The 57,671-nt window shown below is 57.9% G+C and carries 47 protein-coding genes and 1 tRNA gene (1 of these 48 running past the window's edge); 30 read left to right on the plus strand and 18 right to left on the minus strand.

Annotated elements, in window-relative coordinates:
• Window positions 1-49: 49 nt before the first annotated feature.
• Window positions 50-134: transfer RNA gene (locus tag ACR0DL_RS09880), tRNA-Leu, on the minus strand.
• A gap of 749 nt (window positions 135-883) precedes the next feature.
• On the opposite strand from ACR0DL_RS09880, the gene ACR0DL_RS09885 reads away from it, so the two are divergent.
• The 12 genes from ACR0DL_RS09885 to ACR0DL_RS09940 all read left to right on the plus strand — a co-directional run bounded on the left by ACR0DL_RS09885 (window position 884) and on the right by ACR0DL_RS09940 (window position 16,738).
• On the plus strand, window positions 884-1,291 hold the full coding sequence (locus tag ACR0DL_RS09885; protein ID WP_174818865.1) for a hypothetical protein: 408 nt from the start codon (window positions 884-886) through the stop codon (window positions 1,289-1,291).
• Window positions 1,292-1,293: 2 nt separating this feature from the next.
• Window positions 1,294-3,303 (plus strand): dynamin family protein, encoded by a 2,010-nt coding sequence (locus ACR0DL_RS09890; protein WP_170377101.1) that lies wholly within the window; start codon window positions 1,294-1,296, stop codon window positions 3,301-3,303.
• An 8-nt stretch (window positions 3,304-3,311) separates the two neighbouring features.
• Window positions 3,312-5,051 (plus strand): dynamin family protein, encoded by a 1,740-nt coding sequence (locus ACR0DL_RS09895; protein ID WP_480688879.1) that lies wholly within the window; start codon window positions 3,312-3,314, stop codon window positions 5,049-5,051.
• Window positions 5,052-5,073: 22 nt separating this feature from the next.
• Complete coding sequence (locus tag ACR0DL_RS09900; protein ID WP_170349886.1) at window positions 5,074-5,475, plus strand: hypothetical protein; 402 nt, start codon at window positions 5,074-5,076, stop codon at window positions 5,473-5,475.
• Between the two features lie 24 nt (window positions 5,476-5,499).
• Complete coding sequence (locus tag ACR0DL_RS09905) at window positions 5,500-6,372, plus strand: hypothetical protein (protein WP_480688881.1); 873 nt, start codon at window positions 5,500-5,502, stop codon at window positions 6,370-6,372.
• A gap of 67 nt (window positions 6,373-6,439) precedes the next feature.
• Entirely contained in the window at window positions 6,440-8,482 is a 2,043-nt protein-coding gene (locus ACR0DL_RS09910) for a dynamin family protein (RefSeq protein ID WP_170349888.1), read from the plus strand.
• The gene (locus ACR0DL_RS09915; RefSeq protein ID WP_170361720.1) at window positions 8,479-9,765 is read left to right on the plus strand and encodes a dynamin family protein; all 1,287 of its coding nucleotides are present in this window, start codon (window positions 8,479-8,481) and stop codon (window positions 9,763-9,765) included. Before ACR0DL_RS09910 ends, ACR0DL_RS09915 begins: the two co-directional genes overlap by 4 nt.
• A 339-nt stretch (window positions 9,766-10,104) precedes the next feature.
• A complete protein-coding gene (locus ACR0DL_RS09920; RefSeq protein WP_480688883.1) occupies window positions 10,105-12,273 on the plus strand; it encodes a serine/threonine protein kinase in 2,169 nt (722 codons plus the stop codon).
• A gap of 208 nt (window positions 12,274-12,481) precedes the next feature.
• Window positions 12,482-13,513 (plus strand): FHA domain-containing protein, encoded by a 1,032-nt coding sequence (locus tag ACR0DL_RS09925; RefSeq protein WP_170505919.1) that lies wholly within the window; start codon window positions 12,482-12,484, stop codon window positions 13,511-13,513.
• A 3-nt stretch (window positions 13,514-13,516) separates the two neighbouring features.
• Entirely contained in the window at window positions 13,517-14,302 is a 786-nt protein-coding gene (locus ACR0DL_RS09930) for a PP2C family protein-serine/threonine phosphatase (protein ID WP_480688885.1), read from the plus strand.
• Window positions 14,303-14,324: 22 nt separating this feature from the next.
• Complete coding sequence (locus ACR0DL_RS09935) at window positions 14,325-15,587, plus strand: substrate-binding periplasmic protein (protein WP_170349893.1); 1,263 nt, start codon at window positions 14,325-14,327, stop codon at window positions 15,585-15,587.
• 44 nt (window positions 15,588-15,631) lie between these two features.
• A complete protein-coding gene (locus tag ACR0DL_RS09940; protein WP_170349894.1) occupies window positions 15,632-16,738 on the plus strand; it encodes a transporter substrate-binding domain-containing protein in 1,107 nt (368 codons plus the stop codon).
• Between the two features lie 285 nt (window positions 16,739-17,023).
• Here the strand turns inward: ACR0DL_RS09940 and ACR0DL_RS09945 are convergent, their stop codons facing one another.
• From ACR0DL_RS09945 to ACR0DL_RS09980, 8 genes are all read right to left on the minus strand, one after another.
• Window positions 17,024-19,237: an NADP-dependent isocitrate dehydrogenase gene (locus ACR0DL_RS09945; RefSeq protein WP_480688887.1), complete on the minus strand. Its 2,214-nt coding sequence runs from the start codon at window positions 19,235-19,237 to the stop codon at window positions 17,024-17,026.
• Between the two features lie 230 nt (window positions 19,238-19,467).
• Entirely contained in the window at window positions 19,468-20,637 is a 1,170-nt protein-coding gene (locus ACR0DL_RS09950) for a tetratricopeptide repeat protein (RefSeq protein WP_480688889.1), read from the minus strand.
• A 126-nt stretch (window positions 20,638-20,763) separates the two neighbouring features.
• The gene (locus ACR0DL_RS09955) at window positions 20,764-21,789 is read right to left on the minus strand and encodes a trans-3-hydroxy-L-proline dehydratase (protein WP_480688891.1); all 1,026 of its coding nucleotides are present in this window, start codon (window positions 21,787-21,789) and stop codon (window positions 20,764-20,766) included.
• A 9-nt stretch (window positions 21,790-21,798) separates the two neighbouring features.
• Window positions 21,799-23,037 (minus strand): NAD(P)/FAD-dependent oxidoreductase, encoded by a 1,239-nt coding sequence (locus tag ACR0DL_RS09960; RefSeq protein ID WP_425081960.1) that lies wholly within the window; start codon window positions 23,035-23,037, stop codon window positions 21,799-21,801.
• Window positions 23,034-23,966 (minus strand): 4-hydroxyproline epimerase, encoded by a 933-nt coding sequence (locus ACR0DL_RS09965; RefSeq protein ID WP_170377077.1) that lies wholly within the window; start codon window positions 23,964-23,966, stop codon window positions 23,034-23,036. The genes ACR0DL_RS09960 and ACR0DL_RS09965 overlap by 4 nt, the downstream gene beginning before the upstream one ends.
• The gene (locus tag ACR0DL_RS09970; protein ID WP_170361729.1) at window positions 23,957-24,916 is read right to left on the minus strand and encodes a dihydrodipicolinate synthase family protein; all 960 of its coding nucleotides are present in this window, start codon (window positions 24,914-24,916) and stop codon (window positions 23,957-23,959) included. Before ACR0DL_RS09970 ends, ACR0DL_RS09965 begins: the two co-directional genes overlap by 10 nt.
• Before the next feature lie 159 nt (window positions 24,917-25,075).
• Window positions 25,076-26,134, minus strand: a complete 1,059-nt coding sequence (locus ACR0DL_RS09975; protein WP_170377075.1) for an ABC transporter ATP-binding protein — start codon at window positions 26,132-26,134, stop codon at window positions 25,076-25,078.
• Entirely contained in the window at window positions 26,131-26,937 is an 807-nt protein-coding gene (locus tag ACR0DL_RS09980; protein WP_170361731.1) for an IclR family transcriptional regulator, read from the minus strand. Before ACR0DL_RS09980 ends, ACR0DL_RS09975 begins: the two co-directional genes overlap by 4 nt.
• Before the next feature lie 141 nt (window positions 26,938-27,078).
• On the opposite strand from ACR0DL_RS09980, the gene ACR0DL_RS09985 reads away from it, so the two are divergent.
• The 10 genes from ACR0DL_RS09985 (at window position 27,079) to ACR0DL_RS10030 (ending at window position 38,345) form a co-directional block, all read left to right on the plus strand.
• Entirely contained in the window at window positions 27,079-28,338 is a 1,260-nt protein-coding gene (locus tag ACR0DL_RS09985) for an ABC transporter substrate-binding protein (protein WP_170361732.1), read from the plus strand.
• A gap of 97 nt (window positions 28,339-28,435) precedes the next feature.
• Entirely contained in the window at window positions 28,436-29,359 is a 924-nt protein-coding gene (locus tag ACR0DL_RS09990; protein ID WP_170349904.1) for a carbohydrate ABC transporter permease, read from the plus strand.
• A gap of 1 nt (window position 29,360) precedes the next feature.
• Complete coding sequence (locus ACR0DL_RS09995) at window positions 29,361-30,209, plus strand: carbohydrate ABC transporter permease (protein ID WP_170349905.1); 849 nt, start codon at window positions 29,361-29,363, stop codon at window positions 30,207-30,209.
• A gap of 21 nt (window positions 30,210-30,230) precedes the next feature.
• Complete coding sequence (gene melA / locus ACR0DL_RS10000; protein ID WP_480688894.1) at window positions 30,231-31,571, plus strand: alpha-galactosidase; 1,341 nt, start codon at window positions 30,231-30,233, stop codon at window positions 31,569-31,571.
• Window positions 31,572-31,595: 24 nt separating this feature from the next.
• Entirely contained in the window at window positions 31,596-33,305 is a 1,710-nt protein-coding gene (locus ACR0DL_RS10005; RefSeq protein ID WP_170377071.1) for an IlvD/Edd family dehydratase, read from the plus strand.
• Window positions 33,305-34,072, plus strand: a complete 768-nt coding sequence (locus ACR0DL_RS10010) for an SDR family NAD(P)-dependent oxidoreductase (protein ID WP_170377069.1) — start codon at window positions 33,305-33,307, stop codon at window positions 34,070-34,072. The genes ACR0DL_RS10005 and ACR0DL_RS10010 overlap by 1 nt, the downstream gene beginning before the upstream one ends.
• A gap of 4 nt (window positions 34,073-34,076) precedes the next feature.
• Window positions 34,077-34,970, plus strand: coding sequence for a 2-dehydro-3-deoxygalactonokinase (locus tag ACR0DL_RS10015; protein WP_480688897.1), 894 nt, complete (start codon window positions 34,077-34,079; stop codon window positions 34,968-34,970).
• Window positions 34,967-35,572: a 2-dehydro-3-deoxy-6-phosphogalactonate aldolase gene (locus ACR0DL_RS10020; RefSeq protein WP_480658830.1), complete on the plus strand. Its 606-nt coding sequence runs from the start codon at window positions 34,967-34,969 to the stop codon at window positions 35,570-35,572. Before ACR0DL_RS10015 ends, ACR0DL_RS10020 begins: the two co-directional genes overlap by 4 nt.
• On the plus strand, window positions 35,569-36,429 hold the full coding sequence (locus ACR0DL_RS10025; RefSeq protein WP_480688899.1) for an SMP-30/gluconolactonase/LRE family protein: 861 nt from the start codon (window positions 35,569-35,571) through the stop codon (window positions 36,427-36,429). The genes ACR0DL_RS10020 and ACR0DL_RS10025 overlap by 4 nt, the downstream gene beginning before the upstream one ends.
• The gene (locus ACR0DL_RS10030; protein ID WP_480688901.1) at window positions 36,426-38,345 is read left to right on the plus strand and encodes a beta-galactosidase; all 1,920 of its coding nucleotides are present in this window, start codon (window positions 36,426-36,428) and stop codon (window positions 38,343-38,345) included. The genes ACR0DL_RS10025 and ACR0DL_RS10030 overlap by 4 nt, the downstream gene beginning before the upstream one ends.
• 3 nt (window positions 38,346-38,348) lie before the next feature.
• On the opposite strand, the gene ACR0DL_RS10035 is transcribed toward ACR0DL_RS10030, so the two are convergent.
• The 6 genes from ACR0DL_RS10035 to ACR0DL_RS10060 all read right to left on the minus strand — a co-directional run bounded on the left by ACR0DL_RS10035 (window position 38,349) and on the right by ACR0DL_RS10060 (window position 45,785).
• Complete coding sequence (locus ACR0DL_RS10035) at window positions 38,349-39,473, minus strand: ABC transporter substrate-binding protein (protein ID WP_480688903.1); 1,125 nt, start codon at window positions 39,471-39,473, stop codon at window positions 38,349-38,351.
• A 71-nt stretch (window positions 39,474-39,544) separates the two neighbouring features.
• A complete protein-coding gene (locus ACR0DL_RS10040; protein WP_480688904.1) occupies window positions 39,545-41,509 on the minus strand; it encodes a beta-galactosidase in 1,965 nt (654 codons plus the stop codon).
• Window positions 41,506-43,149 carry an amino acid ABC transporter permease gene (locus ACR0DL_RS10045; protein ID WP_480688906.1) on the minus strand — a complete coding sequence of 548 codons (1,644 nt, stop codon included), beginning with the start codon at window positions 43,147-43,149 and terminating at the stop codon, window positions 41,506-41,508. Before ACR0DL_RS10045 ends, ACR0DL_RS10040 begins: the two co-directional genes overlap by 4 nt.
• A gap of 65 nt (window positions 43,150-43,214) precedes the next feature.
• Window positions 43,215-43,964 carry a basic amino acid ABC transporter substrate-binding protein gene (locus tag ACR0DL_RS10050; protein WP_170349916.1) on the minus strand — a complete coding sequence of 250 codons (750 nt, stop codon included), beginning with the start codon at window positions 43,962-43,964 and terminating at the stop codon, window positions 43,215-43,217.
• A gap of 22 nt (window positions 43,965-43,986) precedes the next feature.
• Window positions 43,987-45,033 (minus strand): LacI family DNA-binding transcriptional regulator, encoded by a 1,047-nt coding sequence (locus ACR0DL_RS10055; protein WP_480688908.1) that lies wholly within the window; start codon window positions 45,031-45,033, stop codon window positions 43,987-43,989.
• Complete coding sequence (locus tag ACR0DL_RS10060) at window positions 45,033-45,785, minus strand: sugar phosphate isomerase/epimerase family protein (RefSeq protein WP_480688910.1); 753 nt, start codon at window positions 45,783-45,785, stop codon at window positions 45,033-45,035. Before ACR0DL_RS10060 ends, ACR0DL_RS10055 begins: the two co-directional genes overlap by 1 nt.
• 206 nt (window positions 45,786-45,991) lie before the next feature.
• On the opposite strand from ACR0DL_RS10060, the gene ACR0DL_RS10065 reads away from it, so the two are divergent.
• From ACR0DL_RS10065 to ACR0DL_RS10085, 5 genes are all read left to right on the plus strand, one after another.
• Entirely contained in the window at window positions 45,992-48,082 is a 2,091-nt protein-coding gene (locus ACR0DL_RS10065) for a family 1 glycosylhydrolase (protein WP_480688912.1), read from the plus strand.
• A 38-nt stretch (window positions 48,083-48,120) separates the two neighbouring features.
• Window positions 48,121-49,047 carry a carbohydrate kinase family protein gene (locus ACR0DL_RS10070; protein ID WP_480688914.1) on the plus strand — a complete coding sequence of 309 codons (927 nt, stop codon included), beginning with the start codon at window positions 48,121-48,123 and terminating at the stop codon, window positions 49,045-49,047.
• A gap of 17 nt (window positions 49,048-49,064) precedes the next feature.
• Complete coding sequence (locus tag ACR0DL_RS10075; protein ID WP_480688916.1) at window positions 49,065-49,736, plus strand: D-lyxose/D-mannose family sugar isomerase; 672 nt, start codon at window positions 49,065-49,067, stop codon at window positions 49,734-49,736.
• 145 nt (window positions 49,737-49,881) lie between these two features.
• Window positions 49,882-50,139, plus strand: coding sequence for a hypothetical protein (locus ACR0DL_RS10080; RefSeq protein WP_170349923.1), 258 nt, complete (start codon window positions 49,882-49,884; stop codon window positions 50,137-50,139).
• Between the two features lie 10 nt (window positions 50,140-50,149).
• Window positions 50,150-50,623 (plus strand): hypothetical protein, encoded by a 474-nt coding sequence (locus ACR0DL_RS10085; RefSeq protein ID WP_170551961.1) that lies wholly within the window; start codon window positions 50,150-50,152, stop codon window positions 50,621-50,623.
• Between the two features lie 3 nt (window positions 50,624-50,626).
• On the opposite strand, the gene ACR0DL_RS10090 is transcribed toward ACR0DL_RS10085, so the two are convergent.
• The 3 genes from ACR0DL_RS10090 to ACR0DL_RS10100 are packed head-to-tail and all read right to left on the minus strand — an operon-like array spanning window position 50,627 to window position 55,594.
• Complete coding sequence (locus ACR0DL_RS10090) at window positions 50,627-51,799, minus strand: acetate/propionate family kinase (RefSeq protein WP_480639301.1); 1,173 nt, start codon at window positions 51,797-51,799, stop codon at window positions 50,627-50,629.
• The gene (locus ACR0DL_RS10095) at window positions 51,792-53,186 is read right to left on the minus strand and encodes a bifunctional enoyl-CoA hydratase/phosphate acetyltransferase (protein WP_480688918.1); all 1,395 of its coding nucleotides are present in this window, start codon (window positions 53,184-53,186) and stop codon (window positions 51,792-51,794) included. Before ACR0DL_RS10095 ends, ACR0DL_RS10090 begins: the two co-directional genes overlap by 8 nt.
• Window positions 53,183-55,594 carry a DUF3141 domain-containing protein gene (locus ACR0DL_RS10100; protein ID WP_480688920.1) on the minus strand — a complete coding sequence of 804 codons (2,412 nt, stop codon included), beginning with the start codon at window positions 55,592-55,594 and terminating at the stop codon, window positions 53,183-53,185. Before ACR0DL_RS10100 ends, ACR0DL_RS10095 begins: the two co-directional genes overlap by 4 nt.
• Window positions 55,595-55,906: 312 nt before the next feature.
• On the opposite strand from ACR0DL_RS10100, the gene napF reads away from it, so the two are divergent.
• The 3 genes in view from napF to napA are tightly spaced (each overlapping or abutting the next) and all read left to right on the plus strand, a layout consistent with a single transcriptional unit that may run on beyond the window.
• Entirely contained in the window at window positions 55,907-56,422 is a 516-nt protein-coding gene (gene napF, locus ACR0DL_RS10105; RefSeq protein WP_480688922.1) for a ferredoxin-type protein NapF, read from the plus strand.
• Window positions 56,419-56,712 carry a chaperone NapD gene (locus ACR0DL_RS10110; RefSeq protein WP_170349929.1) on the plus strand — a complete coding sequence of 98 codons (294 nt, stop codon included), beginning with the start codon at window positions 56,419-56,421 and terminating at the stop codon, window positions 56,710-56,712. The genes napF and ACR0DL_RS10110 overlap by 4 nt, the downstream gene beginning before the upstream one ends.
• Window positions 56,709-57,671 carry the 5' portion of a nitrate reductase catalytic subunit NapA gene (gene napA, locus ACR0DL_RS10115; RefSeq protein ID WP_170361756.1) on the plus strand. It continues 1,530 nt past the right edge of the window, so the window shows 963 of its 2,493 coding nt (coding positions 1-963); it begins with the start codon at window positions 56,709-56,711; the stop codon falls past the right edge of the window. Before ACR0DL_RS10110 ends, napA begins: the two co-directional genes overlap by 4 nt.

Below are 57,671 nucleotides of genomic sequence, written 5' to 3' on the forward strand. Positions count from 1 at the left end.
CGCAAACCAGACGCAGGCATCACCTTGAATTTTTCGTGCAAAAACAGTATGGTGCGGGTGATAGGACTTGAACCTACACGACTTGCGTCGCCAGAACCTAAATCTGGTGCGTCTACCAATTTCGCCACACCCGCACGACCGGCCTTGAGCGCCGGATTGACGTGCTCAATAACAAAGGCTGCGACCGAGTGCGAGAGGGAAATTGGCTTTTGGCAAAGATTATTGCCCCCTTATTGGCGACAATCTTGGCGAGGCTGATCGTCATACCCGGCGCGCAGAATCCAAGCCTCTGAGGGTTCGTGAGCAGACTGAATCGGGCCAATAGTCCCAATTTATTGAATGTTTGGAACTTAGATCCCTGGCGAAAATCAGTACGACAGCATTTGATCCCTCAATTGGTCGTCCTACCAATAGTTGACGATTCATGCACATTAAAGATGGTCGAAAAATTACACTCGCTTACGTTGAGTTATCTGATTGAAAGATGGGCGCACCTAACACGGTTGCTTCGATCATCGCACCGGGAGGGTCGGAAAACCGGCTCGTAGATAAAATCTCTCTTCTAATTTATATTGTTATAAAACAATATATTATCCGCCACTTCCTCAAGAGAATTCATCCTAGAATCAACGCCTTGCTCAGCTATGGCGCCTTGATCCTTCAGTGTCGAAATTCTTCCCACTCGGCCATGAGTTGAGCGATTGTAGGGGCTGTGACCATATTTGCGCCACAATTCAAACGCCAAAAAATCTTATTCGCGTCAAAATAACACCGCCTTGCCAACAATTATGGAGTGCGGGAATTAATGAGTCTTTTTGCCTTCGGGCAAGTACGAGTTTCTTTTTTGCTCAACTCGAACACGAGGATCTTAACCGTGACCAATATGATGAACGCTGCTTCTGCCGAGCAAGACGCCATTGGTCTTGCCCGTGAAAGTTTTCTTGGTGAACTGAAGTCCTTGAACCGGAATCATCCAAACACAGGCTTCGGCGTGTCATTGCGTACGCATTCGGGGGGTCACTACCTGTTGGCCAACTCGCGCATGCCGTTGCCTCGAACGAAATCAAAAAGTTTTCCGACCGGGCGTCGCCTGGCTCTGCTGGAAAACAGTGAACAGTTCAGCGAGATCGAAGTGCTTGCCGATTCTCAAGCTTATGAAACGATCTCACCCGGTGACGAGGCCGATATTCTAGGCACCGCGCTGAATCTGATTGCTCGTATCGACATCATGACCAGCTCTCATGACGGTCAGGACCACAATCCCATTGCTGCCACTGGAACCGGAGGCTGACCATGGCCCGAAACGACCATCTTCTGTCCGTAGGAAATGAGGCGCTGACGCCGATGACTTCGGCCATGACTGCCCTGTCTACGCAGATCGACCAATTGACAGAGGTGGCAGATGCGCGATCCTCGGCGCGGCTTGCAACGCTAAAGACGAAGATGGAGAATTTTACGGCCAGTGTGACACTGGTTGGGCAGGTCAAGGCTGGCAAATCCTCGATCGTGAACATTCTGGCCGGGCGCCCCGCCCTGCTGCCGTCGGATGTGAACCCGTGGACCTCGGTGGTAACCACGCTGAACATCAACACCCGCACGGAAGGCGACAAAAAAGCCAAGTTCACCTTCTTCGAACAAGAAGAGTGGGACAACCTGATGGTCGGCGGTGGCCGATTGGGAGAACTGGCCAATCGCGCCGGGGCCGATGATGAGATGGAAGATATTCGCCGCCAGATCGGCGAGATGAAGGCCAAATCCGAATCCCGGCTGGGTCAGCATTTTGACCTGATCCTGGGACAAAGCCACCAGTATGACTATTTCGACGACGAACTGATCCAGCGCTATGTCTGTCTGGGCGATGACGAAGACCCGGATATCAACCCCAAGACCGGGCGTTTTGCCGACGTCACCAAATCTGCGGAACTGTTCATGGACATTCCGCAATATCCGATTTCGCTGAAACTCTGCGATACACCCGGCGTGAACGATACGTTTATGGTGCGCGAACAGATCACGCTGCGCAGCCTGCGCGGGTCCGAGGTTTGCGTTGTTGTTCTGGCCGCTAGCCAGGCGCTGACCACCATGGACATGGCGCTGATGCGGATCATCGCACAGTTTGAAAACCGCCAGATCATCCTGTTTGTGAACCGCATCGACGAACTGTCAGATCCGGTCAATCAAGTGCCGGAAATCCGCGACCGCATTCAGGACACGCTGAAACAAAATAATATCGACACGAGCACAAGCGTTGTGTTCGGCAGTGCCCTTTGGGCCGAAGCCGCCCTGACCGGCAATCCCGACATTCTGACAGAAGAGTCGCGGCAAGCCCTGAATACCTTCTATTTGGCAGCAGGGTTTGGTGATCAGGCCCCGTCGCTGGATAAAATCTGGGCATTGTCGGGTCTTCCCGATCTGCTGCTGGCGATGAATGAACGGATCGCTGACGGAGCGGGTACTCGCCTGTTGGATCGCGTCCGGCATCGCGCCCGCAATATCGCCAGCCAGATTCGGGCGACGGCTGTGGCCAAGAACCTGTCCGACGGCCAAGGGATCGTGCGGGATCTGGATGGTGTGACCCCCGAAGAGGCAATCGCCAAGGTTGCTGAGGAATACGATAAGAAGGCTGCGGAACTGACGACCGCCTTGCGCGACAAAGTGCTGGAACGTCTGAAATCGGCCGAGGCGAACTTTGTCAAACGCGCAACGGACTCTTTGATTTCGCATCTCGAACAGAATGGCGAGGAAGGCACTTGGCAATATGACCCGGCGGGTCTGCGCACATTGCAGAAAGCGGCCTATTTCAGCTTTGCCCGCGCGATGCGCAAAGAGGCAGGCGCGCTTTACAGTACCGCCGCGGCGGATGTCGAAGCGCTGTATCAGAAGCTTTTGGGCAACCATCTGGGTGAATTCAGCATCGAAGCCCCAATCGTCCCTCGCGTACCTCCGCCACTGGGCATCGGGCGCACCATTGCGCTGGACCTGCAAAGCACATGGTGGCGTCGCTGGTGGCAACGACGCAAAGGGTTCGAAGCATACGCTGCCGATTATACGCGCCTGATCGCATCCGAGGCGAACTCGATCACCAAGGACCTTGAGGAAAATCAGATCGCGGCGGTTCTGGAAAATGTCCGGGCCGGGTTGTCTGACTTCCTGCGCGAGCAGGCCGAGACCCTGTTGAACATCTCGGCCTCAGCCGAGCAAGACCCAAGCCAGGCCGCGCTTATGGCCGGTATAGCACCCAAGAAATCGCGCGACGATATCCTGGGTGACATCCTGAAAGATCTTAGTAACGAGGCAGCATAAGTAGCGATATGGCAAAAGACACACAAACCCGCTTCGTCTCTCCTAAGGCATGGGAACGCATCGAGCAGTGGTCCCGGCGCAAACCGATCTTTGCGCTGATGGGAGAGTTCAGTGCCGGAAAATCGACGCTGATGAACTTTTTGCTGCGCTCGCACGCGCTGCCAACGCAGGTCACGGCCACGCAACTGCCCCCCGTCTGGTTCAGTTGGGGAAAAGGTTCGGCCTATGTGCAGCGCCATGATGGTAGCCGCGAGAACATTACGCTGGACCAGCTTGATACCGTAGGGGTCAACGACGTTCAGTTCGTTCGCATTTTCCTTGAATCCGACATTCTGGAAGCGGTGGACCTGATCGACACCCCCGGCATTTCCGACCCGAAAATTTCCAGCGATGTCTGGCGTCGCGCGGTCGGGCAAGCCAATGGCGTGCTGTGGTGTACTCATGCCACCCAAGCCTGGCGCGAGACCGAGCGGGCGACATGGGTGTCATTGCCCGAACGGTTGCAGCATAACTCGCTGCTGTTGGTGACCCGCGCAGATGTGTTGGGCCAGAAAGATCGCCAAAAAGTGCTGCGCCGCGTGAACCGCGAAGCCGGTCATCTGTTTAACAGATCAATCCTGTTCTCGGCTCGTGACGCGATCACGGCGCGGGACAAAAGCGGTGACGCCGAACTGTGGGCCCGCAGCGGTGGCGGCAAGATGGTCGACAGCTTCCTCGAAATCACCGAACAGATCATGGACAACCGCGCTGATATGCTGGCGCGTTACCAGATCGACAACAGCCTGTCAGGCGACCTTCGTGTTCAGCCAATTCGCCCCAAGCGAAAGGAAGAACAGGCCGACGAACCGGCGCCGTTGAAACTGGTCGACCCCGTATCCGAATCCGAGGCGGGTGGCGCAGACGAAGTGGTCACCAACTTTCCAATTCGTCCAACGCGTGTCGAGCGCCGCGCCGAGGATACCGACCGGGAAGAACGCATCGATGCGGCCGAGGCCGAGCGCCTGCGCGCCGAAATGGTGGCGGAAAAGCAGGATGCTGAACCCGTCCAGGACGCCCAAGAGGACGAGCTGCGCGCCTTTTTCCGCGACACACCGGATACCGGCCTGAACTTGTCCGAGCACGTGCGGGGTTTCGACGAGGAAGACTCGTTCGATCTGCTGGATGATGACGAATTGGACGAAGATGACGATATCAACCTGTTGTCTGACCCCGAAGTGGACAGCCCTGCCGAAGAACTGGCCGCTTCGGACCCGATCCTTTCCTCGCCCGAAGGCGAGTTGGCAGACAAGTCCGAGCAGAGTGAGAGCGCCGAACAAGCACCGGAAGACCGTCGCGCCGATGTCTCGGTGTCATCAATTACGGCTTTGCTGGCGGAACAGGCGAAAGGCGCAGATGATGAGTATGAGCCCGAGCCCGAATCCAGTGGTCTTGTGGACATGCAAGTTGTGCCGCTGTCCAACGGTACTGCCCCTGACGAGGCAACCCCGGCCGCAAAAAACGGCGAAAAACTGGAAGACTTGCTGAACGTACCGGCAGGAAAACCGCTGAGCGCGGCTTCCATGTGGCGCGACATCACTGCGGATGAGGATTTGCCGGACGACGCTGAAGGCATGAAAAATGTGTTCGACGCGTTCCTCAAGGAATTCGACCAGATCGCAGCCGAGCATTACGCACGTCAGGCCAAGGATTCGATGCATACGGTTCCGAACGCTTCGAAAAACGGCGGGGCGGAATTCCATGTGTTGTGATCCGAAGCGCAGGTAGCAAGCGATGACAATCGAAGCCGCATTGAACACCGCGATGGACACCATACCCGACTGCATTGCAGCCGGGTATGTCGATATGGAAACGGGGATGTTGCTGGCGACCAACACCTTGGACACAGACAGCGCGGACGTTCTGGACACTTTGGCCATTGCCGTGGCTAACCTGTTTCAGGGTCGCGGCGTCAAAGCCTTTGAGGAATTGTTGCGCTCGGCCACAGCAGAAGAGTCGGATAGTCCGGGATTTGGGGAAATCGCGGTGTTTTCGAACGATCGGCTGCACATCTTTCTGCGGACCCGGGAATATCCCGATCACGTGGTCTGCTACATCTGTCACAACAGCGCCAATGTCGGGTTGGCGTTGACCAAATCGCATCTCAGCCTGGGGCCGGTAGCGGCTGCAGTTTAGACCGGACCAGAGGGGGGTCACGGCATGATGGACACGGACATACTTGATCTGCTCGACGATATCGGTCGCGCATCTGTCGCCCGCCTGAATCCGGCGGTGACCGTACCAGGCGAAACTGCCCAGGCGCGGCGCGAAAAGGTTTTGCGTACCATTCGCGGTACTATCCTGCCACGTCGGTTGGAATTCACCGCCGCCAACGGCGATTGCCTGGCGATTGAGGTCAACAGCTCTCGGGTGACGGATGTGTTTCGCGTGCAATCCGGTATTGCCCCGGATTTCGAAACGGAATCGCGTGAGGATCTGGCCGTCAAACTGGCGCAGCTGGTCACGGACATCGCCTGCGCTCCTGCTCCGCTTGAGCTTGTTTCCCTGCAACCGGACACGGCGCTTGAGGCGGATGACGTTGGCATAACCTACAGCGAGATCGAAACCGCTTGTGAAAACATAGAAGTGCCGACAGAGCCGGTTATTTCCATTGTTGCGGATGCCAACCCGGACGAAATAGCATCCGCCGATGAAGCTCTGGAAAGCGAAGAAAACGACACTCTTGCGCAGCGTTTCTATGACGGGTCCGAGCGGTTTGCACAGGGGCGTGTTCTGGCAGCCGGGGCCGACGGGGCAGCACTGCATATGGCAGGTGATTGCCAAGAAAATGGATCATTACACCCCGATTCTGACCTGCTGGCCCGCTTTGCCCGCGATCTTGCTGGTTGGAATGGCGACAGCGCCGCCGTGATGGACCATCCGCAATTGATTGTCATGCGCCCTTCGGGTGGCAAAGACGCCGGGCTGGCAATCCTGAACGATGGTAAAAACCTGGCAATGGCCGTACACGAGGCGCGCAAGCTGGGTGCCGTCGTCAATCTGTGGACCAATCTGAAGAGGCCGGACGGATGATTTCGGCCATAACATTCAATTTTTCGACTAATTCTATCCGTGATTACAAGTTACCAGGGTAAAGTTTATGAGTGAGAACAACCGTCGCGAGTTAATCCGTATTGCCGATGACATGAACGGCACCTCTAATGAAGAGACCCGCCAGTTCATTTCGCGAATTGTCAGCGACCTGACGAATCTGAAACCTTCGATTGCCTTTGTCGGGCAGATCAAGGCCGGCAAATCCCGTTTGATCAACGGCTTCACCGGGCAGGCCGAATACCTGCCGTCGGATGTGAACCCGTGGACGACGGTGATTACCGATATGCATTTCGGCCACCCATCGGGACGCACCGCAGGGGCCGAATTCCACTTTTTCGACAACCGCCAGTGGCAAGCGCTGATCGCCGAAGGCGAAGAGCTGCGCAACATGTTCCCCGATGACGAGGACAGCTATAAGCGCGAAATGATCGAAGAGCAGGTCGAGGCGATGAAAACCCGCGCCAAACTGCGTCTGGGTGAAAGCTATAAACACCTGCTGGGTCAGCATCACGATCTGGATGACCTGAATTCAGACGATCTGGCGCGCTATGTCTGTGCCGGGGATGATCCGACCGAAGAGGGTGAGCACGACCCTGGATCAGATCGTGGTCTCTACAGCGACATCACCCGCAAGGCCGAGGTCTATTTCGACATCGGCCACTTCCCGTTCCCGCTGACGGTGACGGACACGCCGGGCGTCAACGACCCGCTTTTGATCCGCGAGGAGATTTCGCGCCAGTACCTTAAGGAATCCGACTTCTTTGTTGTGGTTCTGTCTGCGCATCAGGCCCTGTCCCGCGCCGATCTGAAACTGTTCCGCCTGATGCAGGCGCTGGAACTGGGTCAGATCGTAGTCTTCATCAACCGCGTCGACGAATTGGGCGGTGGAGCCGAAGATGCGGGCAAGGTCCGGGCCGATGTGATGGACGGTCTGGAAAAAGCACTTGGCAATTCGGATATCGATGTGCTGATGGGCAGCGCCCAGTGGGCGCACTATGCGCTGACCGGGGACGAAACAGGTATCAACCATGATGAAGTCCTGGCCTGGCTGCGCGCGCATCCGGAACAAATGAAGCAATATCTGGACGGGGTCGAAGAAATCAAACGCGGCTCGGGCCCGATCAGCCGCGAAGGCGTCTTGCGGTTTGCCGCCATGATCGCTTCGGGCTTGCCAGACCTGCGCCGTCACGTGACCAGTGCGCTGACCGAGGGACCGCGCAATGAACAGCTGCGGATGGCTTGGCAGCACCTCAACAGTTTTGCCCAAGGCGAGCTAGAGCGCAGCAAGGCCCATCTGCGCGTCATCGAAGAGGAAATTAGCCCTGCCCCCGACAGCGGTGACGAGAATAGTAAGACGCTCGCCGATCTGCGCACACTGGTAACGCAAAAAACCTCGGAAATCGTCAATGACATGGACGATGTTCTGGCCAATCTGCGCGGGGTCATGGACGATACCGTGGCCGAGTCTGTCTCGGCTGTGGTTCGGGGACCGAACGGCGACTCACCCCTGCTTGCTAAGGGTGGGGATACCGAACTGAACTTCACTCCGCTGCGCGACCGAATGCGCGAGTTGGTTCAAGGGGCCACGCAAGTGGTGCGGCAGCGGATGCTGAGCGAATTGTACTCGATTGACATGCAAAGCAATGCCGCCTTGCGCGCCCTGCCCGGCTGGCAAGACCCAAGCGACAACCGCATGAATACCAGTGCCGTGCGCTGGTTCCGCCCGGATACCACAGCTCTGACCCGCGGCATTACGGTTGAACTGCGGGTCAGCTGGCTGTCACGTCTGATTTCACGCAAAAGCGTTGTCGCCCGCGCCGAACGCATGATCGTTCAGGAATTCGAGATGATCGGCGATGATCTGGTAGACACCGCCCGCAGCGATTTGTTGGAACGCCTGAACACCGTTTTGGATCACTATCTGGCCTTGCTGGCCGGGCATCTTGAACATCGCATTGGAAGCGGTGAAACCAATGAGCGCACCGAGGCTCAAATGGCCTTTGATCAGGCACAGCGCATCGTGGCAGAACTAAGCGCAGTATTCGGCGCGGATGACGTAGACAAATTACTAGCAGAGGCGGCGGAATGATCGAATTTCCCGGAACCGAACAGGAAGTAAGACAACTTGAACGCTTTCTGACCGTGACCGAAAACCTGACAGCCGATGAGGCACTGGGCGATATGCGCGATAGAGCGCTGTCCCATGCCGAACGGCTGTCCAACGCGGTCAACATCGGTTTTGCCGGGGAATTCGGGGCTGGCAAGTCCAGCCTTGCCAACATGTTGGCCGGGGCCGATATCCTGCCCACCGGGCCACAACACCTGAAATTGCCACTGGTTATCGTCGCCTATTCCGAAACTCCGGAAACCACCGTGGGCTGGTGGGATCGTGAACCCAAGATTTATTCCGGCATCGCTCTGGAAAAAGCAGCCGCGGATGAACCCGATTTCATTTCGGTTGGGCTGAACACCCCTGCCCTGCAGGAAATCTCTTTGTTCGATCTGCCGGGAACCGGCGCGCTGGACGACAATTACAAAGAGACGCTCGATCTGCTGAAATTCGTCGATTGTGCGATCTGGTGTACCAACGGGACCAATGCCTGGCGTGAAACCGAACGGCATCTGTGGGTACAAGTCCCACAAGAGCTGCGCGCCAATAGTCTGCTGGCCGTCACCCACACCGATCTGCCGCATGTCAGCGAAGCACTGGATCGGGTTCTGTCGCGGCTCAACAAGGAAAAGGGCGATTTGTTCCGCTCGGTCGTGCCTATTGGCACGCCGGTTGCCGTCCGCGCCATGGCGCAGGAGCCCGAGCCCGATTTTACCCTGTGGGAAACTTGTGGTGGCCAAAATCTGGCCGAACAGGTTTTAGAGATCGCATCCGCCCGCCGCCTGGCTGACCTTGAAGCCGCACAGGCAGACCTGAAACAGGACTTTCTGCCCTTTCTGGAAACGCTGGACCTGCCCGAGGCCGAGCCGCAGCCGGCCGACACTACCTCGATGCATGCCACGCTGGAATCCGCACTGCCGCCGCTTGAAAACCCGATCCTCGAGGACTGGCTGGCCGCAATTGCCAGTATCTACGAAGACCTGCGTGAATCGTCGGATATCGAACCGTCGGCCTTTTTGCATTCGTGCCAGGAAATCGTCGAAGATTTCGCCGAACGGTTAGAGCAAGGGGGCGAAATCGACCCCACGGCCGATTGGATCCCGGGCGAGTTCGAAAAGGCCACCGACCTATTATTGTTGTTGCAATTTGAAAGCGGTGACGCCCCCTTGAAGGACGCGATCAGCATTCTGGCACAGCTCAGCGATAACCTGGCCTGGGCAGGCAGCCGAGTGGATTCGGCGCAGCCAAAAACCGGAACCTGATAACTTCTCGTTAAAATTGAGTCGCGATACAGCGATTCGAATGCCCCAGAATCGCACCTAAAACTTTCTGACTCCGTTGACCAAGCGGAGACAAACAGTCGATCAGCTTGCATTTTGTGCAAGCTGATTTTCAACATTTAGGGAAACCACCTCATCGAAATACAATATGTAGTATTGATCCGAAAACGGTCCATAGTGAAGCCATGAGGCGGCCCCAATAAAGTCAAATTTGAAACGTCTAACCGTCTTAAGTGTCCTGCGGTTGTGTTTGGTTGTGAGTTCGAGGGCGATTTAGCCCAGTTAAATAAACCGCAAAACGATCAGAACGGGCGGAAAGAAATGAGCCACAACCAGGCGGTCGGTGCATCGCACGACGAACCGAAAATTGAAGGACTTCAACCCGGCGCAAAACTACTGCGCGGTCAGTATGAAATCCTGCGTTTCCTAAGCAATGGCGGCTTTGGGATCACCTATTTGGCCCGCGACAGCCTAGAGCGTGACGTGGTGATCAAAGAGTGCTTTCCGGGTGCCTTGTGCCGTCGCAATGGCGACATAGTCGAACCCGCCGATCCTGACCACAAGGACGATCTGCGCGCCATCATTGATTTGTTCATTCAAGAGGCACGCAACCACGCGCGTCTGGTGCATCCCAATATCGTAGACGTCCACCAGGTCTTTGAAGACAACAACACCGCCTATATCGCGATGGATTTCATCAAGGGATGCGATCTGTTGGATTACGTTGAGAACTCCGACAACAAGGCCGGGCCGGATTTCATCGTACAGGTGACCGAAAGGATGTTGTCTGCGGTGTCCTTCATCCACCAAAGCGGCATGCTGCACCGGGATATCTCACCCGACAATATCCTGATCAACGAGAACGGCGATCCGGTGCTGATCGACTTTGGCGCCGCGCGCGAGCAAGCGGCACAGCAATCCGCGGCTCTGTTGACCCTGCGGGTTATCAAGGACGGTTATTCCCCCCACGAATTCTATGTGCGTGGCGCCGATCAAGGCCCCAGCAGTGATCTCTATGTGCTGGCCGCCACGCTGTATCACGCCATCAGCGGAGAACGCCCAATTGATGGTCAGACCCGCCTGAACGCATTCAACAATGACCAGGACGACCCATACTCTCCGTTGGCTGGACAGTTCAAAGGCTACCCGGATGGGTTCCTTGAAGCGATCGACAAGGCGATGGAGGTTCACGTCACTGACCGCCTGCAAAGCGCGTTGGATTGGTTGCGCATGTTCCGCGGTCCGGGCGTGATGTTCGATACGTTCGACTATCGTCCGGTTTCCGTCATCGTTGCGATGGACCGCAAGGATGATGAGGTTGAAAAAGCCCGGATCAAAGCCGAAAGCGAAAACGCCGAGGCGGTGGTCACCGCACTACTGGCTGGCAACGCAGATCTGGCTCTGGGCAACGAAGATAAAAACGACGATGAACTGGCCAAGTTCACGTCCAAGGAAGACACGGCCGTCGCCGTTGACACTGTGGTCAAAAGTGGATCAGGCGGCAGCGGAAAACTGGTTGCGGGCATTGCCGTTGTTGTGGCCGGTCTGGCGGCGGGCGGATACTTCCTGATGACCAGCGAAAAACCGGAACCCGCACAGGACATTGCGGTTGTGGCCGAACCCGCAACGACCGAGACCACCACCCCAGCAACAACCCAGGTCGAAACTGTAACGGCAGCACCTGTCGAGCAGACTGCTGATACCGAAGCCCCTGTCGAGCAGGTGGCCAACACCGAACCTACGCCGGAACCAGTTGAACCGGCGCCCGTTACGGCAGAACCGACGCCAGAGCCTGTCGAGCAGACACAGGCCCCCTCGGCTGAAACACAAGAGGCCCAAGCCCAGACAGCCGAACCTTCACCCGCAGAGGTTTCGTCGGGAACCCCTGCGGAAACGCAAGTTGCCTTCTCGCATTGGGATGTCGAAATTCCGTTCCAGTTCTCGCGACGTCGTGTATCCACCGGCAGCATCATCGCCGTTACCGGTGTTGACCCGGCACAAGACATGTCGGTAATCGGCGATTGGGTAACGCGCGGCGCTGCGATCTATACGCTGAATGGCAAACCCATCCGCGAGAACGCAAGCTTCGCCGCGCATGTTCTGGATGATCTGTCCGTTGATCCTGACGGGTATATCCGTGTGACCGCGCGTTATCGTCCGCTGGGCAAGACCTTGGCCCAGAACGGCTTGCTGGCCCTGCCTGCCATCCGTGTGATCGGTTTGGAAAACGGCATTGGCTTTACCGTCCGCAATGAAGACGGTCAGGGCTGGAAGGCGACTGTAACGAGCACCCCCACCGACACGGCGGGAAGCCTTCGGGCTGGTGACGTTCTAATCTCGGAAGCGCAAACCGGGGCCATCCTGAACGAAGAAGAAAGCCTGGATGCCCTGCTGGAAGCTCTGGTTTCGGACAATCTCACGCAGGCCCGACTGACCGTGCTGCGCAACGGGGCCGAAGCTGAGGCCGTGATGCAGCTAGCGCAGGAGTAATCTGACCGGTTCGAAAGTGATCTGCCGCAAAGTGAAAACGAAGGGTGGTGCCTGGAAATCCGCCACCCTGACGGGGACCGGCCCGTCGCGGCAGATAAAAGTTGGTTTGGTTTCCAAATTGTAAGTGCCGTTGTGCCGATGCGCGCAGAGGCGAGTAGCAGCCCCGCAGGACGAAAACCCTGTGTCAAAAAGCAAAGGTGTCGACACCATGTTCAAATATAAAAGCCCTCTCAGCCGGCTTCTCGAAGGTGCCGGCAAACCTAAAGAAGCAGAAACCGAAGTAGAAGTGGTCGCGGAAGAAGCCGCAGAGCCCGAGGCGGAAAAGCCCCAGCCGATTGCGGATTTCAACGCACTGCGTAACGCGCTGGCCGGTGGCAACATGTCGTCGGAATCCTACGAAGAAGCTGACGAACTGATCCCCGAAAAGGACATGCCCGAGTTTTCCGACGAGCCGGAAGAAGATGCCTCGGATGACGTCGTGGTGACCGAAGTGGTCGAAGAGGCCGAGGATAACATCTTCGAAACACCCGAAACCCAGCCCGAACCAGAAGAGCCGGTTGTAACCCTGCACATCGCCACCGACGAAGAGATCGAGGCGGAAGAAACCGCACAGGCCGAGGAGCCGCAGGAAGAGGCCATTCTTGAGGTTGTTGTTGAAACACTTGAGACCGCTCAGCCCGAGCCGGTTGAACCTGCGCAACCAGAACCAGTCGCTGAAATCGCGCCTGAACCAGAAATTGCACCGGAACCGCCTCAGCCGGTTCAAGCGCCCGCCTCCGAGGACCGTCGTGGCCGCGTCAAAACCACGTTCCTTGGTTTTGAACGCGCCGACACGCACGTTCAGGAGATGATCGAAAGCGCAGAACCGGTAGCCAAGACCGAGACTGCGCAGGAAACCTTCCCTGTGGGTTGGCTGGTCGTAACCGCCGGACCGGGTCGTGGATCCTGCATCACCCTGACTGAGGGGCTGATGCAGATTGGTCGCAACGACGACCAGGCTATTCAACTGGACTTTGGCGACACCGGTATTTCACGCAGCAATCATGCGGTGATCGCCTATGATCCCGAAGACCGCAAATGCTATCTGGGTCACGGCGGCAAAGCCAACCTGGTCCGTCTGAACGGCAAACCGGTGCTGAGTACCGTTGCGCTGTCCAGTGGCGACCTGATCCGGATCAGCGAAACCTCAGTTCGATTTGCCGCCTTTTGCGATGACGGCTTTGACTGGCGGGATGCTTAATAGATGCTGGCGCAACCGGCATATGACATTGCTCTGATCCTGGAACAGGGTCAGCGCGACTCGCAGGAAGACGCGATCGCGGCGCGCATGTTCGATGCGGCCAATGCCAGCTATGTTGTCGTCGCCGACGGCATGGGTGGTCATGCGGCAGGCGAAGTCGCCTCGGAACTTGTGATTGCCGCCTGGCGCGAGGCCCTGGACGCTGAGCTTGAAAGCAATACCCCAACCGAAAGCGCAATAATCGACGCGTTGCCCTTGGCTGCCATGCAAGCCAATGCCGCAATTGCCGCGCGCTGCGAGGAAAACGGCGAGGACCTCAACATGGGGTCTACCCTTTTGGGGGTGCTGTTGCTGGAACAGCGCGTGTTCTGGATTTCGATCGGCGACAGCCCGTTGTACCTGTTCCGCGACGGGGTGCTGCGCCAGATCAACGAAGATCACTCCATGGCTCCGGTCATTGACGCGCAGGTGGCCCAAGGCACTCTGACAGAGGCTGAAGCGCAGGTTCACCCGGATCGCAACCAACTGACATCAGTGGTCATGGGGGCCGAAATCCCCAAGGTCGATTGCCCGGAAGAGCCGCTGCACCTGACTGCAGCAGATGTGTTGATCCTGGGCAGCGACGGGTTGCAGTTCCTCAGCGACGCGGAAATTCAGACCATTGTGCAGGCCAACGCACATGCATGGGCGCAGGACATCGCCGAAGCGTTGTTGCAGGCGCTTCACGCCAAGTTTGACCCCGATCAGGACAATGCCTCGATCGGTGTTGTGAAATTAACAAGAAACTAACCAAGGCAAAGATACAGGACCCATGAAAACCCATCTGTTCATATCCAGCCTGGCACTTGCTGCCGCGGCCGGAGCCGCCTCGGCACAAGAGGCGTGCTCAACCTACGAAATCCAATCAGGCGACAGCCTGCGCGAATTGACGATCAATGTTTATTCGACCGAGGATTTCCGCATCATCTTTGACGCCAACCGCGACGTGATCGGCAACAACCCGAACATCATCCGCGTGGGCGACGTACTGACCCTGCCCTGTCTGGAAGATATCGGGCGTGCGCGGGAAGTTCCGCAAACGGAAGCAGAAGCCATGGCAGCCGAGATGGCGGCCGAACTGGTTGCAGCAGCCGAAAAGCGGGCAGCTAAAGCAATAGCCGAGGCCGAAGCCCGCGTAGCAGAAGCCGAGGCCGAAGCCAAAAAGACAAGCGAGGACGCGGTGGTTGCAGCCAAAGCCGCGGCCCGCGAAGAGATCGAAGCCGCCCGCGCCGAGGGTGCCGCACTGATCCGCGACGCGGATGGCGGGATCCGCCCCGATATTCGGGATCGCCAGTTGCTGCTGATCACCGGCGGCAACTATGCGCCGTTCACAGATGAGGCCCTGCCCCATCGCGGCCTTTATACAAATCTGGTGGAAACCGCGATGCTTCGGGCCGCACCCGAGCAGGCCTACAAGATTCAATTCGTCAACGACTGGTCCTCGCATCTTGACCTGCTGATGCCGACACTGGCCTTTGACGGCACCTTCCCCTGGTCGCGCCCCAATTGCGAAACGGCCGAAGCCCTCTCGGAAAATGACCGGGCGCGGTGCGAGACTTACAATTTCTCGAACCCGTTCTATGAGGTTGTGGACACCTTCTTTGCCCGCGAAGGCTCGGGCTATGAACAGACGCTGACCTATGCCGATTTTGCAGGCACCACGATCTGCCGCCCCGAAGGTTGGTCACTGTCGCATATGGATGCAGTGGGTCTTTATGAACCGGCGATCACGCTGATGCGCCCGGTGTCACCGGATGATTGCTTTCACGCGGTTATGGAAGGCACTGCCGACATCGTCGCGATCGAAGCTCACTTGGCCGTCGGTGCAATCAGCCGCCTGGGCTATGAGCATCGCATTCTCGAAAACCCCAACCTGGCGGCGATCAAGTCGCTTAACGTCATGACCCACAAAGATAATCCGGATGGGGAAGCGATCCTTGAGACGCTCAACCAGGGTCTGGCAATCATGCAGCAATCTGGCGAATGGCGTGACATCGTTTCGACCGCTCTGCGTCATCAAATGGAAAATGGCTAAGGCCTCAACCGGCCTGACAACTAAAAAGTCTGGAGGAAGTGGACATGTTTGAATTCAACCTGAAGAAAGTCGCGCTGTCGGCAACAGCCGTCACCGCCCTGAGCGCCGGAGCCGCCGCCGCACAAGAAGCCTGCACCAACTATACCGTCGCGGATGGCGACACGATGGCCACCATCGCCATCGCAGCCTATGGCACGTCGAACTATCAGCCGATCTTCAACGCGAACCGCAACCTGATCACCAACCCGAACGATCTGGCCCCTGGTCTGGTTCTTGCGCTGCCTTGTGAAGACGGCAGCCTGCCGAACGGTCAATCCGCTCAGGAAGTTATTGCTGCCGAGGAACAGCGTGCGGCAAGCGTCAAGCGTTCGAATGTCTATGCTCCGCCGATCAAGATGGTCGCGGGCAACGGATGGGAGCCATTTACAACTGAAACCCTGAACGGTGGCGGTATTATGACCCGTCTGGCAACAACCAGCCTTCAGCGTGCGGGCAACCAGCGCGAATACTCGGTCAGCTTTGTTGATGACTGGAGCTCGCACCTGGACACCCTGTTGCCGCTTGGGGCGTTTGACATCTCGATCGCATGGACCGTTCCGGACTGCACTAACCGCTCGTATGAGTGGTCTGAAGCTACCGAAGCCCGCTGCACGCAGTTTGTCGCATCGGTCCCGGTCTATGACATCGTAGGTGGCTTCTTCACACTGCCAGAAAGCGACTATGCAAGCGCGACTTCTTTCAAGGACCTTGAAGGCTCGACCATCTGCCGCATGGCAGGCTGGAGCATGGTGGTGCTTGAAGAGCAAGGCTTGAACCACAACAACACAACCGTGGTCCAGCCCAATACAGCCCGTGAGTGTCTGGACGCCGTATTGACCGGCACCGCAGATGTGGCGGCATTCGAAGTGGATCTGTTCGCATCGACAATGAATGACATGGGCTTGACCTCGGCTGACATCGTTGAAAACCCATATGTATCCACCTTGTCCTCGATGAGCTTCCTCGCGCACCGCACCAACCCGTTCGCACGCGAATACATTGCGATGATGAACAAAGGCCTGATCGAGATGCGTGAGTCCGGCGAGTGGTACGCGATCATCTCGGATACCCTGCGTGAGCAGAACGAAAAGCTGAACGCAGCGTCGAACTGATCTTTTAGTTCACCTGAAACCCTTAGGGCCGGTCTTAGGACCGGCCTTTTTTTGGTTTCTGGTACCGTTATTCGGTCAAATTCTTGGGGTTCAAATGCGGAGCCTACGGGAATCCCCTAATACCCGGAATAGCTCAGAGTGATATTCTGAAATCAACTATACCGGAGAGGCGCAGCCTCCCCACTCACTCAAAAAAGGGCCGACTTTTGGGGGTCGGCCCTTTTTTCTATTTTGATCTCCATTTTTCAGCGAAAAAGCCACGCCTAAAGGCGTGACTTTCGGCGATCAGCCGATGATCGCATTCAATGTTGCGCTGGGGCGCATCACAGCGGCGGCCTTGGCCGGGTCGGTGTGATAGTAGCCACCAAGATCGGCATGCGCACCTTGCGCGGCGGCCAGTTCACCCAGGATCTGACCTTCCTTTTCGGCCAGCTCTTTTGCGATTGGCGCGAATTCGGCCGCAAGGTCTGCATCGTCGGACTGCGCCGCCAGTGCCTCGGCCCAATAGCGCGCAAACCAATAGTGGCTGTCGCGGTTGTCAGGCTGGCCAACTTTACGGCTGGGCGATTTGTTGTTGTCCAAAATGCCCTGTGTCGCGGCCTCGGCTGCGGCACCCAGAACACCTGCCTTGGCGTTGCCTTTGCTGTCGGCCAGGAAGTTTAGCGATTCACCCAACGCGCAGAACTCACCCATCGAGTCCCAACGCAGGTGGTTTTCCTCGACCAACTGCTGCACGTGTTTCGGAGCCGAGCCACCAGCACCGGTTTCAAACAGGCCACCGCCATTCATCAGCTTGACGATGGACAGCATCTTGGCCGAGGTGCCCAGTTCCAGGATTGGGAACAAGTCCGTCAGGTAATCCCTCAGCACGTTGCCGGTGATAGCGATCGAATCCTTGCCAGCAGTAATCGTTTGCAAGCTTTGCTGGGTCGCTTCGCGCGGCGCCATGATCAGGAACTTATCCGCCACGCCAGCGGCCTCAAGCGCCGGTTTGACGTATTTGATCAGCTCTGCATCGTGGGCGCGGTTTGCGTCCAGCCAGAAGATCGCCTCGGATCCTGTCAGACGCTGGCGGTCCAATGCCAGCTGAATCCAGTTTTCGATCGGAGCTTTCTTGACGGTGCACGCGCGCCAGATATCGCCAGCCTCAACCTCATGTGACAGCAGGACGTCACCGTTAGCCAGCACGATGCGGATCACGCCATCAGCAGGCGCTTCGAACGTGGTCGGATGCGAGCCGTATTCTTCGGCTTTCTGCGCCATCAGGCCAACGTTGGCGACAGCACCGGCTGTGGCCGGGTTCAGCGCGCCATTGGCTTTGAAGAAGTTGATCGCCTCATCATAAACACCGGCATAACAGCGGTCAGGGATCACACAGTTGGTGTCGCCCTTGGCGCCAGTCTCATCCCAACCCTTGCCGCCCGCGCGGATCACTGCGGGCATCGAGGCGTCGATGATAACATCCGACGGTACGTGCAGGTTGGTAATGCCCTTGTCGCTGTCGACCATATACATGGACGGACGGTCAGCTTTCAGGGCGTCAATGGCGGCCACGATCTCGGCGTTGCCTTTGACGCGGTCCAGCAGATCACCCAGACCCGAATTCGGGTTCACACCCAACGCATCCAGCTCAGCGCCATATTTTTCGAACACCGGCGCCAACCAGGCTTTGACGGCATAGCCAAAGATGATCGGGTCCGACACTTTCATCATGGTCGCCTTCATATGAAGCGAGAACATGGTGCCGTCTTTCTTGGTGTCCTCAATGGCTTCGGTCAGGAAGGCAGACAGGGCTTTGACCGACATAAAGGTGGCGTCCGCCACGGTGCCTCCGTCCAGCGGCCAGCCGTCTTTCAGGACAGTCACGCTGCCATCTTTGCCGACGAATTCGATCTTTGCATCGCCCGCTTGTGCCGCAGTGATGGTGGCCGATTTTTCGTTGGCATAAAAGTCATTGCCGGACATCGACGACACTTTGGTCTTGCTGTCAGCGGCCCATTCTCCCATCGAATGCGGGTTTTTCTGGGCATAATTCTTGACGGCCTTCGCGGCGCGACGATCGCTGTTGCCTTCGCGCAGAACCGGGTTCACGGCCGAACCCTTGATCGCGTCATACCGCGCGCGGATCGCCTTTTCCTCTTCGGTCGAGGGCTCTTCGGGGTAGTTCGGGATATCATAGCCCTGCGATTGCAGTTCTTCTATGGCCGCAACCAATTGCGGGACCGAGGCCGAGATGTTCGGCAGCTTGATCACGTTGGCCTCGGGCGTTTTCACCAGCTCACCCAACGCGGCCAGATCATCGGTGATGCGCTGTTCGTCGGTCAGGTTTTCGGGGAAGGTCGAAAGAATACGTCCTGCCAGCGAAATATCCTTGGTTCCAACACTGACACCCGCGGCGCCGGCGAATTTGCGAATGATGGGCAGGAAGGACGCGCTGGCCAGCTCGGGCGCTTCGTCTACAATGGTATACAATATATCGAAGTTCGATTTTTCTGCCATATTCTTTTACCTTTTTTCAGCCTTTCGGGGCGTGCGATCCAAGAGTAGCGCCACTTCTGTGTGGCTGGTACTGAGGCGCGGGAATCCAAGCGCCCCAATGGTGACTCTGATTTGACAGGGTCTCCCTTAAATCAGGTTTGCCTTGGGATCAATCGTCTAGTGGGGGCGCAAATTGACACGGGGTTGAGAAATCCCGAGGTTGCTTAAACATTCAGCCGTTTAGCTTAGCCTTACTTAACTTTTACCAAATCATGCGGCGCTGTGCTTACGGAGCGAAACTTTAGGGGCTCGATCAATCTGCCCGCATGTAAAACGTAGTCAGAAATCGCTTTATTAAGATGCTCAGGTGACCCGTCATACGCTTGGCGTGGAACTGATATTCCTTGCTTGCCGAAGGAATCCAATATCGCTTTTCGTCCTTTGTATCCAAACGATGGCAGAGCATTTTCTAGCTCTGACACCGCCAAGTCCGGTCGTCCCATAACCGCGTAGAGATAGCCTCGGAGCATCATTTCTTCTTTATTTCTCCACAAAAACCATCCGACGGCATTGTAGAACCACCGTTTTATGAAAATGCCTTTCATTGTGTCATCATCTTCATGCTGATATGCAGCAAGCTTCTGAACGTATTCTATCCCCTTCTTTTCATCACCAATCTCAAGGTGCACGCGGGCCTGTAGCAGCAGCACTGTCCCAATGTCGGACGTCAACCGATCAATTTCTGACACAGCTGCCAACGCGCCAAGGTAATCACTGGTGTAGCTTAGGTGGTATTCCACAAGCAGTTCGTAGGCCCAAATCTGTTCTGGCCAACGCATTGACGCCTGATCCAAGAACGTCTTGACCGCATCTTTTCCGTCTTCTTGAGTTAGCAAATAGGCAATTGCATAACCGCTTTTTCGGCTATCAGGCTTAATATCAAGCACCCGCTCATATCCCAAAACAGCTTCAGCAAATCTTCCTTGTTTTTCATCAATTTCCGACTTTCCAAGCAACGCATTCGTGTTGTTTGGATCTATCAACAGTGTTTTTGCGTAGTCGGCTACAGCCGCTTCGCTGTTTCCCAGAGCGTCCAAAGCCATAGCGCGTCTCAGAAACGCAGTCGCATTTTTGGATCGTAAAGCCAGAGCCTGATTATAATCCGCAATGGCGTTCTCATATTGGCGATCGCAGTAGAAGGCCCAACCACGTGCCCCCAGTAGCGTGCTTTGATACGCCGGAGTGAGCCCCTCAACGTCCATCAACGTAGTACACGCGCCGGTTATATGGGACGTGCTGCCTTTATTACCCAGACATGCTGCAGTCAGCTCTGCGTGTACCGCGTCAAGTTTGGACGGTGAATTACTCGACAGCAGCAATGCCGTAATCACAACGATCAGGGCAGCAAGGCGTATATGCATCTAGGCTCCTTTGGGTCAGAGATACTCACCTTTAGGTGGTTATCCCCGGCCCATTCTCAAGATGCCTTTACCGTCAACCTGCTGTAAGTGAACCATAAAAACCACACGCGCAACCGCGGTGATTGATCACACGCCCCACGTGTCACTCAACCGGTATCCCTGGGGCCAGGGGTCGTCTGGGTCCAGCATGTGCTGGTGGATGCCGGTGATCCAACCACGGCCGCTGATCTCGGGGGTGATGGCCGGGCGGTCGCCGACGCGGGTTTCGGCGACAATCCGACCGGTAAAGCGAGAGCCGATGATCGACACCGCCTCGAATGTCTGGCCGACCGTCATCTGTCCCTTGGCCGCCATCAATGCCATACGCGCCGAGACTGCGGTACCAGTGGGTGACCGGTCAACTTTGCCCGGTTGGATGGCAACTGCGGATTTACCGGTCAGGCCAGTCTCGGTGGACTCAAGCGGGCCACAAAAGGCGCAGAATGAGATGTGGTTCCAATCCGGGTTCTCGGGATGGGCAAAGCCAAGCTGTTCGTTGGCGGCATTCGTGATCGCCACACCCATGCGCGCAATATCGCGGGCCTCATTTTCAACAATCTCGATCCCAAGTGCGGCGGCGTCGACCACCACAAAGCTGTCGCCGCCATAGGCCGTGTCCACGGTCAACGTACCAACGCCGGGAACCTCCAACGGTACTGCGATCTTGTCGGCGAAACTTGGCAAGTTCTGCACGTTAATACGCTGGGCCTTGCCGTCCCGGCATTCTGCGCGGACCCGGACCAATCCCACCGGCGCCTCAAGCGTCATATAGGTTTCGGGTTCCTGCATCGGGATGATCCCACTATCAAGCAGCACCGTCGACACGCAGATCGAGTTCGATCCCGACATGGGCGGCGTGTCTTCGGGCTCCATGATGATAAAGGCGGCGTCCGCCTCGGGGTGTTTGGGTGGCACTAACAGATTGACATGGCGAAACACGCCGCCGCGGGGTTCGTTCAATACAAAATTGCGCAGAGTCTGATCCTGGGCGATGAACGCGCGCTGATCCCACAGGGTTTCTCCGGGCGGTGGCTGGACCCCGCCGACGATGACATCCCCCACCTCACCTTCTGCATGGGCCGAAATCACGTGGATGGTTTTGATGCTGCGCATGTCTTGTCCTTAGAACCGGGTGGCGGAAAAAGGGGTTAGGCAAATCTGAGAAGGTTGCCCGTCAATCAAAGCTCCGACTAATTCAGCCGTTCCTGCCGATTGCGTCAGACCCAGATGACCGTGGCCAAAGGCATAAATGACGTCCGGCGCGTTCGGCGAGGCTCCGATCACCGGCAGACTGTCTGGCAGGGATGGGCGGAACCCCATCCACTGCGATCCCCCATCAGTGTTCAATCCGGGCAGGAATTGCACCGCTTTTTTCAGCAACGCGTCCGCTCGTTTGTAATTCGGCGGAAGGGTCAGCCCACCCAATTCAACCGCTCCGCCGATCCGAACGCCGCCATTGATTCGTGTGGCGACAAACCCGTGGCCCGCAAATGTCAGATGCATACGCAGGTCAAACGCACCAGCAGGAAGGGTAGTGTTGTAGCCACGTTCAGTCTCAAGCGGAATCGCGTCGCCCAGTGTCTGCGCAAGGTGATGCGACCATGCGCCGGCACACAGAACCACCTTGGCTGCCTTTTTCTCACCGTCTGACAGAGCGATCCGCACGCCGCCTTCATCAGCAGTCAGCGCGCGCGTGTCCTGAATTTCAATCTGCCCTCCACGATCGCGAAAGGTCTGGGCCAGATGCGCAACCCATTTCTTAGGGTCGACAGTGTTCATCCAGTTCGGCGTGAACCCTGCATGGGTAAAACGGGGGCTCAGGCCGGGTTGTTTTTCGACAAGTGCCTCGCGACTGTCCAGCAGTTCGAAATCGATCCCATGTTGGCGCCGCAGCTCCCACTCGGGCAGGCTGGCGCGGAACTCGGCCTCGCTTTCGTACAGCTGCATTTGTCCGTCACGCCGCATCATCGCTTCGCCGTTCACCGAAGTAACCAAACGGTCCAAAGCCGCGCGGGACAAGTCCATCAGACGCGCCTGCGCGCGCAGGTGATCTTGATACCGTCCCGGTCGGCTGGCCCGCCAAAACCGGTACATCCACGGCGCGATTTTCAGTGCATAAGCAGGTGGTACGGACAGCGGCCCCAGTGGGTCCAGAAGCCATTTAGGTGCCTTGCGCATAATCCCTGGCTTTGCCAGAGGTTCGACCTCAGAAAAGGCAAATGCGCCTGCGTTCCCGGCCGAGGCCTGTGCTGCAACACCCTCACGATCCAGAACCAGAACGCGATGGCCCCGGCGCTGCAACTCAAGCGCGGTTGTGATGCCGATTACCCCCGCGCCAATCACGACGACCCGCGAGGTCATAGGTTAATGCCCGCCTTGAAGGGGTCATTGTCCCCAAAGATTAGCGTCGCCTCGGCCATAATATGGGCCCGCCCGGTTATCGACGGGATGACACCACCATTCGTGCCGGGCTGATAGGACAGGTGATAGGCGCTGCCTATGACGCTGTGTTGCACAATCTCTTCGCCGGGTTTCAGCACCCCATCAGCGGCCAGACAGGCCAGACGCGCGGAACTGCCGGTGCCACAGGGGGACCGGTCATAATTGTCGTCCGGGCACAGCACAAAGTTGCGACCATGGACCGCCGGATCATCCGAGGCGCCCTGAAAGATCACATGATCGATCGGTTCACCCTGTTCTCCGCCAATCCTTTGCGCAATCGAGGCCTCTCGGATCGCAACGGTCATATCGGTCAGCTGAGGGATATTTTCAGTTTCCACCGGTATAGGGCTGGGATCAACGATAAAGAACCAGTTGCCGCCATAAGCCACATCGCCGGTCACCGCGCCATAACCCGGCACATCCAGCGTCACCCCGCGATGCACCCGGCGGCTTTCGATATTCGTGACGGTGACAGTGTTGGCGTCGTGCAGGTCGACCGTTACGATCCCAGCAGGCGTTTCAATGCGATGTTGTCCAACACCGATCCGCCCCAGATGGGCCAACGTGACGGTTAGCCCGATGGTTCCGTGACCGCACATGCCCAGCACGGCATCCACGTCAAAATAGATCACGCCAGTCACACAGGTCGGATCAACCGGCTCGACCAGCAGCGCGCCAACCATGGCAGGCTGGCCGCGCGGCTCTAACATGATCGAGCGATAGAACTCCTCATGGTCTGTCGCCAACCGGTGGGCGCGTTCGCCCAACGGGCCGGAACCCAAATCGGGTGCGCCACTTAGGATAACCCGTGTGGGTTCGCCCCCGGTGTGGCTGTCGATCACATGCATTCAGCGATTACTCCGCCCTGTTTGGACCAGTCGGCGAACCATGTGCGGAATAGGTCATATTGCTGTTCGCAATAGTTGCGCTGCGCATCTGTCAACTCGTCCGTTTCATTGAAGTGCAGACGGTATTCCTGTTCCCCGTTCAGCACCAGAAGATGCTTGTAATACAGCACCAGGTCAGGGCCTTCGTCAAAGCTGGACAGCACATGGATCGCCTCGGTCAGCTCTCGCGCGCGCTGGCGGGCCTCGGCATGGCCTTGGGCCGCCTTTTTGGACAACCCGGCCAGCAACAATGCCTCACGCGGCAAGGCGGTGCCTATCCCGGTGATCGAGCCCGTCGCGCCGCAATTGACAAAGCCATGATAAACCTCGGTATCCACGCCGACCATCAGGGTGACCTGATCATCCTGACTGGTGATGTTTTCGGCCGCATAACGCAGATCTTCCTTGCCGCCGAATTCCTTGAATCCGATTAGGTTTGGATGCTCGGAGCGCAGGGCAAAAAACAGGTCTGCCCGCGTGGCGAATCCGTAATACGGGCTGTTGTAGATGATCGCGGGCACATCCGGCGCGGCGGTCAGGATCGCCTGGAAATGGTTCTTTTGCGCTGCCGGAGAGCTGCCACGCGACAACACGCGCGGGATTACCATCAGGCCAACCGCCCCAACCTTTTGCGCATGGGCCGCATGGGCCACAGCAGATTTTGTATTGATGGCACCGGTCCCAACCACCACGGGCAACCCTGCATCGATCAACCGTTCAACACCCTCCATCCGCTGTGCGTCTGTCAACAACGGCCAATCCCCCATCGAGCCGCAATAGACCACCGCTGACATTCCCGCGTCGATCATCTGCTTTCCCTTACGCACCAGCGCGTCGAAATCAGGTGTGCGATCAGCCTTACAGGGGGTCATAAGAGCAGGCATGGTGCCGGTGAAAACATTGGTCGTCATCGAAGTTTTCCTTCCAATAGGCAACGTAGAGGCGGGTTGAATTCACCCTTTTGACTCGCCATAACGGATATTGGATACAAAATCCAGAAAATTTGCGGCTGACGAAAACGCACCAGATCACAGAGACCGGTGCGTTTTGCTTCACTCAGGATTTTGCGATTACCGGAACCGTTGCCCGGTTTCAGGATCGAATAGCATTGCTCGATCTGACCGCACGGTGATACCGATACGCTCCCCTTGCTTGCTGCGCTGGTCTTCGCGCTCTTCAATGATCAGCTTGTCGCCATTGGGGGTCAACAGATAGGTATAACTTACCCCACCAAGCGCTTCGGTCAGATCAACGGCGCAGGTTTCGGCTGCACGATCAACTTCGATATGTTCGGGACGGATGCCCAGGGTCACCTTGTTCAGTCCCGCAGGTACATTGGCCGTCACCTTCAACGGTGCGCTAAGGGCGGGATGCGAGACTTTACCGTCCGCAAAATCACACTCCAGAAAATTCATCGCGGGCGAGCCGATGAACCCAGCAACAAAGCGGTTGTCCGGGTCGCGATACAGATCCATCGGCGCGCCGACCTGCTCAATCCGGCCGTCCCGCAATACCACGATCTTGTCGGCCATGGTCATCGCCTCGACCTGATCATGGGTCACATAAATCATCGTTGCGCCGATCTCATTGTGCAGCCGCGCGATTTCGACCCGCATCTCGACACGCAGTTCAGCGTCGAGGTTAGACAGAGGTTCGTCGAACAAAAACACCTCGGGTCCCCGAACGATGGCGCGGCCAATGGCAACCCGCTGTCGCTGACCACCAGACAGGGCCTTGGGCTTGCGTTTGAGGTACTGATCCAGTTTCAGGATATTCGACGCCTGCTCAACCTTTTGGTCGATCTCGGATTTGGCCACCCCGTTCATACGCAGACCAAAGCCCATGTTCTCGGCCACAGTCATATGCGGATACAGAGCGTAGGTCTGAAACACCATCGCCACGCCACGCTTGGCCGGATCCATATGGGTTACGTCACGCGCACCAATATTAATCTGACCCTCGGTCGTCTCTTCAAGCCCCGCGATCATGCGCAGCAAAGTGGATTTGCCGCAGCCAGAGGGGCCAACGAAAACACAAAACTCACCATCTTCGATGTCCAGATCAATACCGTGGATTACCTGCGTCTCGCCATATCGCTTGATCGCCTGGTTCAGAGTCACTCCGGTCATGTCGCTTGCATCCTGTTGTTGTCGGCGCTTTGGCGGGTCTCGGGGAACCGCCAGGCCTGTGCTTCGGCTCCGATCTGTTCGGCCACTCGGCGAACACGGGGAACCCAGGTTTCCAATTGTTCGAAATTCATCCGCTCGGTCGATCCGGTGACCGAAATTGCCCCCAGCATCCGCCCGCCCGACGTCAGAATCGGACAAGCGATGCAAATAATGCCCGGCTCGTGTTCTTCATCGTCGATGGCATAGCCGCGACTGCGGATCAGGTCGAGGTCAGCGCGTAGCGCCGCCTCAGAGGTCAGGGTTTTATCCGTGAATCGGTGATAGCTCTGCTGAGAAACGGCGCGCTCCAGCGCGACCTCATCCAAATACGCCATCATCGCCTTACCGACGCCGGTACAATAGGCCGGGCCGACCTTGCCCGCCTGCGAATACATCTCGATCGGTTGCGCGGCGTTGCGCTTGTCGACGTACAGAACCTGACTGGCATCCAGCTGCGCCAGATGCACCGTTTCCCCAGTCTCTGCGCTCAAAGCATCCAGAAACGGCCGCGCTATCGGCGCCAATGAGCTTTGTGTCCAGGCCGAATGCGCAAGCCGCACCAGCCGCAAACCGGGCGTATAGGTTTGCCGATCAGGGTCATATGACAACATGCCCTGATTGGTCAGCGTTTGCAGAAACCGATAGAGCGTAGCCTTGGGGAAATCGCTGCTCTCCAATAGTTCCGCAAATCGGACCGGGCGCGCAAAAGCCGCCACCTGATCCAGCACCTCACATGCTTTTCCTATTGTTCCGTCACCTGCCACTGGCGTGTGTTCTCCTCCTATTGACCCATCGCCATCTTCACGAGGGTCTTGACAAGACTAACCGAGTCGATGTGTAGTTTTCAATATATAAAACACGGTTTCATTATTTGAAACTAAAAATGGAAGCTAAGGGAGGAAACCATGCATTCCATGTTCAAGCGTACTGCGGTGGCGTTGGCGGCCAGTGCGGCACTTGCCGCGCCAGTAGCAGCCGAACTGTCCGGCGAGCTGCGAATCTTCCTCGACACATCGAACCCGGCGCCCCGCGCGACGATGGAAGCGATGATCGATCGGTTCGCGCAACAGCATCCGGGGCTCGAGATTGAAACCACCGTGATCGACCGCGAGGCGTATAAGACTCAGATCCGCAACTTCCTTACGGCGGACACACCGGACGTTGCGACATGGTATGCAGCCAACCGGATGAAGCCCTATGTTGAGGCCGGCCTGTTCGAAGACGTGTCCGATCTTTGGGCCGAACCCGAGATCGCAGACAATCTCGCCTCGACCAAAGGTGCGATGACCCTTGATGGTAAGCAATGGGGCGTGCCCTATACCTACTATCAATGGGGCGTTTACTACCGCAAAGACATCTTTGATGAGTTGGGCCTGACCGAGCCGACCACCTGGGAAGAAGAGCTGGTCAACTGTCAGAAGATCGTCGATTCCGGTCGCGCCTGTTACACCATCGGCACCAAGTTCCTTTGGACTGCCGGTGGCTGGTTCGACTACCTGAACATGCGCACAAACGGCTTCGACTTCCACAACCAACTTGCCAATGGCGAAATCAGCTGGGAAGACGACCGGGTCAAGCAAACCTTCGCCAACTGGAAACAGCTGATCGACATGGGTGCGTTCATCGACAACCACCAGACCTATAGCTGGCAAGAGGCCCTACCCTTCATGGTCAACGGCGAGGCCGCGGCGTATCTGATGGGCAATTTCGCCGTCGCTCCGCTGCGCGAGGCCGGGCTGACCGATGATCAACTGGATTTCTACCAGTTCGTCGCCATCAACCCTGACGTTGAACTGGCCGAGGACGCGCCGACCGACACGTTCCACATCCCGGCCAATGCATCGAACAAGGAAGCCGCACGTGAGTTCCTGCGCTTCGTTGTATCCGCGGATGAACAGTCCCAGATCAACAACGGCGCCAATCTCGGCCAACTGCCAGTGAACGCGCAATCAACCGTTGATGACGACAAGTTCCTGCTACAGGGTTTCGAGATGCTGTCGTCGAACAGCCCCGGTGGCGTGGCGCAGTTCTGGGATCGTGACGCGCCGGCTGAAATGGCCAAGGTGTCAATGGAAGGGTTTCAGGAATTCATGGTCAAGCCGGACAATGCCGACCGCATCCTTGCGAAACTGGAACGCGCACGTCAGCGCATCTACGACAACTGAACCGGTCGGGTCGGGCGAAAGCCCGGCCTGCACCTCATCCTGCGTAAGACGGGTAGTAACCCGTCTTACTCAACCTACCTAAAACCCGAGTTTGCTCATGTCAGCCGTCGACGTCCCAGAACAGGAAAGCTGGTTCCACAGAAACCAACAACGCATTGCGCCCTGGCTGTTTCTGGCCCCGGGCCTGCTGTTCTTCATGGTTTATGTGATCATCCCGGTGTTCCAGTCCTTCAACCTGTCCCTCTATGAATGGGATGGGCTTGGGGCGGCTGAATATGTGGGCTTTCGCAACTATGAAGACCTCTATTGGGAATGGGTTGACCGGGATGCATTCTATACCTCGTTGAAAAACAACCTGATCTGGCTGATCCTCTATCTGGCCGCGATCCCGGCGGGCCTGTTCATCGCGCTGCTCTTGAACCAGACGGTCTGGGGCATCCGCCTGTACAAATCGCTGTTTTTCTTCCCCTTCGTTATTTCTCAGGTCGTCGTCGGCCTCGTTTTTACGTGGTTCTATGACCCGACCTTCGGCCTGCTCAATGAATTCCTCGGTCTGTTCGGCATCGAGCCGCTGAACGTGCTAGGGGATGAGCGCTTTGTCACCTATGGCATCATCTTTGCCGGTCTGTGGCCGCAAACCGCCTATTGCATGATCCTGTACCTGACGGGCCTGAACGCTGTGGACCCCGAACAGATCGAGGCCGGGCGTCTGGACGGCGCCAAGGGCCTGCGGATGTTATGGCACATCATCCTGCCGCAACTGCGCCCCGCCACGTTCATCGCCTTTGTCGTGACCATCATCGGCGCGCTGCGCAGCTTCGATCTGATTTCAATCATGACCCAGGGCGGCCCGTTCGGATCATCCCGCGTGCTGGCCTATTACATGTTCGAGGTCGCGCTGTCCGAATACGGCTTCCGTATGGGATATGGTGCCGCCATCGCTGTGATCCTGTTCCTGATCATGCTCTGCTTCATCGCCTACTTCCTGTGGTCGATGTACCGTGAAGAAAAGGGGCACTGAGATGTTTCCCAAACCCATCGAAAAACAATCCCGCGCGGCGCAGATCAGCTATCAGGCTATGCTGCCACTAGCCTTGCTGTTGTGGTTGGGTCCGTTGCTGGCGGTCGCCCTGTTCTCGGTTAAACCGGCTGCGGACTTCACCAACGCGAACTATTGGGGCATGCCGTCCAGCTTTGAGGGTGCGTTCAACTACGGGCAGGTGTTCTTTAACTCGGACATGCCACGGTATCTGCTGAACTCATTCCTGATCACCATCCCGACGGTGGTCGGGTGTGTCGCGCTCAGCACGATGACCGGGTTCGCGCTGGGGATCTACAAGTTCAAATCGAACATCTGGATATTCTTCATGTTCGTGGCAGGCAATTTCGTGCCGTTTCAAATTCTGATGGTTCCGGTCCGCGACCTGACGCTGCAGCTAGGTCTCTACAACACCAAAACCGGGCTCGTCCTGTTCCACATCGCCTTCCAGACTGGGTTCTGCACCTTGTTCATGCGCAACTTCATCCGCGCCCTTCCGTTTGAGCTGATCGAAGCTGCCCGGGTCGAAGGTATCAGCGAATGGCGTATCTTCTGGTATGTGGTCCTGCCACTGATGAAACCAGCCATCGCCGCGCTCAGCGTGCTGATCTTCACCTTCATCTGGAACGATTATTTCTGGGCCGTTGTCCTGACCCAAGGGGCCGAAAGCCAACCTGTTACCGCAGGCATCACCAGCTTTAACGCACAATTCCGCGCCGCCTATCAGTTGATGAGCGCCGGCTCCATCGTGGCAGCCTTGCCGCCGGTGGCCATGTTCTTCCTGATGCAGAAACACTTCATCGCGGGCCTGACCCTCGGTGCCGTCAAATAGCTTCGAACCGGAGTTCGCCTTATGACCAAGATCACCTTTATTGGTGCGGGTTCCACGATTTTCATGCAGAACATCGTGGGCGATGCCCTGCTGACCCCTGCGCTGGCCGACAGCCACTTTGCGCTGATGGATATCGACGCCGAACGCCTGGCTGAAAGCGAGGCGGTCGCCCGTGCGATGATCCGCTCGGTCGGATCGGGTGCGACCGTATCCACCCATAATGACCGCCGCTCGGCGCTGGATGGAGCGGATTTCGTGATCACCGCCTTCCAGATTGGCGGCTATGAACCCTGCACAGTCACCGATTTTGAAATTCCCAAGCAGTACGGTCTGCGACAAACCATAGCTGATACGCTGGGCATTGGGGGCATCATGCGCGGCCTGCGCACGGTTCCTGTTCTGTGGGATGTGGCGCGAGACATGATGCAGCTGTGCCCGAATGCAACCCTGTTGCAATACGTCAACCCAATGGCGATCAACACTTGGGGGCTGGCCGAGCAATTTCCAGCGGTGAAGCATGTTGGCCTCTGCCACTCGGTCCAGAACACGGTCGAAGAGCTGGCCCATGATCTGGACCTGCCTAAGGACGAGTTTCGCTATAAGGTCGCTGGCGTTAATCACGTCGCCTTCTTTCTGCGGTTGGAACACCAGGGGCGCGATCTCTACCCCGCATTGCGGCAAGGGTACGCAAGTGGTCAGATACCCAAGGCCCCGCTGTTGATGCCACGCTGCCCCAACAAGGTCCGGTATGAGGTGATGGACCATCTGGGCTATTTCTGCACCGAAAGTTCCGAGCATCTGGCGGAATACGTGCCGTGGTTTATCAAGGATGGGCGGTCGGACCTAATCGAGCAGTTTTCGATCCCGCTGGACGAATACCCCACCCGCTGCGTCGAACAGGTGGCCAGTTGGAAAGAACAGGCTAAGACCCTGACCGACGGGCGCAATATTAATGTCACCCGCAGCCATGAATTCGCCGCCGATCTGATGAACGCCATCGTTACCGACACGCCCTACGTTGCCTATGGCAACCTGCCCAACACAGGCCAAATCCCGCAATTGCCCTTGGGGGCTGCGGTTGAAACCCCGTGCTTGGTGGACAGCAACGGCGTGCAGCCATCGGTGGTCGCGGACATCCCACCGCAGTTGATCGCGCTGATGCGCAGTCAGATCAACGTGCAGGAGCTAACGGTGCGTGCGCTGGTCGACCGGAACCCCGAATACATATATCACGCCGCCATGATGGACCCGCACACTGCCGCCGAACTGGACCTGCGCCAAATCCGCAACATGGTTGATGATCTTCTCATCGCCCATGCCGATTGGCTGCCGGACTGGTGCAAACCCGCAAAAGCCGCCTGACCCTAAGAATAGAAGGCAGACCAAATGACTAAGAAACGCCGATCACAGCACTGGTATGGCAAGCTGGACAAAGATGGGTTCATCCACCGCTCGTGGATGAAGAACCAGGGTTTTCCAGACCACGCATTTGACGGGCGCCCCATCATCGGGATCTGCAACACATGGTCGGAACTAACGCCCTGCAACTCGGGCCTGCGTGACCTGGCCGAAGGGGTCAAACGCGGCGTGTGGGAGGCCGGAGGTTTTCCGGTCGAATTCCCGGTCATGTCGCTGGGCGAGACGCAAATGAAACCCACCGCCATGCTGTTTCGCAATCTGTTGGCGATGGATGTTGAGGAATCGATCCGCGCCTATGGTATCGACGGCGTTGTCCTGTTGGGAGGTTGCGACAAAACCACACCGGGTCAATTGATGGGTGCGGCCTCGGTTGATCTGCCGTCTATTGTGGTCAGTTCCGGCCCGATGCTGAATGGTAAATATCGCGGCCAGGATATCGGGTCAGGCACAGACGTCTGGAAATTCTCTGAAGCCGTACGCGCAGGTGAAATGACCCTGCAGGATTTCATGAGTGCGGAATCCGGAATGTCGCGCAGTGCGGGCGTTTGCATGACGATGGGCACGGCCAGCACAATGGCGTCGCTGGTCGAAGCGATGGGCATGAGCCTGCCCACCAACGCCGCCCTGCCCGCTGTCGACGCCCGTCGCATGGCGCTGGCACATCTGACCGGCAAACGGATTGTCGAGATGGTGGACGAAGATCTCAAACCCTCGGACATCCTGACCAAGGAAGCGTTTGAAAACGCCATCCTGGCCAACGCCGCCGTGGGTGGATCGACAAATGCGGTGGTTCATTTGCTAGCATTGGCAGGCCGCGTCGGAGTCGATCTGACCCTGAAAGACTTCGAAATCGGTTCAGACATTCCCCTTTTGGTGAACTGCATGCCCTCGGGCAAATACCTGATGGAGGATTTCTGTTACGCAGGCGGCGTTCCCGTCGTTCTGTCCGAGCTGAAACCCTTCCTGCGGCCCGCGAAAACGGTTTTGAACAAGGATATCTCGGCCCATTATGAAGGGGCTGAATGTTTTAACCGCGACGTCATCCGCCCCTTTGACGATCCGGTGAAACCCGCCGCGGGCCTGCGCGTGCTGCGCGGCAATCTGGCCCCGAACGGCGCCATCGTGAAACCCTCGGCCGCGACGGACGCGCTGTTGGAGACCGAGGCCGAAGTCTACGTCTTTGAGAACATTGAAGACCTCAAGGCCAATATCGACCGCGACGATCTGCCTGTCACGGCTGAGACCATTTTGGTGCTGAAAGGCTGTGGCCCCAAAGGGTATCCCGGCATGCCCGAGGTCGGCAATATGCCGATCCCCGCGCGGCTGGTGAAAGAGGGTGTGCGCGACATGATCCGCGTCTCGGACGCGCGGATGTCAGGCACAGCGTTCGGCACTGTAATCCTGCATGTTAGCCCCGAGGCGCAGGCGGGTGGCACATTGGCACTGGTAAAAACCGGCGACCGCATTCGCGTATCCGCCAGCAAGGGCGAGCTGGAGTTGCTGGTGGACCAAAAGGAACTGGACGCCCGGCGCGCAGCATGGCAACCCGACGCCCCGCATTACACCCGCGGATACGCGAAGCTTTATATTGATCATGTGCTGCAGGCCGATCAGGGCGCGGACCTTGATTTCCTTGTCGGCAAAGACACACGCCTTGTGACCAGAGAGAGCCACTGATGGACCAACCCGCCACTTTCCACGATTTGAACGGTGCATCCGTCTATATTACCGGCGGCGGCTCGGGGGTGGGCGCCGCGCTCACGGACGGGTTTCTGGCCCAAGGCGCAAACGTTGCCTTCATCGGCCGGTCCGACGCCAGCGATTTCGTCGAAGAGATGCGCGACAAACACGGCCGCGCGCCATTGTTCATGCAAGGCGACATGACAGATACCGAATTGCTGCACGCCACCATGCAAAAGGCGGCCGAGGCTCATGGCCCCCTGAACGTGCTGATCAACAACGCTGCCAATGACAAACGCCACGCGCTTGAGGACACTACATCCGAGTTCTGGGACTGGATGATAGAAGTGAACCTCAAGGCCTATTACTTTGCCTGTCAGGAAGCCGCGCGCCAGATGCAGGATAAGGGAGGTTCTATCGTCAATTTCAGCTCGATCAGCTACATGATGGGTAATGCAGGTTATCCGATTTACACCACTTCAAATGCCGGGATCACCGGGATGACGCGATCCTTGGCGCGCGAGCTTGGGCCGCAGAACATCCGCGTGAATGCGCTGGCTCCGGGCTGGGTTCTGACGCAGAAACAGCTGGACATGTGGGCCACGCCCGAAGATCTGGCCGCGCATTTGGACCGTCAATGCCTGAAAGAACACCTGACGCCCGAGGATATGGTTGCACCGACCTTGTTTCTGGCCTCAAACGCCAGCCGCGCGATGACCGGGCAATGCATGGCCGTCGATGGCGGCGTTGTCGTAACGGGGTAAAGCCATGAATACGGAATGGATTGCAGTCGATTGGGGAACCTCGCATCTGCGGGCTTGGGCGATGCAGGGTGATGCGGTGCTGGATCAGGCGCAGTCGGTCAAAGGCATGGCGCGGGTGGACAAAGGCGGGTTCCAAGCCGCGCTGTTCGAACTGATCGAAGGCTGGTTGGGCACGGCGCCGCTTGAAGTGATCGCCTGCGGAATGGTGGGCGCGCGGCAGGGCTGGGTCGAAGCCCCCTATTCCGCCGTTCCGTGTGAGCCAACGCCGGTTGCGCCGTTTCGTGTTCCCGGCACCGACCCCCGCATTCGCGCCTTCGTGGTGCCCGGTCTGAAACAAACCGCACCACCCGATGTCATGCGCGGCGAAGAAACCCAGATCGCCGGGTTTCTGGCCTCGCGTCAGAACTGGGACGGGGTGATTTGCCTGCCTGGGACCCATACGAAATGGGTGCAGGTCAGCGCCGGAGAGGTTGTCAGCTTTCGCACCTTCATGACGGGTGAGATGTTCGATCTGCTGGGCGGGCAATCGGTGCTAAAACACTCGATCGGCGAGGGCTGGGAGGATGCCGCCTTTGCTGAGGCCACTGCCGATGCCTTGTCGAAACCTGAACAGTTGGCGGCGCGCCTGTTTGGCCTGCGGGCCGCTGATCTGCTGCAAGGGCAGGATGGCGGCGTTATCCGGGCACGGCTGTCAGGTTATCTGATCGGCGCGGAATTGGCGGCCACCCGCCCCTATTGGTTGGGTCAGCAATTGGCAATCATCGGGGCCGAGAGCCTGTCGGAAGTTTATGCCAAGGCGCTACAACAACAGGGCGCGTTTGTAGAAACCGCCAACAGCACGAAATGTACCCTGGCCGGTCTGCAACAGGCCCGCAACCTCACGAGGCAAACCGCATGAGCCGACCCATCATCGCCATTTTGCGCGGACTAGCCCCCTCGGACGCAACGGACGTTGGACGGGCGCTGATCGACGCTGGCATCGACAAGATCGAAGTGCCGCTGAATTCACCCGACCCGCTGGCCTCGATCGCCGTTCTGGCCAATGAGTTCAGTGATCGTGCTTTGATCGGGGCAGGCACGGTTTTGACGTCCCAGCAGGTCGACATGGTATCAGAGGTCGGCGGTCGTCTGATCGTGTCACCGAATTGCGACCCCGAGGTGATCTCGCACACACATCGGCTGGGGCTGGAAAGCTGGCCGGGTATTTTTACCCCGACCGAAGCTTTCGCCGCGCTCCAAGCAGGGGCATCAGGGTTGAAACTGTTCCCCGGAGCGCTGGCTGGACCAACAGGGTTGGCGGCCTTACGAGCGGTGCTGCCAGAAGGCACAAAGGTTTATGCCGTCGGCGGGGCAGGCCCCGAGAATTTCGACCTGTGGATCAAGGCAAGCGCTGATGGGTTCGGCATCGGATCGGCGCTGTTCAAACCCGGCATGACCGCCTCGGAAGTCGCAGAGCGGGCGACCCAAATCGTCACCGCCTACGACAAGGCCACTGGATGAGCATCGTCTACGACAACCGCGCCTGTGAACTGGGCGAAGGGCCGTTGTGGCACCCGGAACGGCAACAGCTGTTCTGGTTTGACATCCTGGGCAAACGTCTGATGACGCGGAACGGCAAAGCGCAGCGCAATTGGCAGTTCGACGAACATGTCTCGGCCGCGGGCTGGGTAGACCGGGATACGCTGTTGATAGCCTCTGAAACGGGCCTGTGGCGGTTCAACCTGCAAAACGACCAGAAAGACCTGATCGCCCCACTTGAGGCGGACAATCCGGTCACGCGCTCAAATGACGGACGTGCGGATCCTTGGGGTGGGTTCTGGATCGGGACGATGGGTAAAACCGCCGAACCCGGTGCAGGCGCGATTTATCGGTATTGGCGGGGGGAACTTCGGCAACTGGTGGACGATGTCACGATCTCGAACGCGATCTGCTTCGCCCCGGACCGGTCTTGCGCCTATTACACGGACACGGCCACCAAGCAGGTCATGCAATGGCCACTGAATTCCGAAACCGGCTGGCCCAAGGGCGACAGCACGGTATTCCTGGACCTACGCGTCGACGGTTTGAACCCCGACGGCGCCGTGGTTGATGCGAAAGGCAACCTCTGGATCGCGCAATGGGGTGCAAGCCGTGTTGCAGCCTATACACCGTCAGGACAGTTCCTGACGGCCATCCCATTTGAAGCCACCCATGTGTCATGCCCCGCATTTGGCGGCAACGACTTGACCACACTCTACTGCACCACTGCCCGCGAGGGACTGGACAAGGACACGCTTGCTGCACACCCTACCAACGGTATGACCTTTGCCGCCCCCGGCACGGGTACTGGGCAGGCCGAACACAGAGTCATTCTATGAAGCCCGAACTTGGTGTTTGCTACTATCCCGAACACTGGCCCGAAGAAATGTGGGCCACGGACGCCGCGCAGATGGTCGAAACCGGCCTGAGCTGGGTGCGGATCGGTGAGTTTGCCTGGAGCCGGATGGAGCCAACTCCGGGTGATCTGCAATTCGACTGGTTGGACCGAGCGATTGAGGTGCTGGGGGCTGTGGGCCTTAAGGTTGTTCTGGGCACGTCGACAGCAACGCCGCCCCGATGGATGCTTGAGAAACACCCTGACATGCTGGCGGTGGATGCTCAGGGGCAGCCGCGCAAATTCGGTTCACGCAGGCACTATTGCTTTAGTCATCAGGGATATATCGCCGAATGCGCCCGCATTGTCCGGCTCATGGGCGAACGGTATGGGCGCAACCCGCATGTCGCCGCCTGGCAGATCGACAACGAATATGGCTGCCATGAGACGACCGTCAGCTACAGCCAGCCTGCCTTGCGAGAGTTTCAGCGGTGGCTGGCCGATCAATATGGCTCGGTCGACGCTCTGAACGCCGCCTGGGGCAATGTGTTCTGGTCGATGGAATACGCAGGTTTCGATCAGATCGACCTGCCCAATCTGACTGTGACCGAACCCAACCCAGCGCATGTTCTGGCCTTCCGCCGGTTCAGCTCGGATCAGGTGGTGATGTTCAACAAAGCGCAGGTTGATGCATTGCGGCCACTGACTGACGCGCCGCTGCTGCATAATTATATGGGTCGGGTTCTGGATTTCGATCATTTCAAAGTCGGTGCGGATCTGGATATCGCCACATGGGACAGCTATCCGATCGGGTTTCTCTCAGACCGGCTTGAGGCGGACGAGGCCCATAAAGCCGCGTTCCTGCAACAGGGCGATCCGGATATGCAGGCCTTTCATCACGACCTTTATCGCGCCGTTGGGCGCGGGCGCTGGTGGGTGATGGAACAACAACCAGGCCCGGTGAACTGGGCTCCTTATAACCCTGCCCCCCTGCCCGGCATGGTGCGCCTGTGGTCGCTTGAGGCGGTGGCGCATGGGGCCGAAGTGGTCAGCTATTTTCGCTGGCGGCAGGCTCCGTTCGCGCAGGAACAAATGCACGCGGGCCTTTTGACACCGAACAACACACCCGCCCCGGCACTGGCCGAGGCTCGTCAAACCGCAGTTGATCTGGCCGAGCTTGGCGCGCTGACGCAAACGCAGGCGGACGTGGCGATTGTGTTCGATTATGCCTCGGACTGGGCCTGGGCGACACAACCGCAAGGGGCCGGGTTCAACTATTTCCGGCTGGTTTTTTCAGCCTATCGCGCGTTGCGGCGGGCCGGGCTTTCGGTGGACTTCATTGCGGCCTCGGAAACGCCCAAGACCGGCTACAAACTGATCCTCGCCCCCGGTCTTGCCACGCTGGATGACGATCTGGAAACCCGCCTGACTGAGGGTTGTGATCTGGCCATCCTTGGCCCCCGTACAAGCGCGATCACTCGCGATTTCCAAATCCCAACCTCAGGCCGCCCGGGCCTGTCCGGGCTGGATTGCGAAGTTGATCTTGTGGAAACCCTACCCCCTAACGTGCAGCGTGATGTTAATGGAGGTGGCGCGGCGCAACACTGGGTTGACCGCCTCTCCGGAGATGCCCCAGACCTTTTGACCTTTGTTGATGGCACATCTGCCCTAAAAGGCGAAAACGGTCTTTGGTACCTTGCGGGTTTCCCGGATGAGGCTCTTTGGGACAGGGTCATCTCGATGGCCGCCAAAACGGTCGACCTGACCTTGCATGCAATGCCCGAGGGCCTGCGCCGACGGGAAACCGAGCAGCATATTTTTCTGATCAACTACACCGCCGCACCCGTCCTTTGGAACGGGCACGAAATCGCTGCGTGTGACGTTGTCATCCTACCAAAGGGTCCAGCCGCACAGGGGTAATGCTCAGGCGTTTAAAAATTTCTCGACAAACTCGGCCCGTGCTTTGGCATACCACGGAGCTTCGGCCAGCCACGGGTTGAGGCTGGCCAACGCGTCGCCCGGATAGGCCTCGGCAAAGTTCTTTCTGAACTCATCGCCCGCGAAATCCTCGGCGCCCAGTACGGCTGTGTTATATCCGTTCACTGCAGCGGCAGCTCCGGCTGGCTCAGGTCGGTACAAATAGTTGATGAACGCATAGACCTGTTCGATGTTTTTCGCACCGACCGGCATTGCAAGACCATCCACCCACGCCATCGCTCCTTCGATCGGAGCCTGATAATTCACCGGTTCCCCTGCTGATTTCAAAGCCAGCGGCGGCCCGTCCCATGTTTGCCCCACAACCACGCCGCCATTCAGCAAGCCGTATTTCTGAGTTTCAGCATCGTTCCAAATCAGCTTGATCCGATCCCTGCGTTCAATGCACCAGTCCGTGATCTGGTCCCAGACCCTGCGCATGGTGTCTTCGTCGTCATAGGCATCCCAAACGGACTCGGGCTCCATCTCACCCAAGCGTTCCAAATACAGACCCGCACACAGCATCATAGAATGCGCACGACCCATGGTCATACCGGCATTTTCTTCCGCCCAAACATCCCCATAGGATGGAGCGTCACCTTCGGGCGACCACAGATCGGTACGGTAGGCTATGCCCTCAGTCCCCCAGATATGCGGCAGCCAGTGCGCTCCGCTTTTGTTGAAATTCCAAGCGTCGGTCCCAATTCTGACCATGGAAGGGTTAACCGCGTCCAGGTTCACCTTATCCAGATCAAACGGTTGCAGCAGGTCCAGCGGCGCCCATTGCAAAGACCGCATGTTGGTAGGCGCGACAAGGTCAAACCCCTGGCCATTCGACGCAGTCATCATGTTGAGGATTTCTTCGTTCGATCCGATCCCGATATGATTGACCCTGATCCCCGTTTCCGCTTCGAACCCTTCCAGGAACTCAGGCGGCAGGTAATCCGACCACATCACCACGTTGATCTCACCCGAAGAGGCCAGCGCGCTTTTGCTGTAAAGCGGAGCCGCCAAAACAGCCGCGCCCGCGCCTTTCAGCATCGAGCGTCTGGAAAGGGTTTTCCGTTCAGCCATTTTGATTCTCCTGCTATTGAGTTGTTTTGCAGCCTTCTACTTGCTGCCAACAGGAATGTGGACTGGCAAGATCACGTGTCCCGCCAGATTGAAACCCCATAGGGTGGGATTTCAGTGCCCCCAACCAAATAGGCATGTGGTTCGTCAGTCGGTAATGACAACCCATCTGCCCCGAAATTGAAGGCAAATTTCAATCCTCCGCGACGTGTGATCCGCAGATCCGGTCCGCAATCCGTGACGGGAAGGCCCGCCCAGCTTAACGCGTCCGAAAGTATGGCATGCAGCAATTGGCCGCGTGGGATCATTGCCAGATAGATCGCTCGGTCCGAGCGTACAATCGCCGGGCTGCCATCCCGGTATGCGCTGCTAAACTCTGCCGTTACCATTCCGCTGGTGTCGATGATTTCCCGCCAACCGGTGAAGTCATACGTCGTTCCGTCCTGCAAGCGCACCGATTCCTGCGCCAGTTCTGGTAGCGATTCCACCCGCAAGACCGTCACACCGGTAAGCTCAGCCAACGCTCCGGGCGCAAGGTTGTGCGGTGTGTGCATGTCGGGTGTCTTGCTGCCCGCGCGCGCGCCGATCAGCAGTTTCGCCCCACTGTCCCGCAGTTTGATGGCCAGATCGTATGGAACGATCATGCTTTGCGGGACAACAATCAGGGCATACCCGTTCAGCTCATCTTGTGGCCCCACAAAATCCAGATCGACCCCAAGCGCGCACAGCCCGGCATACCATTCGCGGATGATCTGAGCATTTGGGAAGGCATCGTCATGCGGCAGGATATCCGCCGCCCAGATGGATTCGTAATCCAGAATTATGGCCACCTGCGCCCGCTCACGTACCACGGCGGGCAACAAGTCGCGCTCTGCCGCGACCTGCGCCAATTCCACGGCGGCCTGATCCGGGCTGCCGTCCGAACGCAACAATGCTGTGTGATACTGTTCTTGCGCAAATTTAGCCTGTCGCCAGCGAAAAAACATCACCGCCTGCGCGCCATGCGCATAGGCTGCCCAGGTCCACAGTCGCACCATCCCGTCTGCGGGTGAGGGGTTTTTCTCGGCCCAGTCCACCGGGCCGGGTTGCTGCTCCAACACCCACATGCGCCCCTTGCCTTGAGAGCGATACAGATCGCAGTGAAACCCCTGATAATCCGGCGCGCCGGTCCGCAAATAGCGGTGCTTTTCGTCGTCAGACAGGGTCGAGCCCAACAGATTGCCTAAGGGGTAACTGTCGAAACCAACAATATCCAGATCGGCGGCAACGGCATGGTGATCGAACTCAAAACTGCCCGCCATGAAATTATGGGTGATGTCCCGATCCGGCGCGTACTGACGCAGCACATCCACCTGCGCGCGGTTGAACAGCCGCACCCGGTCCGAGGAGTATCGCGCAAAATCAAGCGCGTGGGTTGGGTTGGGGCTGGCCACCAGCCCGTTCGGCAATTCGATCTGACCAAAGCTGGAATAGACCGAGCCCCAGAACACGGTCCCCCAAGTTTCATTCAGTATCGCGATCGACCCGTACCTATCCGCCAGCCACCGCTGGAACCCGACCCGCGCCGCATCCGAATAGCTAAGCACCGTGTCGTGATCGTTATACTCATTGTCGATCTGCCAAGCGTGAACATAGGGGTTCTGGCCATAACGACGGGCATATTCGGTGGCAATCCGGCGGGCTTCGGCCAGATAGACATCGCTGGAAAAGCAATAATGCCGCCGCGATCCAAACCCTCGCACGCGCCTGTCCGGGCCAACTGGCAGAATTTCCGGATGTTCGTCGATCAGCCATTTCGGCGGGGCGGCGGTGGGCGTGGACATCATCACGCGCAGGCCTGCCTCGCCCAGAATGCCGATCACCTCATCCAGCCAATCCCAGTGGAAAACGCCGCGCTCCGGTTCAATCAGGCCCCAAGTGAATTCGGCGATGCGCACCCAATCCAGTCCCATCTCGACCATTCGCTGCGCGTCTTCACGCCAGAGCGACCGGTCCCATTGTTCGGGGTAATAGCAAACCCCAAGTTCCAACCTGCTCATCGATCTTCCCTTGCCGTACGGCGTTCGATCCATTTGAGGAAGCTGGCGCAGCCCAACGTGATCACCACATAGAGGATTGCGGCTGTATTAAACGGCGCAAAGGGCAGAAAACTGGCGGCCTGAAATTCGCGCATACGCTGGGTCATATCGCGGACTGACAGGATCGACAGCAGTGAGGTATCCTTGATCATCGCAATGAACTCATTGCCCAAGGGCGGCGTGACGATGCGCAGCGCCTGCGGCAGGATGATCAGCCGCGCAGTTTGCCAGCGCGAAAGACCCAGCGAGCCACCAGCCTCGATCTGACCCCGTGGGATGGCCTCGATCCCGGATCGAAAAATCTCGGCCATGTAAGCGGAATAGCCGACCGAGATCGCGATGATCCCGCGGGTCATATTGGTCATATCGATACCGCCACCCGTGGCATCCTTGACCGCCCCAGCCAAAGGCAGGCCGATATAGAGGATGATCACTAGCATCGGAATGCCACGGATCGTGTCCACGAAGAACTCGGCCCCTACGGCCAGCGGATGCAGCTTGTGCTGCGCACCGCCCACCGTCAGCGTCAGCAACAGAAAGCCAAACACGGCAAAAGCCAGCGCCGGGTTGCGGTACTGATCCGGCAGGAATTGCGTCTGCCAGATCACCGGATAGCCCTTGGTGTTGGCACCGACCGGGACAAAGGCGCCCGACACGCTTTCGACGGTTTCGATCTGTTCCACCGCGCTGGCAGCGTTTGGGGCGCTACGGATGCGGTATTGCTGGTCTTCGCCCCCGTCGAATTCACCAAACCGGATGATGTCGGCCTGCGCCTGCGGGGTGCCGCGCACAATGGCGATGCGCGCATCCAGCGTACCTATCAGTTCGTATTTGACCTGTGGCTGCATGAAGAAAAACGCCGATACACCCAGCAAAGTCAAGCTGATGCAGCCATAGACAACGGTCGTGCGCGCCTTGGGTTTGAACGATTGCAGCCCGACCCAGATCAGCCCCAGAATGGCGGCGAAGATATAAGCAAAAATGGCGGCGCGAAACGTGATCGCCACTCCGGTTGCAAATTGCCAATGGGCCATAAACATCAGATAGAACAGCGCGGCCCCGGTCAGGATCTCAAACCCAAGCTGAGCAAGTCCCCGCGCCCTGACGGGCAAACGGCCCGACAGCAAAATACCAGCAACCACAAGCGCATAGATTAGCAGTAACACCTGAAGACCTGTCTGAACCTGATCAACAACGTCTGGAAAAAGTACCCAAGTCTGCGCGGAGCGGTCGATCAAGGTCGAAGTATTTTCGCTGAGCGCATGAAAGAAGACGGACTCGGCAAATGGCATCAGCACCTGCGGCGCGACGAAAACCAAGACCGCCAGCGCCAACGCTGCGGGCAAGGCCGCCCATGCCGAGATACGCACCCAACTCGGCGCCGTCTGAAACCGCGCGTTTCGGGCGCAGAGATATCCCAGAATGGCCACCGCAAGAACCAGCAGGAACCCGACAAAAATCGGGCCGGCATTATTCCCGATCCCGAGAATTGCGATCAAAGAGCGCAGGTATTTTGAAGAGGTAGCGAACAGGTAGATAATGAACGGGGCCGCGGCGAGCAGAACAAGATTGCTCGGGCGGATCGAGCTTAGACGCTTCATGGAACCTCACTGCAAACAGGCGGCCCGGTTGCCATCGGCACCGGGCCGTTTCGGATCGGACAGGTTTATTCGGTGCCCCAGTATTTGCCGACCAACTTGTCCAGCGTGCCGTCCGCCTTGATCGCTGCCAGCCCTTCGTTGATGGCGTCGACCGTAGCGTCGCCTTCCTGAAACACGATACCCAGCGGGTCGGATTGCAGGCCGGTGATGCCCACGGTCAGTTCACCCGCGAACTCCTGCTCGTATGCGGCGGCCGAGGTGCCGTCGATGATCACACCCTGCACATCCGCATTTTGCAGTGCCAGGATCGCGGCAGAGAAGTTGTCATACAGGCTGACATTTTCGCGCCCTACTAGATCCTCGGCCAATTGCGCGTTGGTGGTACCGGTCTGCGCCGCCAGCTTCTGACCACCGGCTTTGAAATCCTCAAGCGTCATGTCCGCATTGTCGACCTGGAGCAGAATGGCCTGACTGACCACAATGTAGGGTTCTGAGAAATCCATCGTCTCTTCGCGTTCCGGCGTGATTGAGACGCCCGAGATCACCAGATCGAACTCACCCTGCTGAAGCGCGGCAAAGATGCCGTCCCATGCCGTGTTGACGAAATTCGGGACGCAATTGACTCGTTCGCAGATCGCATTCATCACATCCACATCGAAACCTACGATCTGACCGGTCGTCTCATCGACAGTTTCCATCGGCGGATAGGTGGCGTCGGTTCCGATTTTCAGAACGCGCCCGTCCAGGTCGGCAGCAAAAACTGCGGGGGCTGCTATCGCGGTCACGACCGCTGCGGCCAGTAGATTTTTAAACATCTTCAAGTCCTCCTGAGTTGGTTTACGTGGTGGGCGCCTTTTGCGGCGCGGGGGTGTCAGGTTGGCGCTCGATCAGCGTGGCCCTGATCTTTTTCTGGGTCTCGGACGGGTCGCCCCCTTCCAAAGCTTTCAACATATACTCGCCCAGAAGACGGCTGGTTTCTTCGATGGGCACATAATAGGTGCTGGGCGGGGGTACGAAATATCGGCTAAGTTGCAGGTCATCGGTGGAAATCACCACCATGTCCCGGCCAATCTGCACACCCGCAGCATGGGCTGCGGACAAAACGCCTAGTGTCATCGCCTCATTCGCGCAGATACATGCCGTGGGTCGGTCGCTTAGCTGCATCAGAGCCTCAAAACACAACTGCCCAGTACGAGCGGTTGTGGGGCCATTGAAAATCAGCGCTGGGTCAGGCGCAATGCCGCCATTGGCCAACGCCTGTTCGTATCCGGTTTGACGTTGGGCTGCATAGATCAGTTCGGCCGGGGGGTTCATCAAGGCAATACGCCGGTGCCCCAATCCCACCAACCGCGCGGTGGCGTCAAACGCAGCTGCCTGACTGTCGAAATCGACATAGGCATGGGCTGTCTTGCTGTCGCTCATACCCATGGTCACGAAGGGAAAACTGTGTTGCTGTAGAAAAGCGATGCGCGGATCGTCCTGCAATGTGCCCGAAAAGATGACGCCATCGGCCAAACCGTCCTGAACAATCCGCGCCAGAACGGCCATGGCATCCGGCAGATCGGCCACGTTGAACACAGACATCTCGTATCGCGAACCCTGCAAGGACGCCGAGATACCCGCCAGTATGCGGGTGAATTCCACCCCTTCCCATTCTTCTGCTGCGTCAGGTGACACGCTGACCAGCACCGCGATACGGTAGGATTTTTTGGTGCGCAGCTTCAAACCGTCCATATTGACACGGTACCCCAGAAGGGCCGCTACAGCCTGAATCTCTTGCCGCGTTTCTTCCCGAACTGACGTAGCCCCCCGCAGCGCGTTCGAGACGGTGCCAACGGAATAGCCCGTCTCCTTGGCGATCGACTTGATCGTTGCGCGCGCCATTATCCGACCTCCGAAGACATCTGTCCCATCAGAAACTTTCGCCCCGTCCGCAAGGTCTCGGCGTGGTCAGGCGTTTCATCGTGTTCGACAAACAGATCGCTGCAGGGGCTGTCATTCAGAATGCGCAACAGCCGGGGCCAATCGACCACACCCTGCCCCAGATTGCGCCAGCGATCATCACCCTGCCCTGAAGCCGGTTCTGCATCCTTGGCGTGTACTGATACGATCCGCCCCGCGTACCGCTGCAACACCGCGGCCGGTTCCGGCACCGAGACGGCCAACCATCCGATATCGGGCTGCCAATGCAGCGTGTCATGCGCCAAGATCAGGTCCAAAGGCGTTTCTCCAACAGGGCCAACCAGATCAAAATCATGGTTGTGATAAGCCAGTCGAACCCCCTGGCCCGCCAATCGCGCCGCCCAGGCAGAGAGTTGGTCTGCTACATCCTGCCATCCCGCGACCGTGCCGGGGCGGGCCTGTGGCGCCAGCCATGGCATCACGGCAACCGGGCAGTTCAAAAGATCAAGCAGGGTCAGAATATCGTCAAACCGGGTTTCGAATTCCTCCCAATCGAAATGCGCCGACCGGACGGTCAGGCCCGACTGCGCAACCTGCAACGCCATGTGTTTAGGGGACAGATCGTGAAATCCAACTGTTTCAACATCCGCAAAACCGCAGTCGAGGATCAGATCCAACTGCGCAGCCAGACCCCCGAGCTGCCTGACGGTATAAAGCTGTGCCGCTATACGCATCTGCTTACTGGATGACCCTCGATTGAAACGTTTCAATAACGTTGAAGCAGCAACACCCCTTTTGTCAAGATTCGGTCCAAAGGGGCTGGTATTTCGCCAGAAGTGCTGACAAAACGCACTAATCCATCGATGATATCGCTAACATCTAGAATGCATCGGGCCGAACTGTTAGGTGGCGGCCCAACCGGCGCAAACAGGTTTTGACCATGAATTACACCCGCTCCGATTTCCCAAAGGATTTCCTCTTTGGCGTGGCAGCCTCAGCGCATCAGATCGAACAGGAATTCGATCTGGTACACGAAGCCGGGTTCGACTGTTATCAATTTTCAATCAATTGGGCCCGCGTTCTGCCCGAAGGGCGCGGGGCGATGAACGAGACCGGGCTGGACTTTTACGATCGTCTGACGGACGCGCTGTTGGCGCGTGGCCTTCGACCGTGCGCAACACTGAATCACGGCGAATTGCCTGCGGCGCTGGCGGATCTGGGCGGATGGCGAAACCGCGCCATCGCCGATTGGTTTGCGGATTTCACCGAAATCATTATGGGGCGCGTCGGCGACCGTATGTACAGCGTTGCGCCGATCAGCATCCCGGCTGGCATTGGCAGGTTGCGCAAATTCGCGTATCAGACGCCCGACCCTGACAATACCCGCGCCATCGCCCGGACAAGGCATCACATGCTATTGGCCCATGGGTGTGCCATCGAAGCGATGCGAGGATTAGGCATGACCAATCTTGGGGTTGTGTTCGATCAAACACGCGCGGAACCGTCCAAGGACCCCAACACCGATCTGCTTGGTGACATCCTCAATCGGTTCTGTCCGGCTGGTGTGTTCAACAAGACCTACCCTGCAACGGCGCTTGAATCGCTGGAGCGTCATCTGCCGGCAAGCTGGCAGGGCGACATGGAAACCATTGGAACTGGCGTTGATTGGTGCGGTCTGACCTTTGACACGCATTGGCCATCTGCTGTGGACCTGAGCCGTTTTCAGCACGACTACACCCAAGACAGGCCGATCCTTGTCACCGGTATGGCCGACCGCGAAACTTCGCACGGGGATGGGTGGGGTAACGATCTTACCCAACACCTATCGGCAGTGCAGGACGCGCTGAAACAGGGTGTTCCGGTGAAGGGGGTGTTTATCCGGTCTGTGCTGGACCGGGGCAATTGGGCCCCTTACGACGCTGAACCGAAAGACGTGGTCGACACAGTCTCTAGTGCGCCAGAAAGCAAACCGAAGGTGTCGTATAACATCCTTAAACCCGTCCTGTCTGGTGGCGCGGTGTCATTGCCTCTGGCTCAACCAGCTGGGGCCATGCGCGCGCATTGGAACTTGGTTGCGGATATCGGCGGCACCAATACGCGCTTGGGCGTGATCGCTGAAGGAAAGCTGACCGATCTGCGCAAATACCCAACCGGCACCCTGCCAGAATTGCTTAACGCCTTTCACACCCTGCGCGATGAGATCGGCACCGATCCACGCGCCGTGGTGGCCGCCGGGGCCGGGCCTGTGAAGAACGGGACGATCCGCCTGACGAATGCAAAGCTCGACCTGTCCGAGGGTGATATCGGCAAGGCCACGGGCGCACAGCATACCTTTGTCATCAACGACTTTACCGCCGCTGCTTGGTCGGTGGCCGAAATCACAGGCGATGATGTCGAGGTGTTGCAAGGCGCCGCGACCCCACCCCCCGGCACCCGGTTGGTTGTCGGTCCCGGCACAGGTCTTGGGGTTGGGGCGTTGCTTTATTCTGAAGGCCGGTATCACACCGCATCTGGTGAAGGCGGCCATATTGGCCTGTCACCGCGCCATGTGGATGAGGTCGAGATTTTCAAAGCCGCCCGGCACATCGCGCCGGATTGTTTCTTTGATGAAACTTTGGTGCTTGAGGCGGAAATGTTCCTTAGCGGCACAGGTCTGCCGATCCTGTACCGTGCGGCCGGTATGGCCGCCGGACAGGCCGACACGCCAATGCGCAGCGCCAAAGACATTCTTGATGACGCGCGTACGCAGACAGACCTGATCGCCGAAAAAACGGCGCATATGTTCACCACCCATCTGGGCGCAGTGATGGGTGATCTTGCCGTCGTGCTGATGCCTGTGGGCGGTGTGTTCCTTGTGGGCGGTGTGGCCGAGAAAAACCGCTGGCTCTTCAAGGAAGCCTTCCGCGATGCGTTCAACGCGGGCGGGCGGTTTACCGATTTGCGAAGGTCAATGAGCCTGTATGTTTCGGAACAGGACGAATTTGGCATTGTTGGCGCTAACAATTTCTGTAAAAGTGCGCTCGCGCGTTAATATGACCGCCTGATCCCACAAGACAGAAAGGACCCGGCATGATCCTGTGCTGCGGTGAAGCCCTGATCGACATGATCGCCACCCCGACCATTTCGGGCGGTGATGGCTTTGTGCCCCATTCCGGTGGCGCGGTCTTAAACACTGCCATTGCATTGGGGCGACTGGGGTCGCCGGTTGGGCTGCTGACTGGCCTGTCTTCGGATATGTTCGGAGAGCAATTGGCCGAAGCCCTGAAGACCAGCCATGTGGATGCAAGCCATGTGATCCGATCAGATCGCCCCACGACGCTGGCCTTTGTGCAGTTGAAGGACGGGCACGCCACTTATAGTTTTATCGACGAAAACTCGGCGGGTCGCATGCTGATGCCCGAGGAAATGCCGGATCAGCTCCCCGCTATTTCGGCGCTGTATTTCGGCGGAATCAGCCTGGCGTGCGAACCCTGCGCAGACGCTTATGCCGCATTGTTGGACCGGCAAGGGGCGGATCGGGCGGTGATGATTGATCCCAATATCCGGCCCGATTTCATCAAGGATCAAACCCGGTATCGCACCCGTCTGAACCGGATGATCGCAAAGGCGGATATCGTAAAGGTCTCGGACGAGGATCTGGATTGGATCATTCCCGGCCCGGAAAGCATCACTGAGAAAGTGCCGCTGTTGCTGCAAGCCGGGCCTGCCGTGGTCATTGTAACGCGTGGCGGTGACGGCGCGTCAGGCTATCTGGCGGACGGGTCCGAAACCTCAGTCCCTGTTCGACCGGTTCAGGTTGTCGATACCGTCGGTGCAGGTGACACGTTCAACGCTGGTGTGCTGGCCGAGCTGGAGCGCGGTGGGCAACTGACCAAAACCGCGCTACGCACCCTGAGTACCGAAAACCTGCGCGCCGCATTGGCCAAAGGCGCAGAGGTTGCAGCCATCACCGTTTCCCGCGCCGGGGCCAACCCTCCCTGGGCGCACGAGCTTTGAACCCCAAAGAGATCTAAATGAAACGTTCTGACATCAACACCATCAAAACCGAGGCCGATGCCTTTATCCGTTCCTTCGGTGCGGTCCTGCCCCCCTTTGCCAATTGGTCGCCTGACCAAATGCGCAGTGACAAAGCCGCAGGCATTCGCGAACGCGGGCTGGGTTGGGACATCACCGATTACGGGCAGGGTCGCTTTGATGAGCTGGGCCTGTTCCTGTTCACCTTGCGAAACGGCGATGTGGGTGATCTGAACAGCGGTCGGGGCATGCTTTATGCCGAAAAGTTGCTGGTATCGCGGGACAAACAGCTGTCGCCAATGCACCGCCACATTGTGAAAGCCGAAGACATCATAAACCGCGGCGGTGGTGATCTGGTGATGGAGATCTATGCCTCGGACCCGCAAGGCGGTATCGACCGTGAAAATCCTGTTGTCGTGCCCAGCGACGGTTGCCCCGTCACAATTCGGCCCGGTGAGTTGCTTCGCTTGAAACCCGGCGAAAGCGTCACTCTGATGCCCGGCATATGGCACGCCTTCTGGGCCGAAAAAGGCGATTGCCTGATTGGCGAGGTCTCGACCGTCAATGACGACCGAACCGACAACGTGTTCGAAGACCCGATCCCGCGCTTTGCAACCATCGAAGAAGACGTCGCGCCGGATTTCCTGTTGGTCGCGGATTACTACTCTTGATACGCAGTTTTCAGGCTGACCTGACCCGCAAAATGATAAGTCGCTTTTCTTAAACCGGAAAAACGCATTAACATGGGCTGCGAAACCGTGGGTGGGGGTTCCAACCCTGACCTGTTAGCGCAACAACTGTTAGGGGGCCGGTCCAATGGTCACGAAAGCTGAGCTTGAAGCGCAAGTTGCCGATCTGCGCCGCCAACTGGCCGAGCAAACTGCGACCCGTGAACAGGCACAAAGGCCGGAACCACACGATACTGTGGCCGACAGGATTGCCGAGAACATCGACAACTGGACCGGACAGCTTGAAGAAGCCCTGACCGAGTTGGAGGATCTGCCGCACAAAAGACCGATCCTGTTTGCGCTTGGCATTTTTACGCTTGGCTATCTGCTAGGCCGATCCCGGTAGGAGCCTGAACATGAGCCGCATTTCCCGCAATATCTCGATCATTCTGCGCGCCGAACGGTTGATTGCCCAACGCCATGTTGCCGTGGCCGCACGGCGTACCGGCTTTTACGCTGCGGCGGGGCTGGCCGTGGGGCTGGCTGTCATCATGCTGAACGTGGCTGGTTTTTTCTGGTTGTCAGCAACCCTGTCCAAACCGCTGGCCGCGCTGATCATGGCTGGGGCCAACCTGTTGCTGGGTGTGATCCTGGTTCTGATGGCCAACACGCAGAACGCGCAGGCGGATACGACAGCCGCGGTCGAATTGCGCGATATGGCACTGTTAGATATCGAAACCGAGATCAAAGACACTCTGTCCGACGCACGTAACACCGTGACAGGCATCCGGCGCGACCCGCTGGGTGCCCTGACACCCGATGTTATCAGCGCCATTCTGAGTACGCTGATCAAATACGCCAAGCGTCGCAAAGACAAACCCGAGCAATAGCGACTATTGCACCATCCGGGCGGCGGCGCGGGCGATCACCATCTCTTCGTTCGTGGGAATTGCCAGAATGCGCACGCGGCTGAAATCGGTCGACAGAACCGTGCCATTGTCGGCGTTCCTGTTGGGATCCATTTCAATCCCGATCCAGCGCATCCCGTCACAAACCCGCTGACGGATCTGTACTGCATTCTCACCAATGCCGCCCGTGAACACCAGCGCGTCCAACCCTTCCAGCGCAGCAGACATGGCGCCAAGCTCTCGGCGAATGCGAAAGACATAATAATCGATCGCCTTGCGGGCCTCGGGCGTTTCGGCGGCCAGCAGGGTGCGCATGTCCGATGACATTCCCGACAGACCCAGCAGGCCGGAATTACGATAGAGCATGTCAGCGATTTCATCCGCGCTCATCCCTTCCTGCTGCATCATGTACAGCACGACACCCGGGTCCAGCTGACCGCTGCGGGTGCCCATCGGCAGGCCGTCCAATGCGGAAAAACCCATGGTCGACGCCACAGCCCGCCCGCCTGACACAGCACACATCGACGCGCCATTGCCCAGATGCGCGATGACAACGCGGCCATCATACAGGCTGGGCGCGGTCTCTTTCAGCTTTTGCGTGATGTAGTCATAGCTCAGGCCGTGAAAGCCGTACCGGCGCACGCCCTTGTCATAATAGCTCTGCGGCAGGGCGAAGGTATCGTTGACCCATGGATGGGTGCGGTGAAAGGCGGTGTCGAAACAGGCTACCTGAACCGTGTCTGGAAAGGCGGCGCTGGCTGCACGGATACCGGCCAGACTGAATGGCTGGTGCAGCGGCGCATAGGGGATGAACCCGGCCAGAGTATCCAGAACCTTGTCGTCGATCCGCACGGGTTCGGAATACACCGTCCCCCCATGCACAACCCGGTGACCTATGGCGCGGATGTGGATGTCCGGCAGATATTCGCGTGTCATGTCCAGAAAGGCCTGGATTGCCTCGTCATGGCTTTGGGTATCCGTCAGCGCCTGGTTGATCGAGCGGCCCCCGGCAGATTCCGCCAACAAGCGCGGTGCATCCCCCAAGCGTTCGATCTGGCCGTGCCAACGCATGCTGGGGCGATTGCCTTCGACCAGTTCATACAGCCCGAATTTCAACGAAGACGACCCGGCGTTCAGCGCCAGCACATGGTCAGCCATGAATTTTACCCTTGTTTGCCTGCGCATGCAGCGCCGCCACCGCACAGGAAGCCAACCGCGAGGCATCATCATCCGCTCGGGACGTCAGAATGATCGGGGCGGCGGCACCTACCACAATTCCCGCTGCCTCGGCATGGGAAATGTAAGTCAGCTGTTTGGCCACCATATTGCCAGCTTCGATATTAGGGGCCACGAGGATATCCGCCGCCCCGGCGACGGCGGACTTGATGCCCTTTGTTCGCGCCGCCTTCAGATCAACCGCGTTGTCCATCGCCAGTGGGCCATCGACCAGTCCACCGGTGATCTGACCCCGCTCGGCCATTTTCGACAACAGCGCCGCATCCACAGACGAGGGCATATGCGGGTTGATCGTCTCAACCGCAGACAAGACGCCAACTTTTGGTGTTTCTATCCCGATCGAGTGTGCCAGATGGATGGCATTCTGCACAATGTCTGCCTTGGTCTCGAGGTCCGGGGCGATGTTCACGGCCGCATCCGTCACCATGATGGGCCGTGAAAAGCCCGGCACGTCCATCACAAACACATGCGACAGGCGACGGCCTGTCCGCAGACCTTTGTCGCGTCGCAGAACCGCTCGCAGCAAAACATCGGTGTGCAAATGCCCCTTCATCAGGGTTTGCGCCTTACCTTCAACCACCAGGTCCACAGCGCGATGGGCCGCATTTTCATGACTGCGGGCTTCAATGATCTCGAGACTCGACAAATCGGCCTTCAACTCGGCGGCGGCGGCAGCGATTTTGTCAGGATCACCCAGAAGGATCGGCGCAATAATACCTTTGGAATGCCCTAGCAACGCACCGCCCAGCGAGTTCGGCTCTTCCGGGGCGATCACGGCTGTGGGCATCGGATCCAGAGGCTTTGCCTTTGCGATCAGTGCATCGAAATGGCGATGGCGCTGAACGATCAGGCCGGGCACGTCAACCGAGTCAAAGGTCAGGTGTTTGGCTGGCGGTGTCACTTGCACCTCACCACTGAGGATCAGAGCGTTGTCGCCCACGCGGCGCACTTCGGTCGCACAAAGCAAATCACCGTCGTCCCGCTTTTCGGTCACGATCAGCGTCGCTGTCACCTCGTCATCAGCCAGAACAGGCGCATGAAAAGACAGGTTCGCCGACCGCGCCTGGGTGCCCGCGCCGGGCAGGATATTGCCCAAAATTGCCGCAATCAAACCGGCAGGCCACAGGGCTGGGGCCACTGCCTCGGGGTGGCCGTCGCCATCGCCATCATATCCCGCCAGATGCAATGGATTATGATCGCCCGAGGCCGAGGCAAAGGCATAAAGATCATCGACCGTACATAAGCGCGTCACCTGCGCCACGTCCCCGACCTTGATCTGCGTGTAGGTGCGGTTTTCTGTTATTTTCATTTCTGTTTGGCCTTGTTCGCAGCAGCCGAACTGCGCCCTTTAGGTTTGGACCGAGTTCCGGTTTTCTGTTTGATCTCAGCAAGATCAAGCGTGTCGTACAGTGCTTGTGCCATCTCGACAAGCTCAGGTGAAGGGTTCGGAATTTCACCCAGAACACGCTTGAGCAGATCAACCGCCTGTTTTCTGTCAGCAACCCGCGGAAGCAAGTCGGGCAACGTATCTATCGCACCCTGTTCGTCAAACGTGACGATCACTGTCTGTTCGCGCAACATGCGTTGGCGGTCTTCGACGGTGAGATCCCTGAACGGGGCCTCATGTTGGAACACATGCGCCCAGCGATGCAGAATTTCAGCCCGAAAGCTTTGGTTGCTTGAGGCCAGCAACAGCAACAACCGGATCACGGCCTCGGGCAGCCCGCCCTGTTTCATATGCGCCAATGCTGACTCAACCTCGGGCAGGGCTTTCAGGGTTTCAGGATCAGGCAAGGTACGGTGGGCAGCGTTCTTCTTGCCGAACCACGCGGCCAGCGGACCACCCCAAAGCGCATAGAACATCCCTTCATACCAGGCGTCGCGCAGGTCTCGACTCAGATCCATGGCCTGTTCGACCCAGTCGCCGGTCAGCTTTTCCATCTCAAGAAACGGGTTATCAGCTGTCGCCGGGGCGCGCAGTTCGCGCGTCATCCCGGCTAATTGCGCAACCCCCTTCATCATCGGATTGTCCGAAGACATCGCCGTGCGTTGAACGCGCAGAGGGTGCAGATCACGCAAAGCCTTTGCGCCCATCGGTGTGGAAACAGATCGCACAAAAGGACGCCCAAAGGTTTCATATGCATTCGCCTGCACCTCGGACATATGGGCCACCGCGGCAAAGCTGGCCTCATCCTGCTGGCCGTCGTCCAACGCGGCTACATCCCCGAGTGTGCGGTCATAGAACCGAACCTCGAACTGTTTATCCTGGCCTTCGCCTTGGGTGTTTTCGATCACCATCTCGTAGAGGCCTGGTGCCATTGCTTCGACCGTTTCCAGGGTCGAAGCCATCTGCGTATGTTCCTTACGCGCTACTTTGGACGAAACAAAAATGCCCAGATGGCCAACCTCATCATGCAACATGTAGATGATCCGCTGACCGCGCAGACGGATTTCCTCTTCATCTGCGTATGTGGCGGCAATCCAGTTGAGTGCCTGCTGGGGCGGGGTGATGTTGTCACCTTGGCTGGCAAAGACAAATATCGGGCCTTTCACCGCCTTGATGTCGATCGGCACGCCCGGTTCCAACTGCGCGGTGTTCTTGATCAGCCGATTGCCAACGAACAGCTGCTCGACGATCCAGTGAATCTCGGCCTCGTTCAATAGGAAGTAACCACCCCACCAGCGCTCAAAATCAATGAAGCGTTTCCGACCGCCATCAGAGTCGCGGTAGAGGTCGAAATACTTGCCGAAATAATTCCGGCTGGGGTTCAGCTGTTCAAAATTCATCACCAGATTGGCGCCATCGAACATGCCCGCGCCGACGTCCGACCAGAACATCGGTTGCCAGGTGCCGCCCAGAACACCCGCGTTATACCGCATCGGATTTTCTCCTACCTCGCCCGACCATGGCGCAATGGGGGCGCCATTCAGGATCAGCGGTCCGGTCAGATCCGGGTTGCAGGCGGCCATCAGCAAAGTGGCCCAGCCACCCTGGCAATTGCCGGCCACGACCGGCTGCGGGCTGTCGGGATGGCGCGCGCGGACAGTGCGCACGAATCCGGCCTCGGCATGCATGACGTCGGCAAGTGTCTGCCCCGGCACAGGGTCTCGCCCGAAACTGACGAAATAAACCGGATGCCCTTTTGACAGGGCAACGCCAACTTGACTGTCTGGTTTGAATCCACCGATCCCGCCGCCGTGACCGGCACGCGGATCGATGATGATGTAGGGACGCCGGGTGTCGTCAATGGTTACACCTTTGGGCGGCAGGATGCGCAGCAGTTGGTAATTGCAGGGGCGTTTCAGGTTCGCCCCGTCGACGATGACCTCATAGTCATAGATCAGCACCGGCGGGCAACCCGCAGCTTCATGCTCCAGAAAAACGTCTCCGCGTTCACGCAGCGCGTCCATGGTCAGCACCACGCGCTGGGTGGCGTCTTTCAGATAAGCTGTCCAATCGTCGACAATCGATTGCGAACGCGCAATGCGCTGCGAAACCTCGGCGAAGCCCTGCATCAGATCTCGGGTCCGCTCTGAATGCGTTTCGATAATCCGCGTCGATTGCAGCCGGGCGGATTGGGACAACAGGGTCCATTGTACGCCGGACCGATCCAAAGCGCGGGTTACGATATCAACCGTTCGGTCCTGAACCGCAGCCGCATTTTCAGCCGTCTCGGACCGAAGGTTCAACGAGGTCTTCTGCACATTGGTCACCATGAGCCTGTCCTCTAACCATCGAAAACACATGCGCCACCACCGTAAAATTCTGCCAGTGGCCGAGTCGATTTCTGCGACGCAGCATAGTTTGTTTCGAAATGATACTCAAACCCAACTCTGCGCCGCGCCGTCTTGGTTCTAACCGTTGGTGCAGCCACCTCCTGAGCGGCATTGGACAACTTCAACTGTCAGGTGACTGGCGAAAAGGCGAAAAATAAATGTTTCAATAATGATCTGGATCAAGATTCATCACATTCGGAAACGCTATTGGGATAACCTAGTAAGGGAATCAAGCGCGTACAGTCCAGCCAAATGAGCCAGATGACCAGTCGTCGGGCGTTTCTAAGCGCCAAAATATGTCGGGAGGACAGCAGCATTGCCCGTCCTCCGGGATCACATGTGCCGGGTTTCCTGGATCACTGCACCAAATGTGGCGACTGCGTCGACGCCTGTCAGGAAACGGTGATTGTCGTCGGTCAGGACGGTTTCCCCGTGTTTAAGCCCAGTGAAAACCCCTGCACCTTTTGCGGCGATTGCGCCACGGTCTGCCCGACAGACGCGTTGCAAATCGAACGCCTGCCGGACTGGCCCTGGCGCGCGGCGATCGAGACATCCTCTTGCCTGTCCATGAACGGGGTCAGCTGCCGCGTATGTCAGGATAATTGCGAACAGAATGCCATCCGCTTCAGGTTGCAACTGGGCGGTCTGGCCGAGCCTTCGCTGGATGCCGACACCTGCGTTGGGTGTGGTGCTTGCGTGCCCTCCTGCCCTGTCAATGCCATCGCGCTTGACCGTCAGCCCACATCTAAAACGGAAGCGATACAATGAATATTTGCGGTTGCCTTGTACATATCGTCCCTGACCAAGCTGAGGCCGCGGCGCAAACGATGCGCGACACACCAGGCGTCGAGGTGCATGCCCAGGCCGAAGACGGCCGTTTCGTCGTCGTCGTCGAAGACACATCCGATCACCTGGCGTCCGAGATCATCATGGATCTGCATCAGATCCCCGGAGTGGTCTCACTAACGCTGACCTATCACCATTTCGAGGATCTTGCGGAGGCTACCCCGCATCCCGATGCCCAAAGCCAAACCACCAGCCGGAGGCTCACGCTATGACTACTTCAGAATCTCGCCGGACTTTTCTCAAGGCCTCAGCGGCCGCTGCCACTGCGTCAGCCGCTGGCATTCCTCTGGCCACCGGTCAGGCCAACGCGCAGGCCGGGGCCCCCGATATCCGCTGGGACAAGGCGGCCTGCCGGTTCTGCGGTACCGGATGTTCGGTGCTGGTCGGCACCAAGGACGGCCGTGTGGTGGCCACGCAAGGCGACCCGGACGCGCCGGTCAACCGTGGCCTGAACTGCATCAAGGGCTATTTCCTGTCCAAGATCATGTACGGCAAGGACCGTCTGACTACGCCGCTACTGCGCAAGACCAACGGCGAATACGACAAGAACGGTGAATTCGAGCCGGTCAGCTGGGACGAAGCCTTCGACGTCATGGCCGCCAAGTGGAAAGAGGCCCTGGCCAAGAAGGGTCCAACCAGTGTTGGAATGTTCGGTTCGGGTCAGTGGACAATCTGGGAAGGCTATGCCGCCTCCAAATTGATGAAGGCCGGATTCCGGTCTAACAATATCGATCCCAACGCGCGGCACTGTATGGCATCCGCCGTTGTCGGGTTCATGCGCACATTCGGCATTGATGAGCCGATGGGCTGTTATGACGATTTCGAACACGCGGACACTTTTGTGCTGTGGGGCTCGAACATGGCCGAGATGCACCCGATCCTGTGGTCGCGCCTGACCGATACGCGCCTGACCAAGCCGGGATGTGAAGTCCACGTGCTGTCGACCTTCGAACACCGTTCGTTCGAACTGGCAGACAACGGCATCGTGTTTGAACCACAGACCGATCTGGCGATCCTGAATTACATCGCGAACTACATCATCCAGAACAACGCGGTGAACGAGTATTTCGTCAGAAATCACGTCAACATCACGAAGACTGCCACCGATATCGGCTATGGCCTGCGAGAAACCAACGCGCTGCAACAAGAGGCAGAAAACCCGAACTCTGGC

The sequence above is a fragment of the Ruegeria sp. BB5 genome, from assembly GCF_056539405.1.

Excerpts from the sequence above, each read along its gene's own strand:
- ACR0DL_RS09885 (WP_174818865.1), top strand. The coding sequence starts at position 884 with ATGATGAACGCTGCTTCTGCCGAGCAAGACGCCATTGGTCTTGCCCGT.
- ACR0DL_RS09890 (WP_170377101.1), top strand. The coding sequence starts at position 1,294 with ATGGCCCGAAACGACCATCTTCTGTCCGTAGGAAATGAGGCGCTGACG.
- ACR0DL_RS09895 (WP_480688879.1), top strand. The coding sequence starts at position 3,312 with ATGGCAAAAGACACACAAACCCGCTTCGTCTCTCCTAAGGCATGGGAA.
- ACR0DL_RS09900 (WP_170349886.1), top strand. The coding sequence starts at position 5,074 with ATGACAATCGAAGCCGCATTGAACACCGCGATGGACACCATACCCGAC.
- ACR0DL_RS09905 (WP_480688881.1), top strand. The coding sequence starts at position 5,500 with ATGATGGACACGGACATACTTGATCTGCTCGACGATATCGGTCGCGCA.
- ACR0DL_RS09910 (WP_170349888.1), top strand. The coding sequence starts at position 6,440 with ATGAGTGAGAACAACCGTCGCGAGTTAATCCGTATTGCCGATGACATG.
- ACR0DL_RS09915 (WP_170361720.1), top strand. The coding sequence starts at position 8,479 with ATGATCGAATTTCCCGGAACCGAACAGGAAGTAAGACAACTTGAACGC.
- ACR0DL_RS09920 (WP_480688883.1), top strand. The coding sequence starts at position 10,105 with ATGAGCCACAACCAGGCGGTCGGTGCATCGCACGACGAACCGAAAATT.
- ACR0DL_RS09925 (WP_170505919.1), top strand. The coding sequence starts at position 12,482 with ATGTTCAAATATAAAAGCCCTCTCAGCCGGCTTCTCGAAGGTGCCGGC.
- ACR0DL_RS09930 (WP_480688885.1), top strand. The coding sequence starts at position 13,517 with ATGCTGGCGCAACCGGCATATGACATTGCTCTGATCCTGGAACAGGGT.
- ACR0DL_RS09935 (WP_170349893.1), top strand. The coding sequence starts at position 14,325 with ATGAAAACCCATCTGTTCATATCCAGCCTGGCACTTGCTGCCGCGGCC.
- ACR0DL_RS09940 (WP_170349894.1), top strand. The coding sequence starts at position 15,632 with ATGTTTGAATTCAACCTGAAGAAAGTCGCGCTGTCGGCAACAGCCGTC.
- ACR0DL_RS09945 (WP_480688887.1), bottom strand. The coding sequence starts at position 19,237 with ATGGCAGAAAAATCGAACTTCGATATATTGTATACCATTGTAGACGAA.
- ACR0DL_RS09950 (WP_480688889.1), bottom strand. The coding sequence starts at position 20,637 with ATGCATATACGCCTTGCTGCCCTGATCGTTGTGATTACGGCATTGCTG.
- ACR0DL_RS09955 (WP_480688891.1), bottom strand. The coding sequence starts at position 21,789 with ATGCGCAGCATCAAAACCATCCACGTGATTTCGGCCCATGCAGAAGGT.
- ACR0DL_RS09960 (WP_425081960.1), bottom strand. The coding sequence starts at position 23,037 with ATGACCTCGCGGGTCGTCGTGATTGGCGCGGGGGTAATCGGCATCACA.
- ACR0DL_RS09965 (WP_170377077.1), bottom strand. The coding sequence starts at position 23,966 with ATGCATGTGATCGACAGCCACACCGGGGGCGAACCCACACGGGTTATC.
- ACR0DL_RS09970 (WP_170361729.1), bottom strand. The coding sequence starts at position 24,916 with ATGACGACCAATGTTTTCACCGGCACCATGCCTGCTCTTATGACCCCC.
- ACR0DL_RS09975 (WP_170377075.1), bottom strand. The coding sequence starts at position 26,134 with ATGACCGGAGTGACTCTGAACCAGGCGATCAAGCGATATGGCGAGACG.
- ACR0DL_RS09985 (WP_170361732.1), top strand. The coding sequence starts at position 27,079 with ATGCATTCCATGTTCAAGCGTACTGCGGTGGCGTTGGCGGCCAGTGCG.
- ACR0DL_RS09990 (WP_170349904.1), top strand. The coding sequence starts at position 28,436 with ATGTCAGCCGTCGACGTCCCAGAACAGGAAAGCTGGTTCCACAGAAAC.
- ACR0DL_RS09995 (WP_170349905.1), top strand. The coding sequence starts at position 29,361 with ATGTTTCCCAAACCCATCGAAAAACAATCCCGCGCGGCGCAGATCAGC.
- melA (WP_480688894.1), top strand. The coding sequence starts at position 30,231 with ATGACCAAGATCACCTTTATTGGTGCGGGTTCCACGATTTTCATGCAG.
- ACR0DL_RS10005 (WP_170377071.1), top strand. The coding sequence starts at position 31,596 with ATGACTAAGAAACGCCGATCACAGCACTGGTATGGCAAGCTGGACAAA.
- ACR0DL_RS10010 (WP_170377069.1), top strand. The coding sequence starts at position 33,305 with ATGGACCAACCCGCCACTTTCCACGATTTGAACGGTGCATCCGTCTAT.
- ACR0DL_RS10015 (WP_480688897.1), top strand. The coding sequence starts at position 34,077 with ATGAATACGGAATGGATTGCAGTCGATTGGGGAACCTCGCATCTGCGG.
- ACR0DL_RS10020 (WP_480658830.1), top strand. The coding sequence starts at position 34,967 with ATGAGCCGACCCATCATCGCCATTTTGCGCGGACTAGCCCCCTCGGAC.
- ACR0DL_RS10025 (WP_480688899.1), top strand. The coding sequence starts at position 35,569 with ATGAGCATCGTCTACGACAACCGCGCCTGTGAACTGGGCGAAGGGCCG.
- ACR0DL_RS10030 (WP_480688901.1), top strand. The coding sequence starts at position 36,426 with ATGAAGCCCGAACTTGGTGTTTGCTACTATCCCGAACACTGGCCCGAA.
- ACR0DL_RS10035 (WP_480688903.1), bottom strand. The coding sequence starts at position 39,473 with ATGGCTGAACGGAAAACCCTTTCCAGACGCTCGATGCTGAAAGGCGCG.
- ACR0DL_RS10040 (WP_480688904.1), bottom strand. The coding sequence starts at position 41,509 with ATGAGCAGGTTGGAACTTGGGGTTTGCTATTACCCCGAACAATGGGAC.
- ACR0DL_RS10045 (WP_480688906.1), bottom strand. The coding sequence starts at position 43,149 with ATGAAGCGTCTAAGCTCGATCCGCCCGAGCAATCTTGTTCTGCTCGCC.
- ACR0DL_RS10050 (WP_170349916.1), bottom strand. The coding sequence starts at position 43,964 with ATGTTTAAAAATCTACTGGCCGCAGCGGTCGTGACCGCGATAGCAGCC.
- ACR0DL_RS10055 (WP_480688908.1), bottom strand. The coding sequence starts at position 45,033 with ATGGCGCGCGCAACGATCAAGTCGATCGCCAAGGAGACGGGCTATTCC.
- ACR0DL_RS10060 (WP_480688910.1), bottom strand. The coding sequence starts at position 45,785 with ATGCGTATAGCGGCACAGCTTTATACCGTCAGGCAGCTCGGGGGTCTG.
- ACR0DL_RS10065 (WP_480688912.1), top strand. The coding sequence starts at position 45,992 with ATGAATTACACCCGCTCCGATTTCCCAAAGGATTTCCTCTTTGGCGTG.
- ACR0DL_RS10070 (WP_480688914.1), top strand. The coding sequence starts at position 48,121 with ATGATCCTGTGCTGCGGTGAAGCCCTGATCGACATGATCGCCACCCCG.
- ACR0DL_RS10075 (WP_480688916.1), top strand. The coding sequence starts at position 49,065 with ATGAAACGTTCTGACATCAACACCATCAAAACCGAGGCCGATGCCTTT.
- ACR0DL_RS10080 (WP_170349923.1), top strand. The coding sequence starts at position 49,882 with ATGGTCACGAAAGCTGAGCTTGAAGCGCAAGTTGCCGATCTGCGCCGC.
- ACR0DL_RS10085 (WP_170551961.1), top strand. The coding sequence starts at position 50,150 with ATGAGCCGCATTTCCCGCAATATCTCGATCATTCTGCGCGCCGAACGG.
- ACR0DL_RS10090 (WP_480639301.1), bottom strand. The coding sequence starts at position 51,799 with ATGGCTGACCATGTGCTGGCGCTGAACGCCGGGTCGTCTTCGTTGAAA.
- ACR0DL_RS10095 (WP_480688918.1), bottom strand. The coding sequence starts at position 53,186 with ATGAAAATAACAGAAAACCGCACCTACACGCAGATCAAGGTCGGGGAC.
- ACR0DL_RS10100 (WP_480688920.1), bottom strand. The coding sequence starts at position 55,594 with ATGGTGACCAATGTGCAGAAGACCTCGTTGAACCTTCGGTCCGAGACG.
- napF (WP_480688922.1), top strand. The coding sequence starts at position 55,907 with ATGAGCCAGATGACCAGTCGTCGGGCGTTTCTAAGCGCCAAAATATGT.
- ACR0DL_RS10110 (WP_170349929.1), top strand. The coding sequence starts at position 56,419 with ATGAATATTTGCGGTTGCCTTGTACATATCGTCCCTGACCAAGCTGAG.